Origin of the sequence: Corynebacterium sp. Z-1 (genome assembly GCF_031844665.1) — a bacterium.
Classification (GTDB): domain Bacteria; phylum Actinomycetota; class Actinomycetes; order Mycobacteriales; family Mycobacteriaceae; genus Corynebacterium; species Corynebacterium sanguinis.
Window position 1 is genome coordinate 905,861 of the sequence record NZ_CP134621.1, and the last position, 56,460, is coordinate 962,320.

General features: G+C 66.5%; 56 protein-coding genes (2 of these 56 only partly in view). 36 read left to right on the forward strand and 20 right to left on the reverse strand.

The genetic code is table 11. The features are described 5' to 3' along the window. Positions 1–1,205: the 3' portion of a Y-family DNA polymerase gene (locus tag RIU96_RS04510; protein WP_144822722.1), read on the forward strand. Its footprint begins 340 nt before the window's first position; the window shows 1,205 of its 1,545 coding nt (coding positions 341–1,545); the start codon falls outside the window, past its left edge; its stop codon occupies positions 1,203–1,205. 8 nt (positions 1,206–1,213) lie between these two features. Here the strand turns inward: RIU96_RS04510 and RIU96_RS04515 are convergent, their stop codons facing one another. Then, the gene (locus RIU96_RS04515) at positions 1,214–1,642 is read right to left on the reverse strand and encodes an AMIN-like domain-containing (lipo)protein (RefSeq protein ID WP_144822723.1); all 429 of its coding nucleotides are present in this window, start codon (positions 1,640–1,642) and stop codon (positions 1,214–1,216) included. 269 nt (positions 1,643–1,911) lie between these two features. Between RIU96_RS04515 and RIU96_RS04520 the strand changes: the two genes are divergently transcribed. Further along, positions 1,912–2,832, forward strand: coding sequence for a ferredoxin family protein (locus tag RIU96_RS04520; protein ID WP_311205143.1), 921 nt, complete (start codon positions 1,912–1,914; stop codon positions 2,830–2,832). On the opposite strand, the gene RIU96_RS04525 is transcribed toward RIU96_RS04520, so the two are convergent. Genes RIU96_RS04525 through RIU96_RS04540 form a run of 4 tightly spaced genes read right to left on the reverse strand, consistent with a single transcriptional unit; the run spans position 2,819 to position 6,354 of the window. Then, positions 2,819–3,499, reverse strand: coding sequence for a methionine ABC transporter permease (locus tag RIU96_RS04525; RefSeq protein ID WP_311205144.1), 681 nt, complete (start codon positions 3,497–3,499; stop codon positions 2,819–2,821). The genes RIU96_RS04520 and RIU96_RS04525 overlap by 14 nt on opposite strands. Then, positions 3,496–4,524: a methionine ABC transporter ATP-binding protein gene (locus RIU96_RS04530; RefSeq protein ID WP_181729962.1), complete on the reverse strand. Its 1,029-nt coding sequence runs from the start codon at positions 4,522–4,524 to the stop codon at positions 3,496–3,498. Before RIU96_RS04530 ends, RIU96_RS04525 begins: the two co-directional genes overlap by 4 nt. Continuing rightward, entirely contained in the window at positions 4,524–5,429 is a 906-nt protein-coding gene (locus tag RIU96_RS04535; RefSeq protein WP_136650846.1) for a MetQ/NlpA family ABC transporter substrate-binding protein, read from the reverse strand. The genes RIU96_RS04530 and RIU96_RS04535 overlap by 1 nt, the downstream gene beginning before the upstream one ends. A 28-nt stretch (positions 5,430–5,457) precedes the next feature. Continuing rightward, positions 5,458–6,354, reverse strand: coding sequence for a MetQ/NlpA family ABC transporter substrate-binding protein (locus tag RIU96_RS04540; RefSeq protein ID WP_144317390.1), 897 nt, complete (start codon positions 6,352–6,354; stop codon positions 5,458–5,460). 402 nt (positions 6,355–6,756) lie between these two features. Here RIU96_RS04540 and RIU96_RS04545 point away from each other — a divergent pair, with 402 nt between their 5' ends. The 20 genes from RIU96_RS04545 to RIU96_RS04640 all read left to right on the forward strand — a co-directional run bounded on the left by RIU96_RS04545 (position 6,757) and on the right by RIU96_RS04640 (position 30,146). Beyond that, positions 6,757–8,412, forward strand: coding sequence for a purine-cytosine permease family protein (locus tag RIU96_RS04545; protein ID WP_259823963.1), 1,656 nt, complete (start codon positions 6,757–6,759; stop codon positions 8,410–8,412). Between the two features lie 130 nt (positions 8,413–8,542). Next, on the forward strand, positions 8,543–9,298 hold the full coding sequence (locus tag RIU96_RS04550; protein ID WP_144772366.1) for a (Fe-S)-binding protein: 756 nt from the start codon (positions 8,543–8,545) through the stop codon (positions 9,296–9,298). 2 nt (positions 9,299–9,300) lie between these two features. After that, the gene (locus tag RIU96_RS04555; protein WP_144689081.1) at positions 9,301–10,704 is read left to right on the forward strand and encodes a LutB/LldF family L-lactate oxidation iron-sulfur protein; all 1,404 of its coding nucleotides are present in this window, start codon (positions 9,301–9,303) and stop codon (positions 10,702–10,704) included. Then, entirely contained in the window at positions 10,701–11,291 is a 591-nt protein-coding gene (locus RIU96_RS04560) for a LutC/YkgG family protein (protein WP_136650849.1), read from the forward strand. Before RIU96_RS04555 ends, RIU96_RS04560 begins: the two co-directional genes overlap by 4 nt. Before the next feature lie 221 nt (positions 11,292–11,512). Further along, positions 11,513–14,644, forward strand: a complete 3,132-nt coding sequence (locus RIU96_RS04565) for an error-prone DNA polymerase (protein WP_311205145.1) — start codon at positions 11,513–11,515, stop codon at positions 14,642–14,644. A gap of 13 nt (positions 14,645–14,657) precedes the next feature. Beyond that, a complete protein-coding gene (locus tag RIU96_RS04570) occupies positions 14,658–15,143 on the forward strand; it encodes a PH domain-containing protein (protein WP_259807144.1) in 486 nt (161 codons plus the stop codon). Then, positions 15,143–16,582, forward strand: coding sequence for a PH domain-containing protein (locus tag RIU96_RS04575; RefSeq protein ID WP_311205146.1), 1,440 nt, complete (start codon positions 15,143–15,145; stop codon positions 16,580–16,582). Before RIU96_RS04570 ends, RIU96_RS04575 begins: the two co-directional genes overlap by 1 nt. Next, positions 16,545–17,063: a TetR/AcrR family transcriptional regulator gene (locus RIU96_RS04580; protein ID WP_259787770.1), complete on the forward strand. Its 519-nt coding sequence runs from the start codon at positions 16,545–16,547 to the stop codon at positions 17,061–17,063. Before RIU96_RS04575 ends, RIU96_RS04580 begins: the two co-directional genes overlap by 38 nt. A 135-nt stretch (positions 17,064–17,198) precedes the next feature. After that, complete coding sequence (locus RIU96_RS04585) at positions 17,199–18,773, forward strand: carboxyl transferase domain-containing protein (protein WP_144779168.1); 1,575 nt, start codon at positions 17,199–17,201, stop codon at positions 18,771–18,773. 12 nt (positions 18,774–18,785) lie between these two features. Further along, complete coding sequence (locus tag RIU96_RS04590) at positions 18,786–20,747, forward strand: ATP-binding protein (RefSeq protein WP_259883961.1); 1,962 nt, start codon at positions 18,786–18,788, stop codon at positions 20,745–20,747. 18 nt (positions 20,748–20,765) lie between these two features. After that, a complete protein-coding gene (locus RIU96_RS04595) occupies positions 20,766–21,926 on the forward strand; it encodes an acyl-CoA dehydrogenase family protein (protein WP_259792562.1) in 1,161 nt (386 codons plus the stop codon). A gap of 14 nt (positions 21,927–21,940) precedes the next feature. Beyond that, positions 21,941–22,453, forward strand: coding sequence for a MaoC family dehydratase (locus tag RIU96_RS04600; protein WP_136650856.1), 513 nt, complete (start codon positions 21,941–21,943; stop codon positions 22,451–22,453). After that, positions 22,450–23,292 (forward strand): HpcH/HpaI aldolase/citrate lyase family protein, encoded by an 843-nt coding sequence (locus RIU96_RS04605; RefSeq protein ID WP_259792559.1) that lies wholly within the window; start codon positions 22,450–22,452, stop codon positions 23,290–23,292. The genes RIU96_RS04600 and RIU96_RS04605 overlap by 4 nt, the downstream gene beginning before the upstream one ends. A gap of 2 nt (positions 23,293–23,294) precedes the next feature. Further along, positions 23,295–25,004 carry an AMP-binding protein gene (locus RIU96_RS04610; protein WP_259792556.1) on the forward strand — a complete coding sequence of 570 codons (1,710 nt, stop codon included), beginning with the start codon at positions 23,295–23,297 and terminating at the stop codon, positions 25,002–25,004. A 9-nt stretch (positions 25,005–25,013) separates the two neighbouring features. After that, positions 25,014–25,736: a CoA transferase subunit A gene (locus RIU96_RS04615; protein WP_301717234.1), complete on the forward strand. Its 723-nt coding sequence runs from the start codon at positions 25,014–25,016 to the stop codon at positions 25,734–25,736. Between the two features lie 6 nt (positions 25,737–25,742). Continuing rightward, positions 25,743–26,390: a 3-oxoacid CoA-transferase subunit B gene (locus RIU96_RS04620; protein WP_186366088.1), complete on the forward strand. Its 648-nt coding sequence runs from the start codon at positions 25,743–25,745 to the stop codon at positions 26,388–26,390. A gap of 21 nt (positions 26,391–26,411) precedes the next feature. After that, the gene (locus RIU96_RS04625; RefSeq protein WP_136650860.1) at positions 26,412–27,185 is read left to right on the forward strand and encodes an electron transfer flavoprotein subunit beta/FixA family protein; all 774 of its coding nucleotides are present in this window, start codon (positions 26,412–26,414) and stop codon (positions 27,183–27,185) included. Positions 27,186–27,195: 10 nt separating this feature from the next. Then, positions 27,196–28,170 (forward strand): electron transfer flavoprotein subunit alpha/FixB family protein, encoded by a 975-nt coding sequence (locus RIU96_RS04630; protein ID WP_136650861.1) that lies wholly within the window; start codon positions 27,196–27,198, stop codon positions 28,168–28,170. 6 nt (positions 28,171–28,176) lie between these two features. Next, positions 28,177–29,358 (forward strand): cytochrome b/b6 domain-containing protein, encoded by a 1,182-nt coding sequence (locus tag RIU96_RS04635; protein WP_186366466.1) that lies wholly within the window; start codon positions 28,177–28,179, stop codon positions 29,356–29,358. Between the two features lie 14 nt (positions 29,359–29,372). Continuing rightward, positions 29,373–30,146 (forward strand): thioesterase family protein, encoded by a 774-nt coding sequence (locus tag RIU96_RS04640; RefSeq protein ID WP_136650862.1) that lies wholly within the window; start codon positions 29,373–29,375, stop codon positions 30,144–30,146. A gap of 471 nt (positions 30,147–30,617) precedes the next feature. Here RIU96_RS04640 and RIU96_RS04645 read toward each other — a convergent pair whose 3' ends face one another. Then, entirely contained in the window at positions 30,618–31,088 is a 471-nt protein-coding gene (locus RIU96_RS04645; RefSeq protein WP_136650863.1) for a tRNA (cytidine(34)-2'-O)-methyltransferase, read from the reverse strand. 25 nt (positions 31,089–31,113) lie between these two features. Between RIU96_RS04645 and RIU96_RS04650 the strand changes: the two genes are divergently transcribed. Together RIU96_RS04650 and RIU96_RS04655 are read left to right on the forward strand one after the other, a co-directional pair. Continuing rightward, on the forward strand, positions 31,114–31,965 hold the full coding sequence (locus tag RIU96_RS04650; RefSeq protein WP_259792553.1) for a bifunctional methylenetetrahydrofolate dehydrogenase/methenyltetrahydrofolate cyclohydrolase: 852 nt from the start codon (positions 31,114–31,116) through the stop codon (positions 31,963–31,965). Beyond that, entirely contained in the window at positions 31,943–32,266 is a 324-nt protein-coding gene (locus tag RIU96_RS04655; protein ID WP_259787726.1) for a DUF3017 domain-containing protein, read from the forward strand. Before RIU96_RS04650 ends, RIU96_RS04655 begins: the two co-directional genes overlap by 23 nt. Here the strand turns inward: RIU96_RS04655 and RIU96_RS04660 are convergent. The 3 genes from RIU96_RS04660 to RIU96_RS04670 form a co-directional block, all read right to left on the reverse strand. Further along, a complete protein-coding gene (locus RIU96_RS04660) occupies positions 32,263–33,408 on the reverse strand; it encodes a homoserine O-acetyltransferase MetX (protein WP_136650865.1) in 1,146 nt (381 codons plus the stop codon). The two genes, RIU96_RS04655 and RIU96_RS04660, sit on opposite strands and share 4 nt — an antisense overlap. Before the next feature lie 13 nt (positions 33,409–33,421). After that, on the reverse strand, positions 33,422–34,744 hold the full coding sequence (locus RIU96_RS04665; protein ID WP_259792550.1) for an O-acetylhomoserine/O-acetylserine sulfhydrylase: 1,323 nt from the start codon (positions 34,742–34,744) through the stop codon (positions 33,422–33,424). 158 nt (positions 34,745–34,902) lie between these two features. Next, a complete protein-coding gene (locus RIU96_RS04670) occupies positions 34,903–35,199 on the reverse strand; it encodes a hypothetical protein (protein WP_144317380.1) in 297 nt (98 codons plus the stop codon). On the opposite strand from RIU96_RS04670, the gene RIU96_RS04675 reads away from it, so the two are divergent. Then, positions 35,186–35,593, forward strand: coding sequence for a substrate-binding domain-containing protein (locus tag RIU96_RS04675; RefSeq protein ID WP_311205147.1), 408 nt, complete (start codon positions 35,186–35,188; stop codon positions 35,591–35,593). The genes RIU96_RS04670 and RIU96_RS04675 overlap by 14 nt on opposite strands. Before the next feature lie 6 nt (positions 35,594–35,599). On the opposite strand, the gene RIU96_RS04680 is transcribed toward RIU96_RS04675, so the two are convergent. Next, the gene (locus RIU96_RS04680) at positions 35,600–37,816 is read right to left on the reverse strand and encodes an NADP-dependent isocitrate dehydrogenase (protein ID WP_259787723.1); all 2,217 of its coding nucleotides are present in this window, start codon (positions 37,814–37,816) and stop codon (positions 35,600–35,602) included. Between the two features lie 108 nt (positions 37,817–37,924). On the opposite strand from RIU96_RS04680, the gene RIU96_RS04685 reads away from it, so the two are divergent. Together RIU96_RS04685 and RIU96_RS04690 are read left to right on the forward strand one after the other, a co-directional pair. Further along, positions 37,925–38,836 (forward strand): exodeoxyribonuclease III, encoded by a 912-nt coding sequence (locus tag RIU96_RS04685; RefSeq protein WP_259790152.1) that lies wholly within the window; start codon positions 37,925–37,927, stop codon positions 38,834–38,836. A gap of 6 nt (positions 38,837–38,842) precedes the next feature. Continuing rightward, the gene (locus RIU96_RS04690; protein ID WP_246062720.1) at positions 38,843–39,643 is read left to right on the forward strand and encodes a trimeric intracellular cation channel family protein; all 801 of its coding nucleotides are present in this window, start codon (positions 38,843–38,845) and stop codon (positions 39,641–39,643) included. Here RIU96_RS04690 and RIU96_RS04695 read toward each other — a convergent pair. From RIU96_RS04695 to RIU96_RS04705, 3 genes are read right to left on the reverse strand one after another with little or no spacing between them, the layout of a single operon-like run. Beyond that, on the reverse strand, positions 39,640–40,347 hold the full coding sequence (locus RIU96_RS04695; RefSeq protein WP_144739855.1) for a hypothetical protein: 708 nt from the start codon (positions 40,345–40,347) through the stop codon (positions 39,640–39,642). The genes RIU96_RS04690 and RIU96_RS04695 overlap by 4 nt on opposite strands. A 7-nt stretch (positions 40,348–40,354) precedes the next feature. Then, positions 40,355–41,059: an ABC transporter ATP-binding protein gene (locus RIU96_RS04700; protein WP_311205148.1), complete on the reverse strand. Its 705-nt coding sequence runs from the start codon at positions 41,057–41,059 to the stop codon at positions 40,355–40,357. Further along, complete coding sequence (locus RIU96_RS04705; RefSeq protein WP_259917963.1) at positions 41,060–41,410, reverse strand: GntR family transcriptional regulator; 351 nt, start codon at positions 41,408–41,410, stop codon at positions 41,060–41,062. A 61-nt stretch (positions 41,411–41,471) separates the two neighbouring features. Between RIU96_RS04705 and trpS the strand changes: the two genes are divergently transcribed. Next, positions 41,472–42,482 carry a tryptophan--tRNA ligase gene (gene trpS / locus RIU96_RS04710; RefSeq protein ID WP_311205149.1) on the forward strand — a complete coding sequence of 337 codons (1,011 nt, stop codon included), beginning with the start codon at positions 41,472–41,474 and terminating at the stop codon, positions 42,480–42,482. Between the two features lie 95 nt (positions 42,483–42,577). Beyond that, positions 42,578–43,666 (forward strand): YhjD/YihY/BrkB family envelope integrity protein, encoded by a 1,089-nt coding sequence (locus RIU96_RS04715; protein WP_186365374.1) that lies wholly within the window; start codon positions 42,578–42,580, stop codon positions 43,664–43,666. On the opposite strand, the gene RIU96_RS04720 is transcribed toward RIU96_RS04715, so the two are convergent. Next, positions 43,599–44,864 carry a D-alanyl-D-alanine carboxypeptidase family protein gene (locus RIU96_RS04720; RefSeq protein ID WP_259790161.1) on the reverse strand — a complete coding sequence of 422 codons (1,266 nt, stop codon included), beginning with the start codon at positions 44,862–44,864 and terminating at the stop codon, positions 43,599–43,601. The genes RIU96_RS04715 and RIU96_RS04720 overlap by 68 nt on opposite strands. Positions 44,865–45,022: 158 nt before the next feature. On the opposite strand from RIU96_RS04720, the gene RIU96_RS04725 reads away from it, so the two are divergent. Then, positions 45,023–45,748 carry a VIT1/CCC1 transporter family protein gene (locus RIU96_RS04725; protein WP_311205150.1) on the forward strand — a complete coding sequence of 242 codons (726 nt, stop codon included), beginning with the start codon at positions 45,023–45,025 and terminating at the stop codon, positions 45,746–45,748. 6 nt (positions 45,749–45,754) lie between these two features. Here the strand turns inward: RIU96_RS04725 and RIU96_RS04730 are convergent, their stop codons facing one another. From RIU96_RS04730 to RIU96_RS04750, 5 genes are read right to left on the reverse strand one after another with little or no spacing between them, the layout of a single operon-like run. Next, positions 45,755–46,498 (reverse strand): trimeric intracellular cation channel family protein, encoded by a 744-nt coding sequence (locus RIU96_RS04730; RefSeq protein ID WP_311205151.1) that lies wholly within the window; start codon positions 46,496–46,498, stop codon positions 45,755–45,757. Next, positions 46,399–46,791, reverse strand: coding sequence for a trimeric intracellular cation channel family protein (locus RIU96_RS04735; RefSeq protein WP_311196704.1), 393 nt, complete (start codon positions 46,789–46,791; stop codon positions 46,399–46,401). The genes RIU96_RS04730 and RIU96_RS04735 overlap by 100 nt, the downstream gene beginning before the upstream one ends. A 39-nt stretch (positions 46,792–46,830) precedes the next feature. Continuing rightward, positions 46,831–48,069, reverse strand: coding sequence for a SatS C-terminal domain-containing protein (locus tag RIU96_RS04740; RefSeq protein WP_136650879.1), 1,239 nt, complete (start codon positions 48,067–48,069; stop codon positions 46,831–46,833). A gap of 22 nt (positions 48,070–48,091) precedes the next feature. Next, positions 48,092–49,033, reverse strand: a complete 942-nt coding sequence (locus RIU96_RS04745) for a C40 family peptidase (RefSeq protein WP_301717425.1) — start codon at positions 49,031–49,033, stop codon at positions 48,092–48,094. Next, positions 49,034–49,315 carry a hypothetical protein gene (locus RIU96_RS04750; RefSeq protein ID WP_259790996.1) on the reverse strand — a complete coding sequence of 94 codons (282 nt, stop codon included), beginning with the start codon at positions 49,313–49,315 and terminating at the stop codon, positions 49,034–49,036. A 71-nt stretch (positions 49,316–49,386) separates the two neighbouring features. On the opposite strand from RIU96_RS04750, the gene upp reads away from it, so the two are divergent. The 4 genes from upp to RIU96_RS04770 all read left to right on the forward strand — a co-directional run bounded on the left by upp (position 49,387) and on the right by RIU96_RS04770 (position 53,248). Next, on the forward strand, positions 49,387–50,022 hold the full coding sequence (gene upp, locus RIU96_RS04755; RefSeq protein WP_181729566.1) for a uracil phosphoribosyltransferase: 636 nt from the start codon (positions 49,387–49,389) through the stop codon (positions 50,020–50,022). Between the two features lie 50 nt (positions 50,023–50,072). Further along, positions 50,073–50,525 (forward strand): type II toxin-antitoxin system RelB family anti-toxin, encoded by a 453-nt coding sequence (locus tag RIU96_RS04760; RefSeq protein ID WP_136650882.1) that lies wholly within the window; start codon positions 50,073–50,075, stop codon positions 50,523–50,525. A gap of 55 nt (positions 50,526–50,580) precedes the next feature. Then, the gene (locus RIU96_RS04765) at positions 50,581–51,774 is read left to right on the forward strand and encodes an amidohydrolase (protein WP_136650883.1); all 1,194 of its coding nucleotides are present in this window, start codon (positions 50,581–50,583) and stop codon (positions 51,772–51,774) included. A 67-nt stretch (positions 51,775–51,841) separates the two neighbouring features. Beyond that, positions 51,842–53,248 carry an NAD(P)H-quinone dehydrogenase gene (locus tag RIU96_RS04770; protein ID WP_136650884.1) on the forward strand — a complete coding sequence of 469 codons (1,407 nt, stop codon included), beginning with the start codon at positions 51,842–51,844 and terminating at the stop codon, positions 53,246–53,248. On the opposite strand, the gene RIU96_RS04775 is transcribed toward RIU96_RS04770, so the two are convergent. Further along, on the reverse strand, positions 53,245–54,528 hold the full coding sequence (locus tag RIU96_RS04775; protein WP_136650885.1) for a helix-turn-helix domain-containing protein: 1,284 nt from the start codon (positions 54,526–54,528) through the stop codon (positions 53,245–53,247). The genes RIU96_RS04770 and RIU96_RS04775 overlap by 4 nt on opposite strands. 170 nt (positions 54,529–54,698) lie before the next feature. Here RIU96_RS04775 and prpD point away from each other — a divergent pair, with 170 nt between their 5' ends. Continuing rightward, positions 54,699–56,210, forward strand: a complete 1,512-nt coding sequence (gene prpD, locus RIU96_RS04780) for a 2-methylcitrate dehydratase PrpD (RefSeq protein ID WP_259818374.1) — start codon at positions 54,699–54,701, stop codon at positions 56,208–56,210. Further along, a protein-coding gene (gene prpB / locus RIU96_RS04785; RefSeq protein ID WP_259818372.1) for a methylisocitrate lyase crosses the window boundary here: on the forward strand, positions 56,210–56,460 show its beginning. It continues 673 nt past the right edge of the window; 251 of the gene's 924 nt are visible here — the first part of the coding sequence; its start codon is at positions 56,210–56,212; its stop codon lies off the right edge, out of view. Before prpD ends, prpB begins: the two co-directional genes overlap by 1 nt.

Here is a 56,460-nt window from a genome sequence, read left to right on the forward strand (position 1 = left end):
AGGACATCGCGGTTGAGATGCTTATCGACGCCGCCGCGCGCCGCGGTATCGATGCCTTTGCCGGGGCGGCGGACGAGCTGGCCACGGCGATCGTCGCTACGCGGTCCTCGGCGCTTGTCCCGAAGGGCGAGTCGGCGCAGTTCCTGGCGGCGCAGCCGCTGCGCGTCCTGCTCGCCGAGGTGGCTCTGGCGGCCGACGCGGAGACCGTCAAGGCGCTCGGCCAGCTCGGCCTGGCCACCCTAGGCGACATCGCCAACGTGCCCGCAACGGCGATGTCCACGCGCTTCGGCGCGCGCGGCACGTACATCCACCGCATCGCCCGCGCGGCACCGGACCGCCGCGTCGCCCCGGAGCTGCCCGTGGCGGACCTGGCGGTGGCGATCACCCCTGAGGACCCGATCGAGCGCGTCGACGCGGCGGCGTTCGCGGCCCGCGCCCTGGCGGCGAGCCTGCACGAGCGGCTCAAGGAGGCGGGGAAGGTGTGCCTGCGTCTGAAAGTCACCGCGGAGCTGGGCAGCGGCGAGCGCGTTGAGCGCGTGTGGCGCACCCGGGAGGGCTTAAGTGAGTCCGCCACGGCGGACCGGGTGCGCTGGCAGCTCGACGGCTGGCTCACCGGAGGCGGCGCAGGCCAGATCACCTCGCTGATCCTCGAGCCGCTCGAGCTGGCGCAGCCCGAGGTCGTCGGCGAGCTGTGGGCGGACGGGACAACCACGGATGAGGCGCGCCGCGTGGTGGAGCGGGTGCAGTCGCAGCTCGGCATCGACGCTGTGGTGCAGCCCAGGCTCGTCGGCGGGCGCGGCGTGGCCGAGCGCATCGAGCTGGTGCCGTACGGAGAAAGCGTCAACGAGCCGCAGGCGGCGCCGTGGCCGGGGGCAATCCCCCCGCCGCTTCCGGCGCGCCTCGGCGGGGGCATCGAACACCCATCCTCCAAAGTGCTGCTTATCGACGCCACCGCCAAACCAGTCGGAGTCACCGCCGAGGTGCTCCTTACATCCGCACCCTACGCGCTGGGGTGGGGTGACAAGCGGTACCTGGTCACCGGGTGGGCAGGCCCATGGCCGGTGGACGAAGGCTGGTGGGCCGGGGTGGCCAACAGAGTCGCGCGGCTGCAGGTGGTGGGCACGCGCGAAAACGGCAGCGAGCCGTGCGGGTGGCTTCTGATGTGGACGCGGCAACGCTGGCGGGTGGAGGCGGTGTACGGCTAGAAGGTGAGTCAGGCCTTGGAGATGTCGACGACCAGGCGCGTGGGGTCGTCGAGAAGCTGAACCGAGTAAGGCAGGGTCGAGCGCAAGCCGACGACGATCTGGGCGCGGCCCTCGTACGTGCCCGCGTGGACGATGTCGACCACGTTCGAGGAGCTCGACGAGATGTCGATGGGTGTTGCCGCGTCGAGGCCGGCTTCGGAGCGGCTGATTGTGCCGTCGATATTGATGTTGAGGTAGGAGCTGCCTGCCACTTTGACGGGTTTGCCTGCGGTTTCCTGCAGCGGGGAGGGCACGTAGTTGACAAACCACCCCGGCTCGCCGGTGCCCGCGAAATCGACGGTGAGCCTGTCGAACCCGCTGTGGCTGTCGATCGTGATCGCCGATACCGCGAGATGCGCGGGCTCGGCGGGGCGCTGCGTTTTGGGGGACTGGTCCATGGCCGCTGGCGAAGCGTACGCCCCGCGTTGGGCGACACCGACCTTTGCCGAGACGGTATCCGCAGCGGTGGTCGAGGAATCCGGGGCAGCGCACGAAGATACGGCGAATGCGGTCGCGGCGATCGCGACACCTATTCCCCGTAAACGTCTAACCACCAAAGACATATCTGTCACCGTATCCAGTCGTAGCGTTAGAACGAAATCACGAGCACCACTGAGATAAAAAGGTTACAAAACTGTTGCCTAATTCACCGGGTAAGGTAGACGCTATGAGTCCGAGCGCCGACGACATCTTCTGTTCAGATGTGGAAGTGGAGCCTCTGCCGGGAACAGCCAAGCAGGGCGATGTGTACGTGCTGCTCGAATGGCCGGGGCCGTGGAGCCACGACGTTCTCGACGGCGACACACTCGGCGACGAGCTCACCGCCAAGATCAAAGCTCACCTGAAAAAGTTCGGCGCGTCCCTGCAGCTCATCCGCCACCCCACGCGCGAGGGCAGGCGTATCGACGACCACCACCTCTACATCATCCACACCAGCATCGGGCTGACCGAGGTCAAGCACGTCGACGGTCCCGAGGCGATCTTGGATCTCGACCTGTCGGGGCCCGGCCGCAACCACGCGATGGCGCGGCTGGCCCCGCTGGTTCTGGTGTGCACGCACGGCAGGCGGGACCGCTGCTGCGCGGTCAAAGGCCGCCCGCTCGTCAACGAACTGGAAAAGCTCTACCCCTTCAACCGGGGCAGCGACGTGGTGTGGGAGACCTCCCACATCAAGGGCCACCGCTTCGCCGCCACGCTGCTGCTCATGCCGTGGGGCTACAGCTTCGGGCGGATGAATCTCGAGGCCACCGAGGCGATGATCGCCGACGCGATGCGCGGGCAGTACTTCGTGCCCGGCAACCGCGGCCGCGGCATTTTCTCGCCCGCGGCGCAGGCGGCGGAGGTCGGCGTCGCCGCACAGCTCGCGGCGGAGGGAACGCGCATCACCTACGGCCAGCTGCAGGTCGTGGGCGAGGAGGTCGGCGAGGACGAGGCGCGCATAAAGCTAATCGACGCCTCCACGAACGCAACCTTCGATGTCACCATGCGCCGCAGCGCAGTATCCGGGGTTATCTCCTCTTGCGGCGATGAACCGAAGGAGGGCGTTGTGTGGGGTGTCGAAAAGATCGCGCGCTCTAGCGGCGCATGACTTTCTTGGACAGCCAGCTGCCCAAGAACTGGGCGAGTTGCACCATGATCACGATCACGATCACGGCCGCGAAGGTCACGGCGGGCTCGAACTGGTGGTAGCCGTAGACGATGGCGAAGTCGCCGAGGCCGCCGCCGCCGATGTAGCCCGCCATTGCCGACATGTCGATCACGGCGATAAAGATGAAGGTGTAGCCCAAAATCAGTGGGCCGAGCGCCTCGGGCAGGATCACGGTGCGGATGATGCGCCATGGGCCGGCACCCATGGAACGCGCCGCCTCGATCATGCCCGGGTCGATGGACACCAAGTTCTGTTCCACGATGCGCGCGACGGTGAACGTGGCCGCGACGCACATCACGAACGTCGCCGCCGAGCGGCCGATCGTCGTGCCCACCACCTGCAGCGTGATGGGGTAGAGCATCGCGATCATGATGATGAAGGGGATCGGCCGGAAAAAGTTCACGAGCACGTTGATCAACCAGTAGACCGCGCGGTTTTTCAGGATCCCGCCCGGGCGCGTGGTGTAGAGGAACACGCCGAGGATCAGGCCGAAGAAACCGCCGATGACCATGGTGATGGACACCATGAACAAGGTGTCGCCGATGGCCTCGATGAAGGTGGGGCCGAGGCGTTCCCAGTTGGGCTGGGCGAGGATGGAAGTGTTCATCGGACGATCTCCTGAATGTCGGTGGTGCGCTGGAGCGTGGCCAAAAACTGGCTGATCGCGGCGTCGTCGCCGTTGAGGCGCACCGTCATCTTGCCGAAGGAGTGGTTCTGCAGGGTGGTCACACCACCGTGGACCGGCTGGACGCTCACGCCAGCGGCGCGCGCGGACTCCACGGCGCCGAAGAACCCAGAGTTTTCGCTCAGGTCCACGGTGAACAGGCGGCCGGGCTCCGCGAGCAGCTCGCGGGCTTCGACCTCATCCGGCGTGTTGCGCAGCGAGGTGGACACGAAGCGCTGCGCCACGTGCGTGCGCGGCTTGGAAAACACCTCGTAGACCGAGCCGTACTCCACAACCTTGCCGTTTTCCATCACCGCGACCTTGTCCGCGATGGCGCGCACGACCTCCATCTCGTGCGTGATCACGACGATGGTGATCCCGAGATCTTCGTTGACTCGGCGCAGCACGCTTAAGACCTCGCGGGTGGTTTCGGGGTCGAGGGCGGAGGTGGCTTCGTCGGCAAGCAAAAGCGAGGGGTTGGTGGCGAGCGCGCGGGCGATGCCGACGCGCTGCTTCTGGCCGCCCGAAAGCTGCTCGGGGTAGTTCTTGCCGCGATCGGACAGGCCGACGAACTCGAGCAATTCCGCTACTCGACGCTTGCGTTCGGCCGACGGCATGCCGGCCAAGGTCAGCGGGTACTCAACGTTGCCGGCGGCGGTGCGCGAATTGAACAGGTTGAACTGCTGGAAGATCATGCCAACGCCGCGGCGGATGTTGCGCAGCTCGCGCTCCTTCATGCCGACGATGTTGGTGCCGTCGAGAAGCAGCTCGCCGCTCGTGGGCATGTCCAGGCCGTTGATGAGGCGAACGAGCGTCGACTTGCCGGCACCCGAGTAACCAATGACGCCGAGGATTTCGCCGGGCTCGACGGTCAGCGTGACGCCGTCGACGGCGACCACCTCGCGCTTGGCCGTGGTGAACACTTTGGAAACGTCCCGGAACTCAACCCGGGTGCCGGTGGAAGCCACTACTTGTACTCCTCCACGAGACGGTCGAGGATTTCGTTGAGCTCTTGCTTGTCGCGCTTGACCTGGACGGCGGTGCCGCCGGAATCCTGGTTGAGCGCCTCGGTGACCTCGTCGGAGTGCCAGACCTCGACGAGTTTTTCAAAGATCTCGTTGTCCACCTGGTCGGCCTTGACCGTGAACACGTTGATGTAGGGCTCGGCGAGCTCGGAGTTCGGGTCGTCGGCGGCCACCGCAGATGCCGGGTCGATGCCGGCGCGGGAGAGCCAGTTATTGTTGATCACGGCCGGGCGACCCTCGTTGTACGCCGACGGCGTCTGCGAGGCGTCGATGGCGACGACCGAGACCTTGGACGCGGCCTCGTCGATGTCGGCCGGGGTCGGGGTCAGCGTCGGCGCGCCGGGCTTCAGGGTGACCAGGTCAGCCTGGACGAGCACGTTGATCGCGCGGCCCTGGTTCGACGGGTCGTTCGGAACGGCGACCTCTTCGCCCTCGATGCCGTCGAGGGAGTCGTGGTCCTTCCAGTACAACCCGAGGATGTTGATTTCGCCGGAGCCGATGATGCGCAGATCCTTGCCCGCCGAGGCGTTGTACTGCGCCTGGTAGTTGATGGTCTGGAACTTCGAGATCTCAATCTGGTCCTCGTCGAGCGCCGGGTTGACCGGCGGGTACTCCGAGAACCGGACGATGTCGAGCTTGATGCCCTCTTCCTCGGCCTTTTCCTCAAACGCGGTCCAAGCTTGCTGGTCGGCGTCGGTTGTGCCGATCTTCACGGTCACCGTGTCGTTGCCCTCGCCCGGAGCGTTCGTCCCGGAGACGGAGGAGCCGGATTCCGTCGAGCAGGCGACGAGACTGGTCGCGGCAATGGTGGATGCGGCGACAGTGGCGGCAAAACGGGAAAACTTCATGCGCTTAAATCCTCCTGTGCGTTATGGCTTAGTTCGATTCGAGGTTGGTCAAGATGTCGTTGAGCTCGGCCTTGTCGCGCTTGACCGGCACCGAAGTGCCCTTGGAGTCCTGGGCGACCGCCTCGGTGACCTTCGGGTCGTGCCAAATCTCGACGAGCTTGTTCAGCGTCTCGTTGTCAATGTCACCGCTGCGGGAAGCGAAGACGTTGATGTACGGCTCGGCCTCGGGGGAGTTCGGGTCATCCTCGAAGACGGCCAGGCCCGGCTCGATGCCAGCGCGGTCGAGCCAGGTGTTGTTGATGATCGCCGGGCGTCCCTCGTTGTAGGCGGCCGGGGTCTGGGAGGCGTCGACAGGCACGACAGAAACCTTCGACGCGGCCTTGTCGATGTCAGCCGGGGTCGGGGCGAGCGGGTCTGCTACACCCTCGCTCAACGTGACCAGGTCCGCTTGGACGAGCACGTTGATGGCGCGGCCCTGGTTCGACGGGTCGTTCGGAATGGCGACCTCTTCGCCCTCGATGCCGTCGAGGGAGTCGTGGTCCTTCCAGAACAGGGCCAGGGGCACGATCTCGGTGGAGCCGACGATGCGCAGGTCGTTGCCGGAGTTCTTGTTGTACTCGGCGAGGTACATGATGTGCTGGAATTTATTCACGTCCAACTCACCCTGGGCGAGCGCCTCATTGACCGGTGCGTAGTCCGAGAACTGCACGATGTCGAGGGTGATGCCCTGCTCCGCGGCGAGATCGCTGAACACGGACCACGCCTGCTGGTCGGCGTCCGTGGTGCCGATCTTGATCACGGTTTCACCGTTTTCCCCCGTGGTGCCGGGGGTGGCGGTGTTGGCGGATTCAGTGCCGCAGGCAACCAGGCTGGTTGCGGCGATGCCGGTGGCGGCCAGGGTGGCGAGCACTCGGTTGAGTTGCATGGGGTCTCCTTGGAAAAGTGAAGTATGTCGGGACAAAATCTATCACCCGGCATACCGCTTAGTCTATTTTCTTGATCGCGGTGAAGGGGAGTCGCGGCCTCGGCCGGGGTCTAGAGGGCTGGGGAAATACCTGGGCGCACGAGCGGAATCGGGGCCGGTATCAGGCGCCTGCCGCGTGTCTTGCGGTGATCTTGTTCACATTGACCGCGAGGCGCGCGACGTGGGTGAGTCTTGAATAAATTGCCGTGAACAGGGAAATTGCCTGGATTGCTAGACGTCGGGTGGTGCGCTTGACCAGGAGAAGGTTTCTATCGCCCTATTGAAACGGGTGTCGGGAATAGCTAGCCTGTCGACCGACAGTTAGAAAACTGTCGTGGGCCCTGACGGAAAGCGAGAACAGCAGTGAGCACAACAACTAAAGTGGGTGACACCGGAGCGCCGGTAACAAAACTCAACGATGACTTCCCACTTCGATTCGCGCCGCGGAGCTACCGGCGCTGGACCCCGGCAGCCGTGGCAGGCTCTGCACTCGGTGGAATGGCCTACCTCGCGGACTTCTCCATCGGCGCAGGCATCGGCATCGCGCACGGCACGACTAACGCGATTGGCGGCATCCTCATCGCGGCGGTATTGATCTTCGTCTCATCCTTCCCGCTCGCGGTCTACGCAGCGAAGTTCAACTTAGACCTTGACCTGATCACGCGCGGCTCGGGCTTCGGCTACTACGGCTCGGTAGTCACCAACATCATCTTCGCCAGCTTCACCTTCATCTTCTTCGCTCTCGAAGGCGCCATCATGGCCCAAGGCTTGAGGCTGGGCCTCGGCGTGCCGCTGTGGCTGGGATACCTCGTATCCACGCTGATCATCTTCCCGCTGGTGATCTACGGCATGAAGCTCTTGTCCAAACTGCAGACGTGGACGAACCCGCTGTGGCTGGTCATGATCGTGCTCCCGCTGGTCATCCTCGTCGTCCAGGAGCCAAGCACCGTCACCGAGTTCCTTAACTACACCGGTGAGGGTTCCGGTGAGACGAGCTTCGCCGCGATGATGCTCGCCGCGGGCGTCTGCCTCGCTTTGGTGGCGCAGATCGCTGAGAACATCGACTACATCCGCTTCATGCCCCCGAAGACCCCGGAGAACTCCAAGTCGTGGTGGACCTCCGTGATCATGGCCGGTCCGGGCTGGGTCCTCTTCGGCGCGACCAAGCAGATCCTCGGTGTGTTCCTCGCGGTCTATGTCATGAGCCACCTTGGTGCCTCGGCGGCTGAGGCTTCCGAGCCGGTGCGCCAGTTCTTCGCCCTGTACCAGGAGATGATGCCCGCTTGGCTGGCAGTGGCACTCGCTGTGTTTTTGGTTGTGGTCTCGCAGATCAAGATCAACGTCACCAACGCCTACTCCGGCTCGCTGGCGTGGACGAACTCGTACACCCGCATCACCAAGTCCTACCCGGGCCGCACGTTCTTCGTGTTCTTCAACCTGGCCATCGCGCTGGCGCTGATGGAGTTCAACATGTTCGGCATGCTCAGCTTCGTGCTCGGCTTCTACTCCAACCTCGCCATCGCCTGGATCTTCACGGTCGCGGCGGACATCGCGATCAACAAGTCCTTGCTGAAGATCTCCCCGGAGTACCCCGAGTACCGCCGCGGCATGATCGCCAACTTCAACCCGGTGGGCCTCGGCTCGCTGGCGCTGTCGGCGATCGTCTCTGTGGCGATGTTCTTCGGTGCTTTCGGCGAGTCCGCCAAGCCCTACTCGGCGCTGGTCGCTGCGCTGATCGCGGTGGTGGCCACCCCGCTGATCGCCGTGCTGACCAAGGGTAAGTACTACCGCCGCCGTAACGACGACGGCATCGACGCGCCGCTTTTCGACGCCCACAGCAACCCCTCCGATGAGCGCTTCACCTGCTGCGTCACCGGTGAGGAGGTTGAGCGCCCCGACGTGATCCGCTCCGCAGCGGATAACCCGGACGGGTCGCCGCGCTACATTTCTTCCTTGGCGCTGACCATGGATAAGACCGGCGAGCACGTCTTGCCGGAGGATCTGAGCCCGCGAGGTTAGATCGCGCACAGATGGGGACCTCGGCGATGCGTCGCCGGGGTCCTTTCGCGCGAAAACCCATCCCGCCTGACACCAATGTTGATATCATTCGCCTACATCCCTCCTTGGCGACCACAGGAAGCGAGTCCCCGTGAAGATTGCGCTTTTTGCTACATGCATCGTGGACGCAATGGTTCCGTCCGCGGCCATCGCAACCACCCGAATCTTGCGGCGCCTCGGCCACGAGGTGACCTTCCCCGCGGGCCAGGGCTGCTGCGGCCAAATGCACATCAACAGCGGCTACTTCGCCGACGTGGTTCCGGTGGTGCGCAACCACGTCAAGGCCTTCGAGGGCGCCGAGTACATCGTCGCCCCCTCCGGGTCGTGCGTTGCTTCCGCCCGGCACCAGCAGGCGATGGTCGCGCGCCGGGCAGGCGATTCGGGCCTGGAACAGGCCGCCGTTGATACCGGCGAGCGCACGTACGAGCTGTCGCAGTTCCTCGTGGACGTTCTCGGAATCACCAACGCCGCGGAGCTCGGCTCCTACTTCCCGCACTCGGTGACCTACCACCCGTCGTGTCACGGAAAGCGCCTGCTGCGCCTGGGCGACCGGCAGGTGGATCTGGTGCGCAGCGTCGAGGGCATCGAGTTCACTGAGCTTCCAGACGCCGCCGAGTGCTGCGGTTTCGGCGGTACCTTCTCCTTTAAGAACCCGGACGTATCTGGCGCGATGGCGGAGGCGAAGATCGCCAACATCGAGCGCTCAGGGGCCGACATCTGTACTGGGGGAGACGCCTCGTGCCTGTTCCATTTGGAGGGGGCGATGCTGAAGAGGGGCGTCGATAAGCATGCGCTTCACTTCGCCGAAATTCTCGCCTCAACGAAGGAGCAGCCGTGGTCAATCTAGGAATGCCGGCCTACGGGCGAGGCAACATCAACCTCGACGTGCCGTTCCCGAGCGCCGCGAGGGTGCAGCTGGGCAACACGCAGATGCGGGAGAACATTCGGCACGCCACGCACGCGATTCGCGCGAAGCGGGCCGAGGTCGTGGGCGAGCTGCCCGATTGGGAGGAGCTGCGCAGCGCTGGGTCCGCGATCAAGGAAAACGTGATGGCGAACCTGCCGGAGCTGCTGGAACAATTCGAGCGCGAGTTCACCGCGCGGGGCGGAGTCGTGCACTGGGCGCGGGACGCGGGTGAGGCGAACGCGATCGTCGAAAAGCTCGTGCGAGAAACGGGTGAGAGCGAAGTGCTCAAGGTCAAGTCCATGGCCACCCAAGAAATCGGGCTCAACGAGCACCTCGAGGCGGCGGGCATCTGCGCGGTGGAGACAGACCTGGCGGAGCTGATCGTGCAGCTCGGGGGCGATAAACCCTCGCACATCCTCGTGCCAGCTATCCACCGCAACCGGCGCGAGATCCGCGAGATCTTCAGCGAGTATATGGGCGGCCCGCTTAGCGACGAGCCGGCGGTGCTGGCGGAGGCCGCGCGCACGTACCTGCGCGAGAAGTTCCTTGGCGCCAAGGTGGCGATTTCCGGGGCGAACTTCGGGGTCGCGGAAACCGGCACCCTGGCGGTGGTGGAATCCGAGGGCAACGGGCGCATGTGCGTGACCATGCCGGAGACCCTGATCACAGTGATGGGCATTGAAAAGCTTGTGCCCACCTTCGCCGACCTGGAGGTGTACCTGCAGCTGCTGCCGCGCTCGTCGACAGGCGAGCGGATGAACCCGTACACCTCGCTGTGGACAGGGGTGCACACCGGCGACGGGCCGCGCAACGTCCACCTCGTGCTGCTGGATAACGGCCGCTCCGCGGTGCTGTCGGACCCGCAGGGCCGCTCTGCGCTGCATTGCATCCGCTGCTCCGCCTGCCTGAACGTCTGCCCCGTGTTCGAGCACGTCGGCGGCCACGCCTACGGCTCGACCTACCCGGGGCCGATCGGGGCAATCCTCTCCCCGCAGCTCACCGGCATTGAATCCGAGGCCAACGCGACCCTGCCGTTCGCCTCGACGCTGTGCGGCGCGTGTTACGACGTCTGCCCCGTCAAGATCAACATCCCCGACATCTTGGTGCACCTGCGCGCCGAGGCCGTGGAAAAGACGAGCCAGCCAGCACAGATGACCGCGGCGATGAAGGGTGCGTCGGTGACGATGAGCTCCGGGCGGCTCATGTCGCTCGCCGAACGCGTCCTGCCGCTCGCGCGGTTCCGCATCTCGTGGCTGCCCGGCCTCTTCGGCGGGTGGACGAAGGAGCGTGTCATCCCCGCGCCGCCGAAAAAGGCCTTCCGTCACTGGTTTAAGGAGAACCGATGAGCGCCAAATCCGATATCCTGGCGAGGCTGCGCTCCGCGCTGGCGGACAACCCGCAGGCCCCAGCCGTGCCCCGCGAGTACCGCCGCGTTTCGACGCTCACAGCAAACGAAACCCTCGACATGCTCATTGACCGCCTGGTTGACTACAAGGCCGCCGTGCACGTCGCGGGCGGTGTCTCCGATGTCGGCCGGGTTGTGGGGGAGCTGGTCTCTGGGCCCGTGATTGCACCGAGCGGCGTGGACCGCGCGTGGCTGACGCCGGTAGATGAGGTGCGCGACCCCTTGGAGGCGTCGTGCGTGGTCACCTCGTCGACGGTGTCGTGCGCGGAAACCGGCACCATCTTCCTCACCGGGCGTGACGACGAAGGGCGCCGCGAACTCTCGCTCATCCCCGACCACCACATCTGCCTGGTGTTTTCCGACACCATCGTCGAGCTCTTCCCCGAGGCGTGGGAGCGGGTGCGCGAGGTGGGAACGCGCGGGCCGGTGACGATGATTTCCGGGCCGTCCGCCACCTCCGACATCGAACTGCAGCGCGTCGAAGGGGTCCACGGGCCGCGCCGGCTCGACGTTGTGATTGTGAGGTAGCTGCCGGGTTCGGGTGGACAGCGAATCGGGGAAAGCGTGTCGGAGTGGGGCGCTTGCACAAAGTGGGAACTTCGGCTCCACCCGCCCTTCCACGGAAACTCGGACGCAGGCAACTTGCTTTCGAGTTTCGGCGGAAGAGGGGCATCCTTAGGTGCCCGGTTTTAGGCGGAGGGGTTCCGCCGAGTAGAAAGCATGTTCTAAAACCGCTATTATCTACTCCCATGATGTTTCATGGCGGCGAGGCCCTGTCGTGGTCGCGGCTGGAGCGTATTCTCTCCGGCCGCCCCGGCCCCATGCCTGTGCCCGTTAACCACACTCGCCCGCTTGTCGACGCCCCCACCAACCGCCCCGAAGCCAGCCACGCGCCGTTCGCCGAGCTGCACGCGGTGTCATCGTATAGCTTCCTTGGCGGGGCGAGCGAGCCGGAAGAGATGGTCCGCCACGCCAAGCGCCTGGGCATCACCACGCTCGCGCTGCTGGACAGGGACGGTTTTTACGGGGCAGTGAAGTTCGCCGAGGCCGCGGCGCGCGAAGGGGTGGCCACGGTGTTCGGTGCGGAGCTGAGCCTGGGTGACCGTGTTCTGCCTGTGCTGGCGCGGGGCCCGGAGGGGTATCGCCGCCTGTCCCGCCTCATTGCCGCGGCCCGCATGATCACCCGGGAAAAAGACGAGGTCGCCTACCCGCCGCTGGAGCTTATCGCCCATGAGCTGGCGGGCACGTGCATCGTGCTGGCGGGTTGGCAGTGGGCCCCGCAGATCGATTACCTGATCGAACTGTTTGGCCCCGGGGCGGTGGTGCGCGAGTACGAGGTGTCGATGACTCCGGAGGACGCCGACCACCACCGCGCGCTCGATGACTACCCGCACGTCCCCGCGATTGTCAGCGCCGTGCCGGCCGCCGCCACGCGTGACGACGCCCGCCTGGCCGCAGCGAAACGCGCCCTGGCGCGGCGCGACTGCCTGGGCGACGCCCACGCGCACCTGCACCCCATGGGGGCGAACTGGCTGCGCTCCGCCGAGCAGCTCCAGGCGATGCTGCCGGGCGCGCAGGACAAGATTGACACGGCGCTGGCCATCTCCGCGCAGTGCGCGTTTACTCTCAACCTCGTTGCCCCTGAGCTGCCGCGCTACCCCACGCCGGCGGGCTTTGATGAGATGAGCTGGCTGCGCCAGATCACCATCGCGGGTGCGCAGCTGCGCTACGCGACACGCCCGGAGGACATCCGCCGGCGCGCGATGGCGCAGATCGACTACGAGCTCGGCGTGATCGAGGAGCTGAACTTCCCCGGCTACTTCCTCATCGTCCACGACCTGGTGGACTTTTGCCGCCGGGAAAACATCCTGTGCCAGGGCAGGGGTTCGGCGGCGAACTCGGCGGTGTGTTTTGCGCTCGGCATCACCAACGCCGAGCCGATCAGCGCGGGGCTTTTGTTCGAGCGCTTCTTGTCGCCGGATAGGGACGGCCCGCCGGATATTGACATTGATATTGAGTCGGGGCGTCGTGAAGAAGTGATCCAGTACGCCTACGAGCGCTACGGGCGCGACAACGCGGCGCAGGTGGCAAACGTGATCACCTACCGCACCAAGGGCGCGATCCGCGACGCCGCCCGCGCCCTGGGGTACGCGCAGGGCGCGGCGGATTCCTGGTCGAAGGGGATCTCGCGGCCACCGGAGGGCGTCGAAAAGCTTGCGGCGGAGCTCAAAGGCCAGCCCCGGCACTTAGGCATCCACTCCGGTGGCATGGTTATCTGCGACCGCCCGATCGCCGACGTGGTGCCGGTGGAGTGGGCGCGGATGGAAAACCGCTCGGTGGTGCAGTGGGACAAGGACGACTGCGCCTCGGCCGGGCTGGTCAAGTTCGACCTGCTGGGCCTGGGCATGCTCGAAGCGCTGCACCACATGATCGACCTGGTGCGCGACACCGCCGGGCGCGAGATCAACCTGTGGGAGCTCGACGTCGCGGACTCCCGCGTGTACGAGATGCTGTGCCGCGCCGACGCCGTCGGCGTGTTCCAGGTGGAATCGCGCGCGCAGCTTTCCACGCTGCCGAGGCTGAAACCGCGCTGCTTTTTCGACCTCGTCGTCGAGGTCGCGCTGATCCGCCCCGGCCCCATCCAGGGCGGGTCCGTGCACCCCTACCTGCGGCGTCGCGACGGCAAAGAAGCCATCGTCTACGACCACCCCGTGTTAGAAAAGTCGCTGGGCAAGACCCTGGGCGTGCCCCTGTTCCAAGAGCAGCTCATGCAGATCGCCGTCGACGCCGCGGGGTTTTCCGGCCGCGAAGCCGACGCGCTGCGCCGCGCGATGGGCTCGAAGCGCTCGCCGGAGAGGATGGCGCAGCTCAAAGCCCGCTTCTTCGACGGCTGCTGGGCCACCAACCGCATTGCTCACGACGTGGCGGAGACGCTCTGGGCCAAAATCGTCGCGTTCGCCGCCTACGGGTTCCCCGAGTCGCACTCTCAGTCCTTCGCCTCGCTGGTGTTCTTCTCCGCGTGGTTCAAGTGCTACTACCCGGCGCAGTTTTGCGTCGGGTTGCTGCGCGCCCAGCCGATGGGGTTCTACTCGCCGCAGTCGCTGATCCAAGACGCGCGCCGCCACGGTATCGACGTGCTGCCCGTCAGCGTCAACGACTCGGGCCGCGAGGCGCGCTGCCTAGACAACCGCACCATCCGCGTCGGGCTGAACCTGATCAAGGGCCTCGGCGACCAGGCGGCCGACCGCATCGAGGCGGCCCAGCCGTTTCGCGACATCCCGGACCTGTCGCGCCGCGCCGACCTGTCGGTCGAGCACGTAGAGGCGCTGGCGCGCGCGGGTGCGCTGGACTGCTTCGGCGTGGACCGCAGGCAGGCACTGTGGCAGGCGGGCGTGGCCGCGACCGAGCGTGAGGGCATGCTGCCGGGCCTCAGCGCCATCGAGGCGCCTGCGCTGCCGGGCATGAACGCCTTCGAGCTGATGGCGGCGGACGTTTCGGCCACAGGTGTGACCCACGACAAGCAACCCGTGGAGCTTCTGCGCGCGGGCCTGCGAGAGCGTGGCATCCTCACCGCCGATGACCTGCGCCGCGTCGAGGACGGCTCGCGGGTGCGCGTCGCCGGGGTGATCACGCACCGGCAGCGGCCGAAGACCGCGAAGGGCGTGACGTTTTTGGGCATGGAGGATGAAACCGGGTTGATCAACGTCATCGTCCCGGTGGGGCTGTGGGAGCGCCAGCTTGTGCTGGCCAGGACCGCGAAGTCGCTGATCGTGCGCGGCATCGTGCAAAACGCCACCGGCGCGGTCAACCTGGTGGCCGACAAGTTCGAGCCCCTTGAGCTGGGCGATTACCTCAACCGGGGGGCCCGTGACTTCCATTAGTACTATGAACACCATGACCAGCCACCCCCTGCCACGAAGCGTCGAAGAGATGAACCGAGTGTCACCGCGGCTGGCAATCCCCTCGTACGTGGGCCTGCTCACGTGGTCCCTCATTTTCGGCGCGGCGTTTACCTTCGCCGCGCTGCGGTGGAGCCAGTGGTGGTTCATCGGGCTCGGGGTCGTCGTCGTGCTGGCGGTCGTCAATGCCGTTCTCATCCCGCTGCGGGTGCGCGCAATGGGGTGGTTGGAAACCGACGACGAACTGATCCTGGCCAAGGGCAGGCTGTGGCGTTCCATGACGGTCGTGCCCTACGGGCGCATCCAGTTCGTCGACGTCACCTCGGGGCCGATTGCGCGCGCGGTGGGGCTGAAAGATCTCGAGGTCAACACCGCGTCAACGACCTCGGTGTCGTCGCTTCCCGGCATCGAGGCCGACGTCGCCGACGCGCTGCGCGACCGGCTGGCCGCCAAGGCCCGCGAGCGCATGAGCGGGCTGTAATGGACAGGAAGGTACACCGGATCACACCCCTGCTGCGCGCCTGGGGTGTGCTGTTCGCCCTGGTAGTGATCGCAGCGGTCAGTTTCCTCGAGCCCTTGTACACGTGGGTGAGCTCGGAGCACTTCGCCGCGTTCGACATCCTGCGCGGGGTCGGGATCTTCGTCGTCGGAGTCGCGGTGCTGTTCGCCGTGTCTCAGCTGTGGTGGTCGCGGATGGGCTACGGCATCGGGGAGGAGGAACTCGGGCTCAAGCGCGGCGTGTTTACCACGCACGTGCGCACGGCCCGCTTCGACAGGATCCAGGCCGTCGACGTGGTCGAGCCGCTCGCCGCGCGGATCTTCGGCCTCGCCGCCGTGCGCGTCGAGGCAGCCGGCGGCGGCGACTCCGCGATCGAGATCGCCTACCTGCCCAAGGACGAGGCCGAGCGGGTCCGCGCCGAGATCATGCGCGCCGTCGCCCGCGAGGGGGCAGAGGTGGACACGGCCGCGGACGCGCAAGACTTCCTGGTCGCGCCGGTGCCGATTCACCGCTCGCTCATCGGAACGCTGCTGCGGGTGAGCACGCTTGTCGCCGCCGCGTTCACGGCGCTCCCATTGGCCACCAACCTCAGCCCCGCGGCGGCAATCCCGGTTATCATCGGCGTCCTCCCGTCGCTGTGGCGGATGATCGATCAGTCTTGGCGCTTCCAGGCCGTGCGCGGCGACGAGGTGGTCAACGTCACCTTTGGCCTTGCTAATCGACGCCGCCAGGCCGTGCCCCTGGACCGCATCCACGCGGTCTCGCTCACCCAGCCCCCGCTGTGGCGGCCACTGGGCTGGTGGGAGGTCAAGGTCAACGTCGCAGGCTACAAAACCTCCGGCGACGGCGGGACGCTGACCCTTCTGCCCGTGGGCACGCTCGACGAGGCGCTCGCGGTGGTGCGCGCGCTGAGCCCACTTCAGGTCGGTGAGTTGGGCGAGATCGACCCCGCCAGCGCGGATGCGCACGTGCGCACCCCGCGCCGGGCGCGCTGGGTCTCGCCGGTGGATTGGCGTCGCCAGTCGCTGCTGCTTCGCGACGGCACCGCGGTGGTGACCTCGGGCAGGCTCTCGCGGCGCTACTCGGTGGTGGAGGTGCCCCACATCCAGGAGCTCACCTCCACTCAGGGCCCGCTGCAGTGGGTGCTGGGCCTCGCGCACGTGCGCCTCGATCTGGTGCCGGGGCCGGTGAGCGCCACGGTGCGTGATCTGGACATCGAGGACGCGCGGTGGGTCGTCGATACGCTGCGCGCACGCGCTCTGCCTCCGGTGGGCGCGGCGTCGATAGAGTTGGGGTGTGACGCAGAACAATCAGACGGGCACCCAACGCCAGCGCGAGAAGGCGAAGAAGCGCCGGGAGCTACTCGCGGCGGCGGCGGACATCATGGCGCGCAAGGGGTTTCACCAGACCAGGCTCGCTGACGTCGGTGCCGCCGTAGGCATCTCCGGCCCGGGGATGTACCGCTACGTCGAGAGCAAGGACGCGCTTTTGGCGGAGATTCTCGACGAGATCTCCGACCGGCTTATGGCGGGGGCGAGGGAGATTATTGATGCCGGAGGGCGTCGAGAAGCAAGCGCCCGCGAGGTGATGGGGGAGCTGGTGGCGTTCCACGTCACCATCGGCGTGACCGAGCCCAACGTGGTCAGCGTGCAGGAGAGGGAGCTGAAAAACCTCGACCCGTCGAGCCAGGAGCTGGTGCGCGCCAAGCAGCGCGAGTACCTGGCGATGTGGACCGAGGTGTTGGAGCGGGCGGAGCCGACCCTTGGCGCGAGCGTGGCGCGGATGAGGGTGCAGCTCGTGGCCGGGATGATCAACTCGATCAGGTACGTGATCAAGCGCGCGGGGCCCGAGGTGGTGCGCGAGCACGCGTACCGGATGGCGATGAGCGCGCTGTTTTCTTAGGGAAAACAAAAAGTTTGGCGAAATGTGTTGTGGCGCACACTGTGAAGGGTTAGATTGTTAAGCAAAACAAAGTTAATCGCGATTAACTGAAGTTCTGCCTGACACCCACGACCCTTTACAAAGGGGGGACAACCCTTGACCACTCCACACAGCAACCGCGAGCAGCACCTCGGCCTCGTCCGCGACCTGAAGCGCATCCTGGGCGAGACCGCGCGCGGCGGATCCGACTCCGCGCGCGAGCGGCACACCTCCCGCGGCAAAATCCTGCCGCGCGAGCGCATCGACCAACTCCTCGACCCGGGCTCGCCGTTTCTTGAGGTCGCGCCGCTGGCCGCCCACGACATGTACGGCGGCAAGGTCGCGGCTGCCGGAGTGATCGCGGGCATCGGCCTTGTCGAGGGCCGCACCTGCCTCGTCGTGGCCAACGACGCCACCGTCTCCGGCGGCACCTACTACCCGATGACGGTGAAGAAGCACCTGCGCGCCCAGGAAATCGCCGCCGACAATCACCTGCCGTGCATCTACCTCGTCGACTCCGGGGGAGCAATGCTGCTCAACCAGGCCGAGGTCTTCCCCGACCGCGACCACTTCGGGCGCATCTTCTACAACATGGCCAACATGTCCAAGCGCGGCATCCCGCAAATCTCCGCGGTGATGGGCTCATGCACCGCCGGCGGCGCCTACGTGCCGGCCATGGCGGACGAAAACGTCATCGTGAAAAACCAGGGCACCATCTTCCTGGCCGGCCCGCCGCTGGTCAAAGCCGCGACGGGCGAGGAGGTCACACCCGAGGAGCTGGGCGGCGGCGACCTGCACTCCTCCGTCTCCGGCGTCACCGACCACCTGGCGCTCGACGACGCGGACGCGCTGGCGCGGGTGCGTCGGATCGTCGCCACGCTGCCGCGCGATAAGCACGCCGCCTGGGACGTGATCGAGCCCGTCGAGCCCACGCGCTCGCAGGACGAGCTTTACGACGTCGTCCCGGTCGGCAGCCGCGACCCCTACGACGTGCGCGACGCCATCGAGATCATCGTCGACGGGGGCCAGTACGACGAGTTCAAATCCGAGTACGGCACCACCTTGGTCACCGCGTTCGCGCGCATCTACGGCCACCAGGTCGGGATCGTCGCCAATAACGGCATCCTGTTCGCCGAATCCGCCCAAAAGGGTGCCCACTTTATCGAGCTGTGCGACCAGCGCGCCATCCCGCTCGTGTTTCTGCAAAACACCACCGGGTTCATGGTGGGGCGCGAGTACGAGGCCGGCGGCATTGCCAAGCACGGCGCGAAGATGGTCAACGCCGTGGCCACCACGCGCGTGCCCAAGTTCACCGTGGTCATCGGCGGCGCGTTCGGCGCGGGCAACTACTCCATGTGCGGGCGCGCCTACTCCCCGCGTTTTCTGTGGATGTGGCCCAACGCGCGGATCTCCGTGATGGGCGGGCCGCAGGCCGCGATGACCATGTCCACGGTGCGCCGCAACCAGATCGAGCGCTCCGGCGGGCAGTGGAGCGCGCAGGAGCAGGAGGACTTCGAGGCTCCCATCCGCGAGCAGTTCGAGCGCGAATCCCACCCCTACTACTCCTCCGCTCGTCTGTGGGACGACGGAGTCATCGACCCGGCCGACACCCGGCGCGTCCTGGGCCTCGCCCTCGACGCCGCGGCGAACGCCCCGCTTGACCACGCCGGCTACGGCGTCTTCCGGATGTAGGAGACAACGACCATGAACGCAACCCACATCGACACCGTTTTGGTGGCCAACCGCGGCGAGATCGCCTGCCGCATCATCCGAACCCTGCGCGCCGCCGGCGTGCGCTCGGTGGCCGTGTACTCCGACGCGGACGCCGACGCCCGCCACGTGCGCGAGGCCGACGTCGCGGTGCCCATCGGCGCCGCCCCGGCGCGCGAGTCCTACCTCGTGGCGGAGAAGATCCTCGACGCCGCTGCGCGCAGCGGGGCGCAGGCCATCCACCCCGGCTACGGCTTCCTGTCGGAAAACGCCGAATTTGCCAAGGCGTGCGAGGACGCCGGCATCGTCTTCATCGGCCCGCCGGCGTCCGCCATCGAGATCATGGGTGACAAGATCTCGGCGCGTGCGGCCGTCGAAAAGCGAGGCGTGCCCACAGTGCCGGGGATCTCGCGACCGGGCCTAAGCGACGCCGAGCTTCTCGACGCCGCCCCGGGCATCGGCTTTCCCGTCCTGATCAAGCCCTCCGCCGGTGGCGGCGGCAAGGGCATGCACCGCGTGGAGCGCATCGAGGAGATGGCCGAGGCGCTGACAAGGGCGCGTCGAGAAGCAAAAGGCGCGTTCGGCGACGACACCCTGTTCGTCGAGCACTTCGTGGACACCCCGCGCCACATCGAGGTGCAAATCCTCGCCGACACGCACGGCAACGTCATCCACCTCGCCGAGCGCGAGTGCTCGCTGCAGCGCCGCCACCAAAAAGTCATCGAGGAAGCGCCCAGCCCGCTTCTCGACGCCCCCACCCGCGCCCGGATCGGCCAAGCCGCCTGCGACGCCGCCCGAGCGGTCAACTACGTCGGCGCGGGCACCGTGGAGTTCATCGTCCCCGCCGCACGCCCGGGCGACTTCTACTTCATGGAAATGAACACGCGGCTGCAGGTCGAGCACCCCGTGACCGAGGAGATCACCGGGCTCGACCTCGTCGCGCTGCAGCTCGCGGTGGCCCGCGGCGAGGCGCTGCCGCTGACCCAAGACGACGTGCAGCTCAACGGCCACGCGATCGAAGCGCGCATCTACGCCGAGGACCCGGCGAACGGGTTTTTGCCCACCGGCGGGGTGATCTCGCGGGTGATCGAGCCGCATGGTGAGCGAGTGCGCGTGGATTCGGGCGTGAGCGACGGCGCGGAGGTCACCTCGCTCTACGACCCGATGCTGATGAAGGTCATCGCCCACGGCGCAGACCGCGCACAGGCAATCGAGCGTCTCGACGCCGCCCTGTCCAACCTGGTTATCACCGGCGTCGGCGTCAACACCGACTTCAACCGCTACCTGCTCAGCATCGACGAGGTCCGCTCCGGCGACCTGGACACCGGGCTGCTGGATCGGGTGGCCGGCGCGTACGAGCCCAGCGAAACGCCCACGGAGGTGCTCGGCTTCGCGGCGCTTGAGCTGCGCTCTTCCACCCGCCTTAGCGAGCGCCGCGCCGCCTGGGCCACCGCCGACGGGTGGCGCCTGGGTGCGAGCTACCCCTACAAAGTCAGGCTCGCCGACGAGCTCGGCGAACACCTCGTCTCCGTCGTCGAGGACCCAGCCGAACCAGGCGTGTGGGTCACCGAGGTCGAGGGCCGCGAGCCCGAGCGCATCGCGGCGCGGCGCGACGTGCACACCAGCGTCGAGGGCTCGGACGTGCTGGTCAGCACCCCGGGTGGGACCTGGCTGCTGAGCAAGCGCGACGCGGTGCGATCGGCAGCGCAGAAAGAGGCCGGCTCGGGCACCACGCTGGTCTCGCCGATGCCGGGCACCGTCATCGTCCACTCGGTTGCAGAGGGCGCGCGCGTGGAACCGGGCGACGCCGTGCTCGCCGTCGAGGCGATGAAGATGGAGCACGTTTTGCGCGCCGAAGTCGCCGGCACCGTGGCGTTTTCCTGCCAGGTCGGCGAGCAAGTCCCCGGTGGCCAGGTGCTGGCGACCATCACCCCTGACCACGACCCCGAACAGTAAACAGCAAAGGACACCACCATGAGCGAGATCAACATTTCCCACCTGCCCGAGGAGTACAGCGAGCTTCGCAGCATCGTGCGCGAGTTCGCCAACGAGGTCGTCGACCCCGTTTCCTACAAGCACGACAAGGAGCACAGCTTCCCCTACGAGGTTGTCGCCCAGATGGGGGAGATGGGCCTGTTCGGCCTGCCGATCCCCGAGGAGTACGGCGGGATGGGCGGCGACTACCTGCTGCTCGGCCTGGCCCTCGAGGAGCTCGGGCGCGTAGACCAGTCCGTGGCGATCACCCTCGAGGCCGCCGTGAGCCTGGGCGAAATGCCCATCCTGCGCTTCGGCACCGAGGAGCAGAAGCAGGCCTACCTGCCGGAGCTCGCCTCCGGCAGCGCTCTCGCCGGTTTCGGCCTGACGGAGGCCGGGGCCGGTTCGGACGCGGGCGCGACGCGCACCACCGCCACCGAGGAGGGCTCGGACTTTGTCATCAACGGCTCCAAGCAGTTCATCACCAACTCCGGCACCGACATCACCAAGTTTGTCACCGTCACCGCCGTGACCGGCCAAAAGGACGACGGCAAGAAAGAAATCTCCACCATCATCGTGCCCACGGATACCCCCGGTTTTACCGCCGAACCGGCCTACGACAAGGTCGGGTGGAACGCGTCTGATACCCACCCGCTGACCTTCAGCAACGCGCGCGTGCCGCAGTCCAACCTGCTCGGGGAGCGCGGCCGCGGCTACGCCAATTTCCTGTCCATCCTGGGCGAGGGCCGCGTGGCCATCGCCGCGCTGTCGGTGGGCGCGGCCCAGGGGTGTGTGGACGAGAGCATCAAGTACGCCCAGGAGCGCACGTCCATGGGGCGCAAGATCTCCGAGTTCCAGGCGATTTCCTTCACCATCGCGCGGATGGAAGCCCGCGCGCACACCGCCCGTCTCGCCTGGATGGACGCGGCCGCGAAGATGGTCGCCGGCCAAGACTTCCGTAAGGAAGCGTCGATAGCAAAGCTCGTCGCCTCCGAGGCGGCGATGGACAACGCCCGAGACGCCACCCAGATCCACGGCGGCTACGGGTTTATGAACGAGTACCGCGTGGCGCGCCACTACCGCGATTCGAAGATCCTCGAAATCGGCGAGGGCACCAGCGAGGTCCAGCTGATGCTCATCGCCCGCGGGCTCGGGCTCTAAGGGCGGGTGCGGCGATGACAACGGCACCGCGAACCGTCGAGCAGCGAGGGCTGTGGTTCGAGCAGTACGAAGAGGGCGTGCGCTACCTGCACCGCCCGGGGCGCACCGTGACCGAGACCGACGACGTGACGTTTACCACCCTGACCATGAACACCCAGCCGCTGCACCTCGATGCCCACTGGGCGTCGCAGCAGCCGGGTTTCGGGGGCCAGCGGCTGGTCAACTCGATGTGGACGCTGTCGACGGTGGTCGGATTGTCGGTCTCCCAGCTCACTTTGGGCACGATCGTGGCCAACCTGGGTTTTAGCGAGGTCTCCTTCCCCAATCCGATGTTCCACGGCGACACCCTGTACGCGGAAACGGTGTGCACCGGCAAGCGCCTGTCCGCCTCGCGTCCGGGCCAGGGGATCGTGCACCTCGAGCACATCGGACGCAACCAGCACGGCGACGTGGTGTGCAAGGCCGTTCGCTCCACGCTGGTGCAGTGCGACCCCGCAGCAACAAAACCAGGGGAGGAGAGCCGATGAGCACCGGTTGGCTGCCGGCGGGCCCGGCACTGCTGTTTACCCCCGCGGACCGCGCGGATCGCTTCGCCACCGCGCTTGAGCGCGCTGACATGGTCATCCTCGACCTCGAGGACGGCTGCCGCCCGGAGAACAAACAGGCCGCGCGCGAGAACATCGCCGCCAGCGGACTCGACCCGGCGCGCGCAATCGTGCGAGTCAACCCGAGCGATTCGGAGCACTTCGCCGAGGACGTTGCCGCCGTTTCCGCCACCGCTTACCGCCAGGTGATGCTGCCCAAGGTCGAAAGCGCCAGCGACGTGAGCACGCTTGTCGACGCCCTCCCCGACGCGCAGGTCATCGCCCTGATCGAAACCCCGCGCGGCGTGCTGCGCGCCGACGAGATCGCCGCGCACGAAGGCGTGGTCGCGATGTTCTGGGGCGCGGAAGACTTAACCGCGGGGTTGGGTGGGTCGTCGTCACGCCACGGCGACGGCACCTACCGCGACGTGCCCCGCGCGGCGCGGGCGTGGGTGCAGCTCGCGGCGGCCGCGAACGGCAAGGCCGCGCTCGATTCCGTCTACGTCAACATCGGTGACCTCGAGGGGTTGCGCGCAGAAGCCGCCGATGCCGCCGCGCTGGGTTACGCGGCGACGGTGTGCATCCACCCCTCGCAAGTCGCCGTGATTCGGCAGGAGTACCGCCCCAGCGACGACGAGGCCGAGTGGGCGCGGCGCCTGCTCGCCGAGGCCGAAAACAACCGCGGGGCCTTCGCTTTCGAGGGCCGCATGGTTGATGAGCCGCTGTTTCGCCAGGCGCAGTCGATCGCTCGCCGCGCCGCTAGTAAAGGAAAGGCCAACTGATCATGACCACTGAGACTTCCACCCCGACGTTTGAAACCACCGCGTGGGGCTCCATCGCCGTCGACGAGAACGGCCGCAAGCTGTCCTGGGTGCGCGGGCAAACCATCGAGCAGGGCGCGCCGCCACTTCTGACCCAGACGCTGGGGCAGATGCTGCGCGAGGTCGTCGAGAGGCACCCGCAGCGCGACTGCATTGTCGACGTCTACGCAGACGTGTCCTTTACCTACGAGCGCTTCTACAACCGCGTGCTGCGACTCGCCTCGGCGTTCATCCGCCATGGCCTGCGCAAAGGCGACCGGGTGGCGATCTGGTCGACCAACCGCTGGGAGTGGATCATCGTGCAGTGGGCCTGCCACCTCGTCGGCCTGATCCTAGTCAACATCAACCCGGCGTACCGCCAGTCCGAACTGAACTACGTGCTGGAGAAGTCCGGTACCAAGGTCGTCTTCGCCGCGCCCCGGTTCAAGGACTCCGACTACCGCTCCATGCTCAACGAGGCCCGCAAGCAGCGGGGAGTCAACGTCGAGCACGTGATCTACTTCGGCTCCGCGGACTGGTTCGACGCGATGCACGGCGAGATCAACGACTTAAGCGCCCACACCAGCGAGCTGGACGCCGACGACGCGATCAACATCCAGTTCACCTCCGGCACGACGGGCTTTCCCAAGGGCGCGACGCTGACCCACAAGAACATCCTCAACAACGGCTTCTTCGTGGCCGAGCACCAAAACATCACCCACGAGGACCGCGTCGTGGTGCCGGTGCCGTTCTTCCACTGCTTCGGCATGGTGATGGGCACCATCGGGGCGTTCTCGCACGGCGCGACGGTGATCATCCCCTCGCCGTCGTTCAAGGCCCGCGAGACGCTCAAGGCGGCGCAGGTAAGCAAGGCCACCTCGCTGTACGGCGTGCCGACGATGTTCATCCAGGAGCTCGAAGAGGCCCACGACCACGACGAGTTCGGCAGCCCCTACAAACTCGACAGCCTGCGCACCGGCGTGATGGCGGGCACGTCGTGTCCGTCGAAGACGATGCGCGACGTGATGACCAAGTTCGGCATGACGGAGGTGACCATCTGCTACGGCATGACGGAAACCTCGCCGGTGTCGTTCCAAACGCGCGCGGATTCGCCCGAGGACAAGCGCGTCAACACCGTCGGGCTGATCCAGCCGCACCTCGAGTGCAAGCTTGTCGACGCCTCTTCTGACGCTCCGGTGGGCGTCGGCACGCAGGGCGAAATCTGGGTCCGCGGCTACTCGGTGATGAAGGGCTACTGGGAGCACGAGGAAAAGACCGCGGAGGCGATCACCGAGGACGGCTGGATGCGCACCGGTGACCTGGGCACCTTCGACGAGCAGGGCTACCTCTCGGTGACGGGCCGGCTCAAGGACATGGTGATCCGCGGCGGGGAGAACATCTACCCCCGCGAGATCGAGGAGTTCCTCTTCACCCACCCGGACATCGTCGACGCCCAGGTCATCGGCGTGCCGGACGAGAAGTACGGCGAGGAAACCATGGCGTGGATCATCCTGCGCGACGGTGCGGACCCGATAACTGCCGAGGACATCGCCGAGTTCGCCGAGGGCAAGCTGTCGCGCCACAAGGTGCCGCGTTACGTGCACACCGTGACCTCGTACCCCATGACGGTCAGCGGCAAGGTGCGCAAGATCGAGTTGCGCGAGATGGCCCCGCGCGTTTTGGGGTGGGTGTAGGACGTGGCGCTGAACAAACAGCTCGCCCTTAACGAGCTCGACGAGCTGATCGCTCACACCGTGCGCGACGGGATGATCGTCGCCGTCGGCGGCTTCGGGCTCAGCGGCAACCCCTTTGAGCTGATCCGCTCGCTGGCGCGCGTGGGTCGCGCAAACCTCACCATCGTGTCCAACAACATGGGCGTCGACGGCGAGGGCCTGGGCATCCTGCTGGAAAACTCGCAGGTGAAGAAGGTCGTGGCAAGCTACGTCGGGGAGAACAAGGAGTTCGCCAGGGCCTACCTCGCCGGAGAGCTAGAGGTGGAGTTCACCCCGCAGGGCACGCTCGCCGAGCGGTTGCGCGCCGGGGGCGCGGGGATCCCCGCGTTCTACACGGCCACCGGGGTCGGCACCGAGATCGCCGACGGCAAGCCCACGGCGCTTTTCGACGGCCGCGAGTACGTGCTTGAGCGCGGAATCGTCGCCGATGTTGGCCTTGTCCACGCTTTCGCCGGCGACGTGGGAGGAAACCTGGTCTACCGGCGTACCGCGCGCAACTTCAACCCGCTGTGCGCCGAGTCCGGGGTGGTCACCATCGCAGAGGTGGAAACGCTTGGCCCGCTCGGCTCCATCGACCCGGACGCGGTGATGACCCCGGGCGTCCACGTCGACCACATCGTCGAGGTGGGCACAGGCGACAAGCCGATTGAGCAGCGCACCGTGCGGCCCAAGCCAGCGGAAAAGGAGAGCTAGATGGATATCGGATGGACCCGCGACGACATGGCGGCCCGCGCCGCCGCCGAGCTGCGCGACGGTGACTACGTGAATTTGGGCATCGGGATCCCCACGCTGGTGGCCAACAACCTGCCAGAAGGCGTGGACGTGATCCTGCAAAGCGAAAACGGCATCTTGGGCATGGGCCCGTTCCCCTATGAGGGGGAGGAGGACGCGGACCTGATCAACGCGGGCAAGCAGACGGTCACCCTGCGCCAGGGCGCGGCGGTGTTCGACTCGGCGACCAGCTTCGCTATGATCCGCGGCGGCAAGGTCAAGGTCGCGATCCTCGGGGCGATGGAGGTCGCCCAGAACGGTGACCTGGCCAACTGGATGGTGCCGGGCAAGATGGTCAAGGGCATGGGCGGGGCGATGGATCTAGTCGCAGGCACGCCCCGGGTCATCGTGCTCACCGACCACGTCACCCGCGCCGGCGCGCCGAAGCTGCTGCGGCAGTGCACCCTGCCGCTGACGGGCGCGGCGGTGGTCGACCGGATTATTACCAACCTGGGCATCTTCGACGTCGACGGCGATCACCTGGTGCTGCGGGCGCTCGCGCCGGGCGTCAGCGTCGCCGACATCGATCGCTCCACAGAGGCGGCGTACGTCGTGGACGACAACCTAGAGATTTAAGACACCAACGAGGAGAATCCGATGCGCATAGCAGTGCTGGTCAAAGACGTCCCCGACACCTACGGGGAGCGCGCCCTTGACCTGGAAACCGGGCTGACCGAACGCTCCGGCGATACCGTGCTCGACGAAATTGCCGAGCGCGCCGTCGAGGCCGCGCTGGTGCTGGCCGAGGCCGCCGGGGAGTCGAGCGTTCACCTGGTCAGCGTCGGCCCGGAGGCGTCGGAAAGCAATGTGCGCCGCGGCCTCGCGATGGGCGCTGACGCGGCGGTGATGGTCAGCGACGACGCGCTCGCCGGCGCCGACCTCGGGCAGACGGCGGAGGCGATCGCGGCGGTGCTTGCGCGCGAGGAGTTCGACCTCGTCGTCGCCGGCAACTACTCCACCGACGGCAACGCGGGAGTGGTGCCGACCATGGTCGCCGAGCTAGTGGGCTTCCCGCACCTGACCAACCTCACCGAGATGGCCGTCAGCGGCGGCGAGATCACCGCCACCCGCACCACCGACGACGGCCAGATGACGCTGAGCGCGCAGCTCCCGGCGGTGGTCTCGATCACGGAGGCCTTCCCCGCGCCGCGCTACCCCAACTTCAAGGGGTTGATGGCGGCGAAGAAGAAGCCGGTGGACAAGCTCGCCCTCGCCGACCTCGGCATTAACCCGGAGGACTTCTCCTGGGCCAAATCGATCCTGCTCGAGGTCGCGCAGCGCCCGCCGCGTGAGGCCGGCACTGTCATCACCGACGACGGCACCGCCGCCGAGCAGCTCGCCGACTACCTCGCGGCCAACCGCCTGATCTAAGGAGACCACCATGGACCAGCTTGCAATTCTCGTCGTGGTCGACCGCGGCAGCGACGGCACGATCGCGCCCTCGGCCGCGGAGCTGATCGGGGCGGCCAGTCTCGTCGGTGAGCCTGTCGCGCTCGTCGGCATCGGCGCGGACGAAGCGGTCGAGGCGCTGTCTGAGCAGCTCGGCAGCCTCGGGGCGAGCCGCGTGCTCGCCGCGCATATCGACGCCACCACGCTCACCGTCCCGCTTGTCGACGCCGCCGTCGCCGCCGAAGCGCACGTTGCACCCGCCGCGATCGTGTGCGCCCACTCGATTGCGGGCCGCGATGTCGCCGCGCGCCTCGCGGTGCGCCTGCGCCGTGCCCTCAACGTCGACGCCACGGCCCTGCGCCGAGACGAGCTCGGGCTCGTCACCGACCACTCCGCGTTCGGCGGGACGTACCAGGCCGTGGCGGCGCCGACCCACGACGCGCCCGTGGTCACCGTGCGCCTCGGCGCCGTGGACCACCGCGCCGAACCCACCACCCCTGGCGTGGAAACGCTCGAGGTCACGGCCTCGGGGGCGCGCGCCGCGACGGTGACGGGGGTTGAGGCCGCGAGCGCCGACGGCACGCGCCCCGACCTGCGCAGCGCGCCGCGGGTGGTCTCCGGAGGCCGCGCGCTGGGCTCCGCGGAGGAGTTCGAGCGCATCGTCGGCGGGCTCGCCGATACCCTCGGCGCTGCCGTGGGCGCCTCGCGCGCCGCTGTGGACGCGGGCTACGTGCCAGCCGCCCACCAGGTCGGCCAAACCGGTGTGGTCGTCTCCCCGCAGCTCTACATCGCACTGGGCATCTCCGGCGCGATCCAGCACCTCGCGGGCATGCAAACCGCCGACACGATCGTGGCCATCAACCAGGACGCCGACTCGCCCATCTTCCAGATCGCCGACTTCGGCATCGTCGGCGACGTGTTCGAGGTCGTGCCGCAGCTTATCGACGCCCTCCAGAAGCGAAAGTAGGAGCCCATGCCCACAGCACTGCGACGGGGTTTGCCCCGAGTCAAAGGCGGCGAGCCGTGGCCCCCGGCCGACATCGCCGGGGTGGTGGCGCCTGAACCTGTGCCTTCGCCTGCACCGTTAGTCGTCTCCCAGCCCGCCGGCATGCGCCAGGGTTTGCCGCGGGTCAAGGGCGGTCAGCCGTGGCCGCCGGTCGCGCATGTCGAGCCGGAGCCTGTGCCGGTGCCGGTTGCTGCGCCTGAGCCTGCGCCTGTGGTCGTTGAGAGTGAGCGTGGTGGGGAGGGCGTCGAGAAGCGAAAGCTCGGGCGGATCCTCCTCGCCGCGGCTGGGCTGGTGGTGCTGGCCGCGATGACCGTGATGAGCGCGCGCTACATCACGATGACCGAGTGGGGAGCGGCCTTCATCGAGCGCTACAACGGCCACCCGAGCCAGCCCGCCGACGCGCCCATCGGGTTCCCGGTGTGGCTCAACGCGCTGCACTTCTTCAACGCGTTTTTGATGGTGCTGATCATCCGCACCGGCATCACCGTGCGGCAGGAAACCAGACCGCAGGCCTACTGGACCCCGCGCGGCGGGGGCAAGAAAATCAGCCTCACTCTGTGGTTCCACCAAGCCCTCGACGTGGTGTGGGTGGCGTGCGGGGCGCTCTTCTACATCCTGCTGTTTACGACAGGGCAGTGGAAGCGCATCGTGCCCACCAGCCTCGACGTCTTCCCCAACGCGCTGTCCGCGGGGCTGCAGTACCTGACCTTGAACTGGCCGACCGAGAACGGGTGGGTGCACTACAACGCGCTGCAGCTTCTGGCGTACTTCATCACCGTGTTCATCGCCGCGCCCCTGGCGATCATCTCCGGGGTGCGCATGAGCGGGTTCTGGAATGAGGCGTGGACGGCCGCGTCGAAGGCCTACCCGGCGCCCGTTGCGCGCGCCATCCACTTCCCGGTGATGATCTACTTCGTCGGCTTCATCATCGTGCACGTCCTGCTGGTCTTCGCAACCGGGGCGCTGCGCAACCTCAACCACATGTACGCAGCCCGCGGCTCCGCCGACCCGACCGAATACGCAGGCGACGTCACCGGGCTCATCGTCTTTCTGCTCTCGCTCGCCGTCATGGCCGCGGCGTGGGTGGCGGCGCGGCCCGCGCTGCTCGCGCCCGTGGCCAACCGGATGGGCGACGTCAGCGCACGATAGAAAAGGAGAACACCATGCCAGAGTCATACTTCCGACGCACCGGCGACACGACGTTCGCGCCGACCACCCACTGCGAAGGAGCCTGGTCGGCGCAGGACTACCACTTCTCCAGCCTCGCGGGGCTCATCGTGCACGTCGCCCAGCTCTCCCGTGACCCCGACGACACCAAGCGGCTCGTGCGCGTTTCCTACGATATCCTCGGTCGCCTGCCGCTGGAGGAAGCCAACGTTGCAGTAGAAACAATTCGGCCCGGGCGCAAGATCGAGCTCGTTGAGGTGACAGTATCCCTGGCCGGGCGGGCTGCGATTATCGCGCGGATCTGGTACATCGACGCGCTTGACACGCGCGACGTGGAAACCCCAACCCAGCAGACCTACCCCGTCCCTGAGGACTGCGAGGACCAGCAGTTTTCCACCGTGTGGGAAGGCGGGTTCATCCGCCAACTCATGGGGCGCAAGGTCACCGGCCTGCCGGAGGGCACGTTCTTCTCGTGGTTTACTTCCGAGACCACCATGGTCGACACCGACGAACGCATCCCGCTCGCGGAGTTCTTCAGCCGCATCGACATCGCCAACGGCATCGCCGTCCACCACAGCCCCACCGAGTGGGCGTTCCCCAACGTTGACCTGACCGTTCACCTGTACCGCTACCCGGTGGGGCAGTGGAACGGGTTGGAGGCAACAAACGTGTGGGGGCCTGACGGGGCCGGCCTGACCAGCACGATTCTCCACGACCTCGACGGGCCCCTCGGCCGCGCCGAGCAAATGCAGGCGCTGGGCAGGGTGTAGGCGTTGGTGGCCGTTGTTTCTGGGGGCGGCGGCGGTGTGGTCGCGCGGTGCCTGGGCGTCTCACACCGCCGGCGTACCCGAGCTGGTGCCACGCCTCGTTGGTGGCGACCCCCGCGCGGTGCCTGACTGCGCAATGTGGACTGCGCAATTTAGGCAAACCCGCCCAACGCGACCTGGGACTTTGCAGCCTTGAGATCTCGAATTGCGCAGCCCAAACTACGCAGACGCCCAGAAGGGCCGAGAACAGCAGCCAGCCCCCTGCGTCACACGTCACCGGCGTACCCGAGCCGCCGCCACGCCTCGTACCCGGCCACAGCCGCGCGGCGACCGACTGCGCAATGTGGACTGCGCAATTTAGGCAAACCCGCCCAACGCGACCTGGGACTTTGCAGCCTTGAGATCTCGAATTGCGCAGTCCAAACTGCGCAGACGCCCAGAAGGGCCGAGAACAGCAGCCAGAACGCCCAAACGTCACACCCCGCCCGCATACCCGAGCTGCCGCCACGCCTCGTACGTGGCCACGGCCGCGGAGTTCGACAGGTTCATCGACCGCCGGCCGGGCAGCATGGGGATACGCAGACGCCGCGTCACCCGCGGGTGGTGAGAATGCTCCGGCGGCAGCCCGGTCGGCTCGGTGCCGAACAGTAGCGCGTCGGAGTCGCGGTAGGCAACGGTGTGGAAGTGCGTGGTGGCGTCGGTGGTGAATGCGAAGACGCGTGAGGCTGGGAGCGTCGATAAGCATGCGTCCAAAGAGGGGTGAATCTGCACGTCCGCGAGGTCGTGGTAGTCCAGCCCTGCGCGGCGCAGGTGTTTTTCGCTGAGGTCGAAGCCGAGCGGCTCGACGAGGTGCAGGGTTGCCCCGGTGCCGGCGCACATGCGTATCGCGTTGCCCGTATTGGGCGGGATAACCGGGTTATCAAGGATGACATGCAGGTGCGACACAAGCTTCAAGTCTAGGATGGGGGCCGTGACTGCGATCAAATTGGACGGAAAGCTCTACCGCGAGGAGATCTTCGCGGATCTGAAAGAGCGCGTGGCGGCGCTGCAGGACAGGGGGATCACCCCGGGCTTGGCCACGGTTCTCGTTGGCGAGGACCCCGCGAGCCAGAACTACGTGCGCATGAAGCACAAGGACTGCGCCGAGCTCGGCATCGCCTCCATCATGAAGGAGCTGCCCGGCGACACCTCCCAAGCGGAGCTTGATTCGCTTATCGACGATCTGAACAACGACCCGGCCGTCACCGGCTACATCGTCCAATTACCGCTACCGAAGCACCTCGACGAGAACCGCGTCCTCGGCCTCATCGACCCGGACAAGGACGCCGACGGGCTGCACCCGGTGAACCTGGGAAAGCTGGTGCTGGGCGAGCCGGCCCCACTGCCGTGCACCCCGAACGGCTCGATCAAGCTGCTCGAGCGCTTCGGAGTCGAGTTAAACGGCGCGGTCGTCTGCGTCATCGGCCGCGGCGTGACCGTGGGCCGGCCGATCTCCCTGATGCTGACCACAAAGGCCACCAACTCCACCGCCATCCTGTGCCACACCGGCACGAAAGACCTCGCGGCACAGACGCGCCGGGCCGACGTGATCATCGCCGCGGCCGGTAAGCCGCACATGATCACCGCCGACATGGTCAAGGAGGGCGCCGCGGTGCTCGACGTGGGCGTCTCGCGTGTCGACGGCAAAACGGTCGGCGACGTCCACCCCGACGTGTGGGACAAGGCCGGTTGGGTCTCCCCGAACCCAGGCGGGGTCGGTCCGATGACGCGCACCTTCCTCGTCCGCAACATCGTGGAGCGTGCCGAAACACTTGCTGGATAACCCCCACGACATTAACAACGCCCCCTCCAAGCTGCCCGTCCTGGTGCAGCAGGCGATGGCGGCGGTATTTGTCGTGGGCTTCGTGGCGTCGGGACTCTTCTCCGCCACCGAGCACTGGCGCCGCGCCACCTTCACCCTGGGCGCTGCGATGCTGTGGCTCACGCTCATGCGCCTGACGTGTGACTCCCGCGTGATTGGCCTAGTTGCGGTGCGCTCGCGGCGTTTCGATGCCCTGTTCACCACCGCCCTCGGCGCGGCCATGATGTGGCTGGCATGGTCGGTGGACGCGCTGGGGAGTTAGATGTCGTATGCCCCGCTGCGCGCCGCGAAGTCGTGCGGCGAGGGTGTTTGCTCCGTCAGCGCGATGAACTTGCGCAGGATGATATCCATCTGCCGCGCCTCGACGAGGAAGGCGTCGTGGCCGACCGGGCTGGAGAGCTTCGACATGGCCAGCAGGTTTCCCAGGTTGCGGCTGAGGTGTTCCTGCTGGTGGTAGGGGTACAGGATATCGGTGTCCACGCCGACGATCATGGTGGGAACCTTCGAGCTGGCCAGCGCCTTGTTCAGGCCGCCGCGCCCGCGCCCGACGTCGTGGCGGTTGAGTGTTTCGGTCAGGGTGACGTAGCTGCCGGCGTCGAAACGCTCCACAAGCTTGATGCCCTGGTGGTCGAGGTAGCTCTGGACGGCGAAGCGCTGGTTCTCACACCGGTAGGGGCCAAGCGGGTTCTCCCCGGCCTGGGCGGCGGTGCCGAAGCGCTCGTCGATCTCCAGCTCCCCGCGGTAGGTCAGGTGCGCAATGCGCCGCGCCGCCGCCAGCCCGGCTGAGGGCCCGTTGGGTTTGTCGTAGTAGTCCCCGCCGTACCAGTCGGGGTCGCGGGTGATCGCCGAGAGTTGGGCGGTCTGAATGCCGATCTGCCAGGCGCTCGCGCGCGCGGACACCGCCAACACGCAGGCGTAATCGACCATTTCGGGGAACATGATGGTCCACTCGAGCGTGCGCGCCCCACCCATCGACCCACCGAGCACCGCGCGAACGCGCTCAAGCCCGAGCCGGTCCAGAAACTGCCTCTCCGCGGCCACCTGGTCGCGAATCGAGATGGCGGGGAAACGCGAACCCCACCGCCCGCCGTCGGGGTGCTCACTGGCCGGGCCCGTCGAGCCGTAGCAGCTGCCCAGCGCGTTCGTGCAGATCACGCAGAACGTATCTGTATCCAGCGCCTTGCCGGGGCCGATGACCTCGCACCACCAGTCGGCGGCGTTGGAGTCGCCGGTCAGCGCGTGCTCGACGAGCAGGACGTTGTTGCTGCCAGACGGGTTGCACCGGAATTCGCCCCAGCGCTGAAACGCGATCGTGACGTCCGGGATGTCCACGCCCGCCTCGGTAGAAAAGGTACCGATGGCGACGTGGTGCAACTCGCCCTCGGGGGGCAGTGTCAAGGACATGGACGCTGGCTTCCTAGACAGCGGCGAACCCGCGCTCGAGGTCGGCGATGATGTCGTCGATGTTCTCAATGCCCACGCTCAGGCGCACCGTGGACTGGCTGATGCCGGCGCGCGCAAGGCCCGCCTCGTTCGACTGCGAGTGCGTCGTCGACGCCGGGTGGACCACTAGCGAGCGTACGTCACCGATGTTGGCCAGGTTGGAGTGCAGGCGCAGCGCGTTGATGAAGTCCCAGGCCTTCGCGCGATCGTTCAGGTCGCCCGCAAGGTCGAAGGAGAGCACCGAACCGGTGTACTTGAGCCCGAGCTTCTCCTTGATGGCGTAGTAGGGGCTCGATTCCAGCCCGGCGAAGTTCACTTTGGCCACCTTGTCGTTGTTGGCCAGGTACTCGGCCACCTTCAGGGCGTTGTGGTTGTGACGCTCTACGCGCAGGCCGAGGGTGTCCAGGCCCTGCAGGGCGACCCAGGCGTTGAACGGGGAGATCGCCGCGCCGGTGTCGCGCAGGATGCCCGCGCGGGCCTTGATGGCGAAGGCGGGCTCGCCGAGGTCGGCGTACTTCAGGCCGTGGTAAGCGGCGTCGGGGGTGACAAAGTACGGGAAGACCGGGGCGCCGTCGCGCTCGACGGTCCAGTCGAACCGGCCGGCGTCGATAAGCGCGCCGCCAATGGCCGCCCCGTTGCCGGTGTAGAACTTTGTGGTGGACACGACGACGATGTCCGCGCCCAGCTCAAGCGGGCGCACGAGCGCCGCGGTGGCCATCGTGTTGTCCACGATTAGCGGCACCTGGTTGGCGTGCGCGACCTCGGCGACGGCCGGGATGTCAAGCACGTCGGCGATCGGGTTGCCGAAGGTCTCGCCGTAAAACGCCTTGGTGTTGGGCTTGACCGCGGCCTGCCAGGAGGCGGGGTCGTCGGGGTTGTCCACGAAGGTGAACTCGATGCCCAGGCGCGGCAGGGTGACCTCGAAGAGGGTCTCGGTGCCGCCGTAGAGGCGCGGGGAGGTGACAATGTGGTCGCCGGCGGAGGCGAGGTTGGTAATCGCCGCGGTTTCGGCGGCCATGCCCGAGGCGAACGCGACCGCCGCGACGCCGCCTTCGAGGCTGGCGAGGCGGTCCTCCAACGCCTGCTGCGTCGGGTTGGTAATGCGGGTGTAAATCGGGCCAGCATCGGAGAGGTTGAAGCGGTTCTCCGCGTGCTGCGCGTCGTTGAACACGTACGAGGTGGTCATGTAGATCGGCTGGTTGCGGGCGCCGTAATCGGAGTCGAGCTGCTGGCCGGCGTGGACCGCGCGCGTATCAAAGGACCATTCGTGTGCTTGAGAGTTGTCGTAGAGAGCCATAGGGCCAATGTAACGGCGACCGCGTGCGTTGTGTACCAAGCTGTCTAAAAGGCGGGTTAAACTCGGGGTTTTCGTGAATATAAATCTGCCGGGCACGGAAAAGCGGCCCCCGCCGGCTTATCGACGAAGGCCGCTTCCCCTACGAGCGCGCCCCGGTGCTAGTGGAAGTACAGCAGCGGCGGGAAGCTCTGCATGTCGTTGAAGATGCAAAACGCCACGTCTTCAAGCTCGACGCGTGGCTGCTCGGCGATCCACGAATCGTAGAGCCCCTCGGCGTCGACAAGCTCAGCGGCGTCATCGCACTGCGTCAGGCGGTAGCCCAGCGTGCAGTGGAAGGCGTACTCATCGAGCCCAGCCACGGGGATCTCAAGGACCTCGCCCGCTTGACGACGAAACCGGTCGAGCTCGCGCTCCACGCCGGAGCACACGCGCGCCGAATCCATGATTCGCCGCATCAGGGCGGAGGGTCTGGAACCCTTCGTGGTCGACGTGCGCTACGACACCGGCCAAGACTACGTTCTCCCGCTCGTGGAAAGCGGTGCCGTGACGGCGGTAATGTGCCCGACCGATATGAGGCAGCTGCAGTACCTGCGGGCGCTCAGCTCAAACGGCATCGACGTTCCCCGCCAGGTCAGTGTCACCGGGTGCGACGGATTCCTGCCGGGGATGGGTGTTATGGGGCTGACGACCTACACGTGGCCAATCGGGCATTTCACCGACACGGTGATTGACACCATGATTGACCTGATCAAGCGCTTCCGTACCCCGGATGATCGCCGGGAAGTGGTCAGCGTGAAGTTCAAGGGCGAGGTCGTCGCCGGCGCAACCGTCGCCCCGCCCCCGCTCTAAACCCGCCTAGCGCGCCACCATCGAGTCGATGATCTCGTTCAGCGTCGCCGACGGGCGCATCGTTGCGGTGGCCTTCTCGTCGTCAGGCAGGTAGTAACCGCCGATGTCGCCCGCGCTACCCTGCGGGGCGAGCAGCTCTGCGGCGATCTTCTCCTCGTTCTCGCGCAGCTTCTCGGCCACCGGAGCGAAGTAGTTCGCGATCTCGGCGTCCTGGGTCTGCTTCGCCAGCTCCTCGGCCCAGTACAGGGCGAGGTAGAAGTGGGAGCCGCGGTTGTCGATCTCACCGACCTTGCGCGAGGGGGAGTGGCCCTGGATCAGTACTTCTTCGGTGGCCTTGTCCAGAGCGTCGGCAAGCACATCCGCCTTGGGGTTGCCCTGGTCGGCCGCGAGCCGCAGCGACTCCGCCAGCGCGAGGAACTCGCCGAGCGAATCCCAGCGCAGGTGGTTTTCCGCCTCAAGCTGCTGGACGTGCTTCGGAGCGGAGCCGCCGGCACCGGTTTCAAACAGCCCGCCGCCCGCCATGAGCGGGACGATGGAGAGCATCTTCGCCGACGTGCCCAGCTCGAGGATGGGAAACAGGTCGGTGTTGTAGTCGCGCAGCACGTTGCCGGTGACCGAGATGGTGTCCTTGCCCTGGCGCAGGCGCTCGACGGTGATCTTGGTCGCCTCGACGGGCGACGCGATGGAGATGTCGAGGCCGTCGGTGTCGTGCTCGGCGAGGTACTTGTTCACCAGGCCGATCAGGTTGCGGTCGTGGGCGCGGGACTCGTCGAGCCAGAAGATCGTCTTCATGCCGGACTTGCGCGCGCGGCTCACCGCGAGGCGGACCCAGTCGCGGATCGGGGCGTCCTTGGCCTGGCAGGCGCGCCAGATGTCACCGGTTTCAACATCGTGCTCCATCAGCGTCTCGCCGGCGGAGTTGACCACGCGCACGGTGCCGTCGGCCGGGATCTTGAACGTCTTGTTATGGGAGCCGTACTCCTCGGCCTTCTGCGCCATGAGGCCCACGTTGGGCACGGTGCCCATCGTGGTCGGGTCGAACGCGCCGTTTTCGCGGCAGTCGTCAATGACGACCTGGTAGATGCCGGCGTAGGAGGAATCGGGGATGGTGGCCAGGGTGTCCTGCTCCTGGTCCTCGGCGTTCCACATGTGCCCGGAGGTGCGGATCATCGCCGGCATCGAGGCGTCGACGATCACGTCGGAGGGCACGTGCAGGTTGGTGATGCCTTTGGCGGAGTTGACCATGGCCAGGTCGGGGCCGTCGGCAAGCGCCTTGTCAAAGGCGGCGCGAATCTCCTCGCCGTTGTCGAGGGCGCCCAGCCCGTCGAGGATGGCGCCGAGGCCGTTCTCGCCATTGAGGCCCGCGGCAAGAAGTTCCTCACCGTGGGCCTCGAATACGTCATAGAAGTACGCGCGTACTACGTGGCCGAAGATGATGGGGTCGGAAACCTTCATCATGGTGGCCTTGAGGTGCGCGGAGAACAGCACTCCCTCGTCCTTGGCGCGGGCGATGGCCTTGAGCAGGAACTCGTCGAGAGCCTTGGCGGACATGAAGGTCGCGTCGACGACCTCGCCGGCGAGCACGGGCAGGGATGCGCGCAGCACCTCGACGGAGCCGTCGGCCTTGACCAGCTCGATGCGCAGCGTGTCGTCGGACGGCATGATCACGGACTTTTCGTTGTCGCGGAAGTCGCCGTGCTCCATCGTGGCCACGTTGGTCTTCGAGTCGGAGGACCACTCACCCATGGAGTGCGGGTGCTTGCGTGTGTAGTTCTTCACAGCCTCGGGCGCGCGGCGGTCAGAGTTGCCCTGGCGCAGCACCGGGTTGACTGCGGAGCCCTTGACCGTGTCGTAGCGCGCGCGGATGTCGCGCTCCTCGTCGGTGGTGGGGTTATCCGGGTAGTCGGGCAGATCGAAGCCCTTGGCCTGCAGCTCAGCGATCGCCTTCTTCAGCTGCACCAGCGATGCCGAGATGTTGGGCAGCTTGACGATGTTCGCTTCCGGGCTGTTCGCAAGGTCGCCGAGCTCGGCGAGGGCGTCGTGGGCGTATTTGTCATCCTTGACGCGCTCCGGGAACAGGGACAGGATGCGACCTGCGACGGAGATGTCGCGAGTTTCCACGTTGACTCCCGCGTTGGAAGCGAATGCCGTGACGATCGGCAGCAGCGAGTAGGTCGCAAGCAGCGGTGCTTCGTCGGTGCGTGTCCAGATGATGGTAGCCACTATTTTGCTCCTCTAACTATTACTTAATTATCCAAGCACTCAGAATACCAATGTTGGGTGGAAACGGCGGTGAAGTTGCCCGTCGACGTCATTGCTAGGGTGACACGCATGAGTCTCACGATCGCGTCTGTCAACGTCAACGGCATCCGCGCCGCCACCAAGGTCCGCAACGAGTTGAACCCCGGAATGCTCGCGTGGCTGGAAACGACCACTGCCGACATCGTTCTTATGCAGGAGGTTCGTGCCAGCGTGGACCAGGCGCGTGCGGTACTCGCCCCCGCGCTGGAGGCGGGCTGGCACCTCGTGATCGCCCCCGCCGAAGCCCCCGGCGCGAAGGGTCGTGCGGGCGTGGGAATTTTGAGCAGGTCACAGTTGGAGGACGTGGAGATAGGCATCACATCCTTCGAGGATTCCGGCAGGTTCATCGCCGGCACGCTTGACGACGTCCGCGTCGCGTCGCTCTACCTTCCTTCCGGTTCGGCGGGCACGGAGAAGCAGGACGAGAAGTACCGCTTCCTCGATTCGTTCGAGCCGCTGCTGGAGTTCTGGGCGAGCGAGTACCCGAACATGGTCATTGGCGGGGATTGGAACATCTGCCACCGCCGCGAGGACTTGAAGAACTGGAAGACCAACCAGAAGAAGTCCGGGTTCCTCCCCGACGAGCGCGCGTTCATGGACGCCGTGTTCGGCGTCTTTCCGGACGATGAGGCTCAGGACCTGGAAGCGAAATCGCTCTACTCCTGGGCGGGCGCGGTGGATTACGCGTCGACGGGGCGTCGGCAAGCGAATGCGGACCCGAAGTGGTTCGACGTTGCGCGCAGGCTCGAGCCCGACACCGCGCCGTACACCTGGTGGACCTTCCGCGGCCAGGCGTTCAACAACGACGCGGGCTGGCGTATCGACGTCCAGGCGGCGACAGCGGCGATGCTCGAGCGCGCCCAGCACACGTGGGTGGAAAAGGCGCCGACGGTGGAGCAGCGCTGGTCCGACCACTCGCCGCTGATGGTCGAGTACGCTTAAGCCCCAGTGGAGTCTTTGAAGATGCTCGGCGTGAGCATGCCCGAGCTGCTGACCACGCTGTTTGTCATCGGCATCATCGCCGAGTCCATGACCGCCGCCGTCGCCGCGGGCCGCGTGCGGATGGACCTGTTCGGGGTGATCACCCTCGGGGCACTGACCGCGCTCGGCGGCGGCACCGTGCGTGACGTCATCTTGGGCAACTACCCCCTGACCTGGGTTGACGAGCCGCGGTTCTTGCTGGTCACGGTGATTGCGTCCGTGGTGACCGTGCGGATTAACTGGCTGATGTACCAGCTACGCAAGTTCTTCCTCGTCGCCGACGCCGTCGGCCTGGCGGCGTTTGTGGTGCTGGGTATCCAGATCGCCCTGTCGCTCGGGCACGGGTTCATCATCGCCGCCGTTGCCGCCGTGACCACGGGTGTTTCCGGTGGTGTGATGCGAGACATCCTCTCCGGCCGGGTGCCGCTGGTGTTTCGCGAGGAGCTCTACGCCTCCATCGCGGTGCTGGGCACCGTCGTGTACATGGGGCTGATGGCGGCAGGGGTGCCCGAGTGGATAGTCACGATCGTGGCCGTGATCTTCGTGTTTGTCACGCGCCTGCTCTCGCTCCGGTTCAGGTGGTCGCTGCCGATCTTCGACTACGACGAGGAAAGAGCGGCGCAGATCGACCCCAAAGACGAGCTGGCAAGCTTCGTGCGCACCCGCGGGCGCAAGATCCCCGGCGCGCGGCGCGTCTACCGCAAGGTACGCATGGTCGCGGAGCAAGCGCCCGTGCGCCACAAGCGCAAGGGCAACAGCAAGGGCTAGCGGATAAACCGCGGGGCGCGCGCAATCACCCAGGCGGCGCCAAGGGCGAGTGCGGTCAAGACAGCGGCGAGCGCGATCGACCCCGCGTTGGGTGCGGTTCGTGGAATTATGTCGCCGCCGATTTCCACCGTCTCGGTCAACGCCGCGTAGGTAAATCCGGCCACTAGGCCACCGATCACAGTGGCGGCCATGAGGATTGCAAACGCCCCGCGGTTCCTGCCGGCAATCCCGGTGGCGATGCCCACCATCGGGGCGACGACGACGAGGGCAAAGGTGAGAAGCACGGTCAGCGTGATCGTCGTGGCGTTCTGGCCGGCGTTGTCCACCATGTAGGGCTTGCCGTTGGTGTCGACAAACGGGGTGTCGCCCCGGGTGATCAGCAGGACGTCGTAAAGCCGGTACCAGGGGTTGTTCGTCCACATCACCTGGCCGGCGACGACGTTTGCTGCCGTCAGGATGACCGCACTTATCGCGCTAAAGGCAGCCGCCCCGCCGAGCCAGCGGCCGTAGCTCGCCCCGAGCTGGTTGAGTGCCGCCCACTTGTCGGCGAAGTAGGCAGTCAGCCCGAAGAGCACAATCGCGGACAGGAGTGTCCACGTCGTGCCGTCGCCGGCGTAGAAGCGGCCTGCTGCGCCCACCGCCACGGCCAGTGCGATGACGCCAATGGTGAGGAGGAAACTGTGGGGACCGAGGAAGAGCTTCATAGCGGTGTTAGGCCTTTCGGGTAGCAAGCAGGTCGATGAGTTCGGCGTCGTTCGGGTAGGTCAGCTCGACACCGTCGGCACCGTCGGCGCCGGTACAGGGTTCGGCGAGCTGGGCGCGAAGAGTCGGCCCCAGGGACTGGGCGGCAATCACGTCACGGCCCGCGATCAGCTTGTCGACGTCCGCCTTACGCCCCGTGAGCACCGGAAACGACGCGCGGGCGTCGTCAAGCAGCAGCGGCTGCGAGATGACTTGATCGAAGACGCGGATGACGCGGTCGGCGAGCCCCGCTAGATCCTCGCTGCGGTGCGACGCCATGATGACCACGCGGGTGTCGTCGGCTGCGACGAAATCGATCAGGTTGTTGCGCAGCCGGGCGCGCGTGGCGGCGTCGAGGCCGTCGAAGGGCTCGTCGAGAAGCAGCAGCGGCTTGGCTGCTGCGAGGGCGAGGGTAAAGGTGAGCTCGCGCCGCTGGCCGACGGAGAGCTTGCTCAGCCGCGTGGAGGTGTCGAACGGCAGCGTCAAGGCCGCGCGCGGTGTCGCCTCGCGGGCCCAGGCGATGTGGTCAGCGACGGTACGGCCAGCGAAGAGGGCGTCGGCGGCCGCGGGGATGTACGCCGCGTCGGGGCCGATCAGTGAGCGCAGGTAGTGAGTCTTGCCGGCGGCGTTGGGGCCGATCAAGGCGCTAATACCGGGGGAGTGGTGAATGGTCATTTACGAGTTCTCCTGGGTGATCATCGCGGTGAGTTCGTCGGTTGAGATGCCAAGTTGCTTGGCCTCGTGCATAAGGGGGGTGATGAAGGTGTCGCGGAAAGCCTCGCGGCGGGTGCGCAGGACCTGCTCGCGGGCGGTGGGCAGCACAAACATGCCCAAGCCCCGGCGCTTTTCCAGCAGGCCTTCCTGCTGGAGTTCGGTGAGTGCTTTGGCGGAGGTGGTGGGGTTGACGGAGTGGAAGTGGGACAGCTCGTTGGTCGACGGGGCGCGGTCGCCGGGGCCGAGCTGCCCGGAGGCGATGAGATCGCGGAGCTGGTCAGCGATCTGCATGTATATGGGTTTACCACTCATGTGGGTAACTATATAACCCGTGGGCTGAGCGTGTCAACGCTCACCGCTAGAATGACCAACCATGACCGAACAGCAGCGAGTTCTCTCCGGCATTCAGCCGACCGCCGATTCCTACCACCTGGGCAACTACCTCGGGGCGCTGAAGCAGTGGATTGACCTGCAGGAAGGCCACGACGCGTTCTACTTCATCCCCGACCTGCACGCGATCACGGTCGACCAGGACCCCGCGGAGCTGCGCGAGCGCACGCTCAAGGGGTGCGCCCAGCTGATCGCGCTCGGCATTGACCCGAACGTGTCTACGCTGTTCGTCCAATCCCACGTCCCCGCCCACGCGGAGCTGACCTGGGTGCTGCAGTGCCTGACCGGGTTCGGCGAGGCGTCGCGCATGACGCAGTTCAAGGACAAGGCGGCGAAGCAGGGCCAGGACCGTGCCACCGTCGGCCTGTTTACGTACCCGGTGCTCATGGCGGCTGACATTTTGCTGTACTCGCCGCAGCTCGTGCCGGTGGGCGAGGACCAGCGCCAGCACCTGGAGCTGACCCGTAACCTGGCGGAGCGCTTCAACTCGCGCTTCGGAGAGGCCTTTGTCGTGCCCGAGGGCTTCATTCCCGAAGGCGCGTCGAAAATCTACGACCTGCAGGACCCGACCACCAAGATGTCAAAGTCCGGGGCTAACCCGAAGGGCCTGATCAACCTGCTCGACGACTCGAAAACGTCGACCAAGCGCATCAAGTCCGCGGTGACGGACAATGACGGTGTCATCGCCTACGACAAGGACAACAAGCCGGGGGTGTCGAACCTGCTGGTGATCCAGTCTGCGCTGACGGGCACGGACATCGACACCCTGGTCGCGGGCTACGAGGGGCAGGGCTACGGCGCGCTCAAGGTTGACACCGCTGACGCGCTCGAGGCGTTCACCACCCCGCTGCGCACGCGTTACGACGAGCTCATGGCCGACCGCGCCGAGCTCGAAGGCATCCTCGCCCGCGGCGCCGAGCGCGCCCGCGAGGTCTCGGAGCCGCTGCTGGCAGAAGTCTACGAAAGGGTTGGCTTCCTCGCTCCCGCCCGCTAGCTGCCACCCCGTTGGCAAACTGGCTGGCAAAACTTGCCCTAAACTGTGTTCCCACAGGTAAAAATTAAGCAAACCCGAACATGGAAGGACAGCTTATGGCGACCTCCACCGCGCCCCGCAAGGCGTACCAGGACGAGCAGGGCATTGAGCGAGCGAGCAAGCAGCAGGACAACGGGCCTGCCGACAAGGTGGCCAAGAAGTCACCGTTCGTGGCGCACCTGCTGCGCATGAACGAGCGCTTTGCCAAGGAAGGGGGAAATCAACTCTCCGCGGGCATTACGTACTTCTCGGTGCTGGCGTTGTTCCCGCTCGCCATGCTCCTCTTCGCCGGCATGGGTTTCTTTCTTGCTAATCGCCCGGAGTTGATCGAGCAGATCCGGACGCAGCTCGACAACTCGCTCGGCGGGGAGGTCGGCGGCGTGATATCGCAGTTAATCGACTCCGCGATCGCGCAGCGCGGCGCCGTCGCCGGTATCGGTTTGCTCACCACGTTGTGGTCCGGTCTTGGCTGGATGAATAACCTGCGCGTCGGTATTTCCGCGATGTGGAAGCTCGACGCCAACGAGGGTGGCAACTTCATCATGAAGAAGCTGTGGGACCTGCTCGGCCTGATCGGGCTGATCCTCCTGTTCATTCTCGCCTTCGCGGTGACCGCGATCGGTACATCGTCGTTTACGAGCGACGTCATGGACCACTTCGGGCTGGGTAACTTCCCCGGCGCCCGCTTCGTCGTCTGGCTCATCGGACTTGCCGTGGGTATCTTCGCCAACTTCCTCGTGATGGCGTGGCTGGTCATTTTCATGCCGCGCACGAAGGTGCCGTGGCGCTCCGGGCTCAAGGGCGCGCTACTCGGCGCTTTCGCCTTCGAGCTGATCAAACAGTTCGCCACCGTGATCGTCAGCTCCGCCACGAAAAACCCGGCCGGCGCGATCTTCGGCCCGATCATCGCGCTGATGGTCGTGCTCTACCTCATCTGGCGTGTGGTGCTCTACGTTTCAGCATGGACCGCAACCACCGAGGAATCCCTGGCCATGCAAAAGACCGAGGTGCCTGAGCCCGCAGTGATTAACGTGCGCGCGGCTGCCGCGACCCAGGCCAAGCCGGTCAAGGGAACCGCTATCGGCGTCGGTGCTGCCCTCGGCGCCCTCGGTGTCGGCCTGATGTCGTTGCTAACGCGCGACTAGCAATGATCCCAGCGCCGGCAAGGGCGAGAACCGCGCCCACAATCAACACCGGCAACCACGGCCGGGCCCGAGAGTAGGGCTCTGCCTGAGCTTCGGCCACCGCGGCCCCGCCAGGGGCTTCAGCGGTGGCCGTCGGCGTTTGCAACGCGGTAGGCGCCTGGGAGGAAGCAGCCTCGAGCGTGGCCACGGACGTGCCGGGGTCAAACCTGTAGGACTCGTGGAGCAGCTGCTGTGCTTGCTGCCAGGCTCGGGCCTTGTTCACGGTGGTGTCGAGGACAACGGCCACGAGGCGCCGGCCGTCGTGGTTCACAGCGCCGACGAAGGTGTGGTTGGCGTCGTCGGTATAACCGGTCTTGCCGCCGATGCCCTCGGGATCGTTGAGGTAGAGCGCGTTGTCGTTCCACAGCTCGAAGCCGGGAAGGTCGTCGAAACCGGGGAAGGGATACGACTGCGTGTCGACGATCTGAGCAAACGTCTCGTTGCCAAACGCAGCGCGGTAGGCGAGCGCCATATCCCACGCGGAGCTCGACATGCCGGGGCGATCCAGGCCGGTGTAGGTAGCCACCCGGGTGTCATTCATGCCGAGTTGCTGCGCCAGCGCATTGACCTTTTGTAAAGTCGCCTCGTCGCCGCCGAGCTCTTGTGCCAGGGCGTGCGCGGTGTCGTTGCCCGAGGCCATCAGCAGGCCGTGGAGTAAGTCGTTGACGGTGTAGACACCGCCGGCGCCGATGCCCGCCGCGGACCCTTCCATATTCGCCGATTCAGCGCTAACGGTGACCTGCTTGTCCAGGGGTAGTTCGTCGATAGCCACGAGCGCGAGGAGCACTTTGATGATGGACGCGGGGCGGTAACGGCCGTGGGGGTCTTTCATCGCCACAACCTCTCCGGTGTCCAGGTCCGCAACCAGCCATGCGGAGGCGAGGACTTCCTCGCCGACGGCGAAGCCATCGGGGGTGCTCACGCCGCACGGGCCCTGGTAGCCGACGGGCAGCGGGGTGGGGCTGCCGGCGGCCGCTGCCTCCGAAGTCGTTCGCGGCTCCGGCGGCCACGTGGCGTGCGGGCAGCCGTCGGTATTCGGCATGGATTCGCGCGTTGAGGTCGTCGGCGTGGATTCCTCCTGGGTCCATGCGGCGGGTTGGGCCGCGCCGATCAGGGTCGCGCAGGCGAGAAGGGTCGCAGTTCGTCGTGTGGTACGCATTGCGGCGAACTTTACGCCCGTCAGTTACACCGGGGGCGCTTTGCGGTGCGCATTGATGGCTTCCGGTGAGGATAGCCTCACCGAAAAACGTCATGACCTGCGTAAACTTAGGCTTTCCTCGCTTGCGCGCATGGTGGTGCAGGCGCAAGATATCGACCATGACAACGAACGAAACGACGACGGAAAAATCGAGCGCACCCACGAGCGTGGGCCTGAACGAACAACTCAACAAGCTGCGCGCCGCAGTGCTTGGCGCCAACGACGGCATCGTCTCCACTGCGGCGGTTGTCGTTGGTGTGGCAGGCGCGACCTCCGACATCAGGGCAATCGCGACGGCCGGCATTGCGGCCGTCATCGGCGGCGCTGTGTCGATGGCGCTGGGGGAGTACGTCTCCGTGTCCTCGCAGCGCGACACCGAGCGCGCCTACATTGCCAAGGAAACGGCACTGCACAACGCCGATCCGGACAGCGAGTTCGCGCACCTTGTCGCCGCCTACGAGGCGACGGGACTGAGCCGGGAAACGGCGACCCAGGTAGCCACAGAGCGCACCGCTGCCGATCCGCTCAAGGCGCACCTCGAGGTCCACTACGGCATCAACGAAGAGGACCTGGTCAACCCGTGGTCCGCGGCCATCGCCTCCTTCATCGCGTTTTCGCTGGGCGCGTTGCTCCCGCTGGCAGCTGTGCTGCTTCCGCCGGACGCGTGGCGGGTGCCGGTGACGTTCGTGGTCACCCTCCTCGCCCTCGCGATCACGGGAGCGGTGTCGGCGCGGATCGGCGGCGCAGATCCGAAGCGCGCCGTGCTCCGGCTCGTTATCGGCGGCGCGCTCGGCCTGGCGGTGACCTTCGGAGTCGGCTGGGCCTTCGGCACCACGGCGCTTTAAGGCACACTAGCGCGGCTCGCACTTCTGCTTGCCGTCGCGCCCTTCGCCGTCCCGCTCCGCCAAGCGTTTGGCGAGCATGTCGGACAGTTCCGAGTCGGACAGGATCAACTCGACGAGCCCCTCCTGGACATCTTTCTCGTCCACGGCGGGGGCGTCGGAGGCGTTGGCGGAGTCGGCGTAGGACGTGCCGTCTTTATCAAACCCAAACCCCTTGCCGCCGGTGGAGGCGGCAACGCGCACCTCGGTGTCTTCGCGCGTGCCGGGGGAATTCGCGCTATCGCTGAGCTCGCGGGCCAGAACCCGGCTGAGCGTGGCGTGGCGCCAGTCGCGCACGCGCTCGGGCTCGAGCTTGTGAACGCCGCGCTTGGCCACGTCGGCAAGCTGCGATGCGGTGGTGTTGACCGGGGCGAACTGCGGGGAGGTGGGCACGCGCCAGGCGCGGTAGTAGGCGATCATGGAAATAGTGAAGCTGGTCAGCGGCCCCGCCACCGCGCCGAGCGCGAGGTGGCCCGTGTTCGCGCCAATGAGCGTGACGACGGCACCGGCGATCGCGGGCACCACCGTTGGCTGATTGTTGCCGAACACCGCAGGTTCGCGCCCGATCAGCACGTCGCGGATCATGCTTCCGCCCGTGGCGGTGAACACGCCCATCATGATCGTCGGCAAAACCGGTAACCCGAACGTGATCGCCTTGAACGCGCCGACTGAGGCCCACAGGGCGGAGATAAGCGCGTCACCGTGGTCGCGCACTTTTTCCCAGGTGTCGCCCTTGAAGTAGGTTCGCGCCCGATCAGGGCGCCGGTGAACGCGAGGATCAGGTAGGCGGGTTCGCTCATCGCGGCGACGGTGCCTTCGTTGATGAGGACGTCGCGAAGCATGCCCCCGCCGAGCGCCGAGACCATCGCGATGAAGAGGAAGCCGACGATGTCGTAGCCGCGCTGCCGAGCGATCGTTCCGCCGATCGTGCCCATGATGAGCACGCCACTTAAATCAAGCCAGTGATAGATGGATTCAATGATCGGATCGACCTGATCGGGATTCACAGCCCGCCATCATAGAACGGGTTGTCTACGGGGTGCGGCTTAGAACTTGGAGAAGCGCTTGATCAGCTGGTCTTCCATGTCCTTCCACGTCTGCGCCTTGTCTGTAAACGGCGCGGTCGGGACGTATCCGCTGGCCTCGGTGGAGCCGAGCATGTAGGCGAGGTAGTCCTGCATGCGGGGATTCGCCAGCAGCAGGGAATTCAGGGAGTCGTCCTTCGCCCAGTCGGCGGCGTCGGCGAGCAGCTCGTAGGCCTTGGCCATCTGCGCGGTGTCGACGGCGTCCGGGCCCTTCTCAATGTCCGCGGCGATGCCGTTAAAGGAGTACGCGTTGTCCGGGTGGACAGTGATCTCGAGCTCTCCCGCGTTGGCGAGGTTGACCAGGTCCGGCCAGGTGGACACCTCGGCGAGCTCGTGGTCGTCGTTCTCCACGATCCACCGCAGCAACTGCTTGCTGGAGGGGAAGGTGAAAATCTCGCCGTACTTGCCCAAAAACACCGGCGCTGTGCCGAGGTAGGTGCGTAGCGTGTACACGCTCGTACCCTGCATGGTGATCTTCACCGGGTCGATGCCGGCGTTGAACCACGCGGAGCCGTCGTAGGGGTCGGCGTTCGCGGCGCGACGCTGCGCCTCCTCCTTCGCCTTCTCGGCCTGCGCTGCACGCGCGCTCTGGGCGGCGGCGATGCGCTCCTCGGCGGCGGCGACTTCGCCTTCGCTAAACGACGCCTCGTCAACGATCCGGACACTCGCGTCGAGTGAGTGGACAACCTCTGCCCAGTTCGCCAGCACAGCACGGCCGACTCCGGACCACTCCTCCAAGCCGTTCTCGCCCGCGTAGTGCTCCGAGCCGCGGGCAACGTTGCCCAGCACCGAGTGGGAGGCGAAGAAGATCTGGGCTTCGTTGGCGGAGGCGACGTCGGCAAGCGAGCGCGAGATCTGGAACACTTTGGCCAGCTTGGAGACGTTCTCGTGGCTCGGCCGCCCGGCGAGGTAGGCGGGGGCGCCGACGACGTCGTAGAAGTTCCTGTCATCCGGCACGACGCGGTCGTCGCCTTGGGCGTTGAACTGCGCCCACTGCGGGTGATCTACCAGGTCGTGGGGCAGGCCCGAGTCGAGGAAGGCCAGCATGTGGGCCGGGGAGTCGAAGACGAGGACGGAGGTCTCGTCGCCGAGAAACGCCTGCCACTGCGTCCCGTTTTCCTTCCAAGCGGGGGCCCACAGGGTGCAGAAATCGCCCTGGGTGAGTGAGAGTGTGACCGGAACAATCGCGCGGGTGCTCATGGTGCAAAACTCTACTCAACCGCTAGCCCGTCGGGCGCCAGAAGCCCTTGAACCCCATGTCGAGGTTTTGCGTTCGCACCGGGTTCATCTGCACCGGGTCGCCGGCTTCGATGTACATCCCGTCGCCGGCGTACATGGCCACGTGGCCGTCCCACACCGCCAGGTCGCCGGGTTGGAGCTGGTCGTAGGGGACTTGCACGCCGATGGCCTGCTCGTGCGCCATCCGCGGCAGCTCCACGCCGGCTTGCCGGTAGGCCCACGAGGTCAGCCCCGAGCAGTCGAAACCGCCGGGCGAGGTCCCTCCCCACTGGTACGGCGTGCCCAGCTGGCTGCGCGCGGCCTCCACCGCGGCGCGCCCCACGGCGCTGCCCTCGCTCGCGGGACCCGCATCGCCGGTTGGCTCCGGCGGCAGCACGTGCTCGGTGGTTTCTGAGGCAGGCTCCATCGCGACCGGCTGCGTCAGGGCGCGCAGCTCGTCCGTGGCGCGTTGGGCGTCGGGCGTTGCCTGCAGCGGCTCCTCGGCGAGCAGGGAATCGGCAATGCCGGTCATGAGCTTGGTGTGCGGGTCAAGGTCGCGCTCGAGCCGCATCAGGCGCTCGTTGACCTCGCCTAACGCGCGCGAAGCGAGCTCCGCGAGCTTGAGGGCGGCGGACGCCATCCCGGTTGGCGTGAGGGAGAGGGCGATCAGCGTCGCCGCCTCGGCGAGGTAGCGCTGACTCACCGCGACGATGTCAGCGACAGCCTGGGCGAGCAACTCCGCCGCGGCGGACATGGAGCGATCGATGTCCCCGCGCTGCGTCGCGAGGGTGCTCGCGGCGTCCATAAACCGGGAAGGGTCCCCCTCCACGATGCGCGCGAGATCAACGACCGATTCCAGGCCCGGCAGTGGCGTGACTTCAACTGGGTTGAACTGCGGCGGAAGCGAGGCGGCGACCGCGCGCATCACCTCAGGTGGTGAGATCATCTACAGCACCGCCCTGAGATCACGCGCGAAGTTTCCGTCGACGCTGGTTGAGGCGTCCACGGTGAGTTCCATGACGTCGGCGAGGCGCAGCGCCTCGGCGCGCAGCTGGCCGGCACGGTCGTTGACATGCCCGATCGCCGAAGCGAGCGCAGTGCGGAAGGCAGCCGTCGGCCCGAAATCGTTCGGGGTGTGAGGTGGGATGTCCGTGATCTGGGTTGCCGCGGCGCGCAACGACGACGTCAGCGCAGCAACCTCGGAAGCGTCAACGACAAAAGTTCTCATGGCCTTATTTGACTGCTCCAGGGCCCACCAGGTTCCCTCGGCGAGCAAGTTTGGCAACTAGCATGGGGATCATGGACATCTCGATCGTCGATCACCCCCTCGCTGCCTCGCGGCTGACCATCATGCGCGACGAGCGCAGCGACAACGCGGCGTTCCGGGCCGCGCTCGCCGACCTTGGCGCGATGCTGATCTACGAGGCGTCGCGCGGGCTGGCGGTGGAAACGTTTACCTGCCGCACCCCCGTCGGCGAGGCGGAGGGCACCCGGCTGGCCAAGCCGCCAATCATCGTGCCGATCATCCGCGCGGGCCTGGGTATGATCGACCCGGCGCTGTCGATGATCCCCGACGCCCAGGTCGGCTTCATCGGCCTGGCCCGCGACGAGACCACCCACGAGCCGGTGCCGTACCTCGAGGCGCTGCCCGAAGACCTCTCCGGCCAGCCGGTGTTCGTCGTCGACCCCATGCTGGCCACCGGCGGCTCTCTGATCTATGCGCTGGACCTGCTCAAGGGGCGTGGCGCGGACGATATCACCTGCATTTGTATTGTGTCGGCGCGTGCGGGCGTCGATAAGCTTGCGGCCCATAGCCCTGACGTGCGGCTGGTGACCGCGGCGATTGACCCGCAGCTCAACGACGATGCCTACATCGTGCCCGGTTTGGGCGATGCGGGCGATCGGCTGTACGGCCCGCGCAACATTTTCCTGTAGTAGGGTTGGGACCCGTCGGGTAAGGGGGACATACACAGCGGGGGGCTGTTATGGCGGACATCATGCCGCAATCCAACTGGGCAAGCTACGGGTTTGTGCTGGCAGAGCGCCTGCGCGCGCTTCGCGAGATGAGGGGGCTGAGTCAGCGGCGGCTCGCGGAGCTGTCGGGGGTCTCGCGCAGCCTGATCTCGAACATTGAGCGCAACCAGTACAACATGTCGCGCTCGGCGGACCCGACGCTGTCGACGGTGTACCGCATCGCGCACGCGCTGCACGTGCCGCCGGTAGCGCTGCTGCCGGCGTCGGAATCGGTGGTCAAGGCGCGCTGCGCCGAGGACGCCGCGGCGGTCATGCAGGTGTGCGCGGTATGGCCGGCAAGCCCGGAGGACACAGCTCGTTTTCACGCGACCTACCTTGTCAGCGGCACCGCGACGTACCCGCCGCGCTTCGAGCACTTCGAACACTGCGTGGGGCACCACCGAGTGATGAACCGCTTGGTCTAGTTGCTAGACTCAGCCCGGATACGAAAAATTCCGGGCTACAAGCAGGAGGACACACGTGGGCACAGGATCCGGCATCGCCACCGCCGTTGGCGAGTGGATACGCGCCAACGAGGCCACGGTGACGCAGTGGCGCCGACACATCCACGCCCACCCCGAGCTGTCCCACGAAGAGGTCGCCACCACCGCGTTTATCTCCGAAGTGCTTTGCGAGCACGGCCTTAACCCCGTGCCCTTCCCCGGCACGGGCCTCTACGTCGACCTTGGCCCCACCGACGGCGAGCGGCTTGCCTTCCGCGCGGATATCGACGCGCTCAGCGTGGCCGAAATCTCCGGGCTTGAGTTCGCCTCGGGCACCCCGGGGGTGTCGCACTCCTGCGGCCACGACGTGCACACCACCATCTGTATGGCGCTGGCCTGCGCACTCGCGGAGCTGGATTTGGACTACGGCATCCGGATCATCTTCCAGCCTGCGGAGGAGGTCATGGGCGGCGGCGCAGTGGACGTGATCCGCTGGGGTGGGCTGCAAAACGTCTCCGCGATCTACGCCCTGCACGTCGAGCCGTCGCTGCGCGTCGGCCAGATCGGGGTGCGCACGGGCGCGATCACCTCGGCCTCCGACGTCCTCGAGATCGAGATCACCGGCCCCGGCGGGCACACCTCGCGGCCGCAGATGACCGCCGACGTGGTTTACGCCGCGGGCGCGGTGATCACCCAGCTGCCCGCGCTGTTGTCGCGCCGGGTGGATCCGCGCACCGGCACCGTCGTGGTGTTCGGCGCGGTCGAGGCGGGCGATGCGCCCAACGCGATTCCGAAATCCGCCCTGCTCAAGGGCACCATTCGCACCTCCGACATCACCACCTGGCGCTCCATCGAGGAGCTGACTAGCGAGCTCATCGCCCAGATCCTCGCCCCGACCGGCTGCGAGTTCGAGCTCAACTACACGCGCGGAGTGCCGCCCGTGCTTAACGACGACATCGCGACCGCCCTGATCGTCCAAGCGGGCCGCTCCGTCGACCCCCACGCCGTGGTGACCACGCCGCAGTCCTCCGGCGGGGAGGACTTCTCCTGGTACCTCGAGCACGTCCCCGGCGCCATGGTCCGCCTCGGCGCGTGGGACGGTAAGGGTGAGAAGCAGGACCTGCACCAGGGCGATCTGAACGTGGACGAAAAATCCATCGCCGTCGGGGTGCGCCTGTTCGGCGCGGTGGTGGAGAAGTATTTCGCTGCCCTCGCTAGCGACGCTGGGTGACTGTAGACTTGCGTCGGTTAACGCGACTGGCAGTTGTACGTCAAGCCCATCACGGAGGAAAACCCAGGTGTCCAAAAAGATCGTCATCATCGGTGGTGGCCCAGCGGGCTACGAGGCGGCACTGGCCGGTTCGAAGTACGGGGCGGATATCACCCTGATTGAAAATCACGGCGTTGGCGGCTCCGCGATCAACCTCGACGTCGTACCCTCGAAGGGGTTCATCGCGGCGTCGAACATCAAGACGGACCTGCGCCGCGCCGACGACATGGGCTTGAACCACGGCCTCGGCGAGGCGAGCTTGATGATCACCGCGTTAAACAACCGTGTGGTAGCGCTGGCGTCCGAGCAGGCCCGTGACGTCAAGGTCCAACTAGAGCGCGCCGGGGTGAAGATCATCCGCGGCCACGGTGCCTTGTCGTCGCAGCAGACGGGACACACCACCCACAGCGTGAAGGTGACCTACCCGGACGGCACCTTCGAGCGCGTCGATACCGACATGGTGCTGGTGTGCACCGGCGCGTCCCCGCGCGTGATCAAGGGCGCGGAGCCGGACGGCAAGCGCATCCTCAACTGGCGCCAGGTCTACGACCTCATTGAGCAGCCGGAGCACCTCATCGTGGTCGGCTCGGGTGTCACGGGTGCGGAGTTCGTCTCGGCGTTCGCCGAGCTCGGGGTGAAGGTGACCATGGTGTCCTCCGGCAGCCGTATCCTGCCGCATGACGACGCCGACGCCGCCGACGTGCTCGAGACCGTCCTGGCCGGCCGCGGCGTGGAAGTGGTCAAGGACTCCTACGCCCACAGCGTGGTCAATACCGGCGATCAGGTCGTGGTGACCACGAAGGACGGCCGGGAAATCACCGGATCTCACTGCATCATGTCAATCGGTTCAATCCCCAACACCAAGGACCTTGGCCTGGAGGCCAACGGCGTGGCCATGACCCCGTCGGGCCACATCCACGTCGACCGTGTCTCGCGCACGAACGTCGCGGGCATCTACGCGGCGGGCGACTGCTCCGACCTCATGCCGCTGGCCTCTGTCGCCGCGATGCAGGGTCGCATCGCCATCCACCACGCGCTCGGCGAGGGCGTTGAGCCGCTGCGACTGAAGACGGTGGGCAACGCCGTGTTCACCCGCCCCGAGATCGCCGCGGTCGGTGTGACCGAGCAGCAGATCACCAACGGCGAGGTCGACGCGGATGTAATCAAGCTGGACCTCGAGACCAACCCGCGCGCGAAGATGCGTTCGCTGCAGCACGGCTTTGTCAAGATCTTCGCCCGCAAGGGCTCCGGCCAGGTGCTCGGCGGCGTCATCGTCGCCCCGACCGCCTCCGAGCTCATCTTGTCCATCACGATTGCGGTGACCAACAACCTCAGCGTCGCCCAGCTCGCCGAGTCCATGGCGGTCTACCCCTCGCTTTCCGGCTCGATCACGGAGGCTGCGCGGCGGTTGGTGGGCTCGACGGACCTGGACTAAAGCTTCGGGAAGGCCCGCTGCGGGCAGCGATCGCGCGGACACATCTCGCAGCCCGGGCCGATCGGGGTGGCGGAGTCCGGCCGCAGGTCCAAGCCGTCGGCGTAGATCATCTGCGGCGCGTGCGTGATGTCGCAGCCCAGCGCCACGGCGTTTTCCTGGCGCGGCGCACCGAACCCGGAGGTCGGGCCCTGCACCATGCGCGCGACCCACAGGTACGTAGATCCGTCCGGCATCACCGAGACCTGCCTGGTCACGCGGTTGGGGGTGTCAAAGGCCCGGTGCACCACCCACAGCGGGCACGTGCCGCCGGCCACCGCGAAGGGAAACGTCGTGGTGGATTGCCGCTTCGAGATGTTTCCCGCCCGGTCGGTGCGGATGAAAAAGAACGGCACCGCGGCGGCGTGCGGGCGCTGCAGTGTGCCGAGGCGCTGGCAGGTGGATTCGAAGCTGGTGCCAAACCTTGATGCGATGACCTCAATGTCATAGCGGGTGCTCACCGCCGCGTCGAGGATTTCGGCATACGGCATGGTCACTGCCGCCGCGAAGTACTGCGCCAGGCCGTGGCGGGTGATGTCGCGCGCGGCGGTGTGGCCTCTGGTGCCGGGGTGGGCGTTCAAGTGGGCGTCGATAAGCGGGCCCTGCGTTAACAGACCGAAGTGGTAGGCCATCTCGAAGCATTGCTGCGCCTCGGTCAGCCCGGCGCGCAGCCGCAGCTCGCGCGCGGTGGCGTCGATGGCGGAGCGCGCGCCCTCGACGTGGGCGGCGGGCTGGTTGAAGCGCACCGTGTAGCCGAGCCTTTGGTCAAAGGCGGCGGCGAGACTGGTCAGCCGCGCCTGGCGGCCACGCGCCCCGGAGGCGAGGTCCTCGGCGGCGCGGTCGAGGTCGTCGAAGTAGTTGCGGTTGTCCTGGAAGAAGGTGCGCACCGCGGCATAAGGGTTCGCCGCGCCCACCCCGAGGTGGGAGGGGATGGCGAGGATGCTCTTGGCGACATCCGGGAAACGCGCCGTAATATCGCGCAGCACCTCGTGCTCGATGTCGGGAAGGAGCCCCGAGAGCTCGGTGATGGTGCGGCGCTCGTCGTCGCCCGAGAAGTACGCCGGGTCGAGGCCAAAGGCGCGCGTTAGCTCGACGAGCACGGCGACGGTAAGCGGGCGCTGGTCGTTTTCTAACTGGTTGAGGTAGCTGGCGGAGATGCCGATGCGCCGGGCCATGTCGACCTGGGTGAGGTCGTGCTGGCGGCGCACAGTCCGGATCCGTCCCCCCGCAAACAACTTCGCCACCGTGGTCGCCTCCCTTTCCGTTCGCGTGAACTGCGATTTTACAAATGTTACAGGATGGGGAGTTTTTGCACGCAGAATTTCACAGGTTAGAACATGGCCCGAGTCACACCGCCGGCCATAGTATGAGGTAGACCATGCAAGCCAGCGATGTGAGGAGTCACGCACCCAAAATGATCAACCACGAAGTACGCACCCGCCGCTCCGCCGAAGAGTTCCCGATTGAAGAGCACCTTGCTTACAAGGTGGCCAAGGTCGCAGCCGACCCGGTTGAGGTCCCGGAGGACACCAAGGAAATGATCATCAACAGGATCATTGACAACGCCTCCGTCGCCGTGGCCTCCTTCGCACGCCGCCCCGTCACTTCGGCCCGCGTCATGGCCCAGGCTCACCCCGTCAACGAGGGTGGCGCCCCCATCTTCGGCGTTGACGGCAACTACTCCGCCGAGTGGGTCGCGTTCGCCAACGGCACCGCGGTGCGCGAGCTCGATTTCCACGACACCTTCCTCGCCGCCGAGTACTCCCACCCGGGCGACAACATCCCGCCGATCTTGGCCGTCGCGCAGCACAAGAACCTCGACGGCAAGGCCCTGATCCGCGGCATCGCCACCGGCTACGAGATCCAGGTCAACCTGGTCAAGGGCATCTCCCTGCACGAGTTCAAGATCGACCACGTCGCGCACCTCGGCCCCTCGGCCGCAGCCGGCATCGGCACCATGCTTGAGCTTGACGTGGACACCATCTACCAGGCCGTCGGCCAGGCGCTGCACACCACCACCGCGACCCGCCAGTCCCGCAAGGGCCTGATCTCCTCCTGGAAGGCCTCCGCCCCGGCGTTCGCCGGCAAGATGGCCATCGAGGCCGTCGACCGCGCGATGCGCGGCGAGGGCGCACCCGCCCCGATCTGGGAGGGCGAGGACGGCGTCATCGCGTGGCTGCTGCACTCCCCGGAGCGCACCTACATCGTCCCGTTGCCTGCCGACGGCGAGGAGAAGCGCGCGATCCTGGACACCTACACCAAGGAGCACTCCGCGGAGTACCAGGCGCAGGCCCCGATCGACCTGGCGCGCCGCATGAAGGCGACCATCGCCGAGGCAGGCAAGACCACGGCGGACATCGAGTCCATCGTGCTGCACACCTCGCACCACACCCACTACGTCATCGGCACCGGCGCCAACGACCCGCAGAAGATGGACCCGACGGCCTCGCGCGAGACGCTCGACCACTCGATCATGTACATGTTCGCGGTCGCGCTCGAGGACGGCACCTGGCACCACGTCGACTCCTACACCCCGGAGCGCGCCGGCCGCCCCGAGACGGTCGAGCTGTGGCACAAGGTGTCCACCGTCGAGGACCCGGAGTGGACCCGCCGCTACCACTCCACCGACCCGAACGAGAAGGCCTTCGGCGCCAAGGCAGTGATCACGTTCAAGGACGGTTCCGTCATCCAGGACGAGATCGCTGTCGCCGATGCGCACCCGCTCGGTGCGCGCCCCTTCGGTCGCGAGGACTACATCCGCAAGTTCCGCACCCTCGCCGCCGGCATCGTCTCCGAGGAGGAGCAGGAGCGCTTCCTCGCCGCGGCGCAGGACCTGGAGAACCTGACCGACCTGCGCGAGCTCAACGTCCGCGTCACCGAGGAAGCAGCCGCACAGGCTCCCGAGACCCCGGCAGGCATCTTCTAATGTTCGCGCCAGACAAGACGCCGCATGAGCGTCGTCAAGCACTGCGCGAGTCTTTGACCTCGCCGACGATCACGAAGCTGCCGGGCGCGTTCTCTCCGCTGGTAGCCCGCCTGATCGAGGACATCGGTGGCTTCGAGGGCGTCTACGTCTCCGGCGCGGTGGTGGCCAACGACCTGGGCCTGCCCGACATCGGCCTGACCACGCTCACGGAGGTCGCGGCGCGCTCGTGCCAGATCGCGCGCGTGACTAA

Coding starts and splice junctions, on each gene's coding strand:
- RIU96_RS04515 (WP_144822723.1), bottom strand. CDS start 1,642: ATGGACCAGTCCCCCAAAACGCAGCGCCCCGCCGAGCCCGCGCATCTC.
- RIU96_RS04520 (WP_311205143.1), top strand. CDS start 1,912: ATGAGTCCGAGCGCCGACGACATCTTCTGTTCAGATGTGGAAGTGGAG.
- RIU96_RS04525 (WP_311205144.1), bottom strand. CDS start 3,499: ATGAACACTTCCATCCTCGCCCAGCCCAACTGGGAACGCCTCGGCCCC.
- RIU96_RS04535 (WP_136650846.1), bottom strand. CDS start 5,429: ATGAAGTTTTCCCGTTTTGCCGCCACTGTCGCCGCATCCACCATTGCC.
- RIU96_RS04540 (WP_144317390.1), bottom strand. CDS start 6,354: ATGCAACTCAACCGAGTGCTCGCCACCCTGGCCGCCACCGGCATCGCC.
- RIU96_RS04555 (WP_144689081.1), top strand. CDS start 9,301: ATGCCGGCCTACGGGCGAGGCAACATCAACCTCGACGTGCCGTTCCCG.
- RIU96_RS04560 (WP_136650849.1), top strand. CDS start 10,701: ATGAGCGCCAAATCCGATATCCTGGCGAGGCTGCGCTCCGCGCTGGCG.
- RIU96_RS04565 (WP_311205145.1), top strand. CDS start 11,513: ATGATGTTTCATGGCGGCGAGGCCCTGTCGTGGTCGCGGCTGGAGCGT.
- RIU96_RS04570 (WP_259807144.1), top strand. CDS start 14,658: ATGACCAGCCACCCCCTGCCACGAAGCGTCGAAGAGATGAACCGAGTG.
- RIU96_RS04575 (WP_311205146.1), top strand. CDS start 15,143: ATGGACAGGAAGGTACACCGGATCACACCCCTGCTGCGCGCCTGGGGT.
- RIU96_RS04580 (WP_259787770.1), top strand. CDS start 16,545: ATGGCGCGCAAGGGGTTTCACCAGACCAGGCTCGCTGACGTCGGTGCC.
- RIU96_RS04590 (WP_259883961.1), top strand. CDS start 18,786: ATGAACGCAACCCACATCGACACCGTTTTGGTGGCCAACCGCGGCGAG.
- RIU96_RS04595 (WP_259792562.1), top strand. CDS start 20,766: ATGAGCGAGATCAACATTTCCCACCTGCCCGAGGAGTACAGCGAGCTT.
- RIU96_RS04600 (WP_136650856.1), top strand. CDS start 21,941: ATGACAACGGCACCGCGAACCGTCGAGCAGCGAGGGCTGTGGTTCGAG.
- RIU96_RS04605 (WP_259792559.1), top strand. CDS start 22,450: ATGAGCACCGGTTGGCTGCCGGCGGGCCCGGCACTGCTGTTTACCCCC.
- RIU96_RS04610 (WP_259792556.1), top strand. CDS start 23,295: ATGACCACTGAGACTTCCACCCCGACGTTTGAAACCACCGCGTGGGGC.
- RIU96_RS04625 (WP_136650860.1), top strand. CDS start 26,412: ATGCGCATAGCAGTGCTGGTCAAAGACGTCCCCGACACCTACGGGGAG.
- RIU96_RS04630 (WP_136650861.1), top strand. CDS start 27,196: ATGGACCAGCTTGCAATTCTCGTCGTGGTCGACCGCGGCAGCGACGGC.
- RIU96_RS04635 (WP_186366466.1), top strand. CDS start 28,177: ATGCCCACAGCACTGCGACGGGGTTTGCCCCGAGTCAAAGGCGGCGAG.
- RIU96_RS04640 (WP_136650862.1), top strand. CDS start 29,373: ATGCCAGAGTCATACTTCCGACGCACCGGCGACACGACGTTCGCGCCG.
- RIU96_RS04660 (WP_136650865.1), bottom strand. CDS start 33,408: ATGTCCTTGACACTGCCCCCCGAGGGCGAGTTGCACCACGTCGCCATC.
- RIU96_RS04665 (WP_259792550.1), bottom strand. CDS start 34,744: ATGGCTCTCTACGACAACTCTCAAGCACACGAATGGTCCTTTGATACG.
- RIU96_RS04675 (WP_311205147.1), top strand. CDS start 35,186: ATGATTCGCCGCATCAGGGCGGAGGGTCTGGAACCCTTCGTGGTCGAC.
- RIU96_RS04670 (WP_144317380.1), bottom strand. CDS start 35,199: ATGCGGCGAATCATGGATTCGGCGCGCGTGTGCTCCGGCGTGGAGCGC.
- RIU96_RS04685 (WP_259790152.1), top strand. CDS start 37,925: ATGAGTCTCACGATCGCGTCTGTCAACGTCAACGGCATCCGCGCCGCC.
- RIU96_RS04695 (WP_144739855.1), bottom strand. CDS start 40,347: ATGAAGCTCTTCCTCGGTCCCCACAGTTTCCTCCTCACCATTGGCGTC.
- RIU96_RS04700 (WP_311205148.1), bottom strand. CDS start 41,059: ATGACCATTCACCACTCCCCCGGTATTAGCGCCTTGATCGGCCCCAAC.
- RIU96_RS04705 (WP_259917963.1), bottom strand. CDS start 41,410: ATGAGTGGTAAACCCATATACATGCAGATCGCTGACCAGCTCCGCGAT.
- trpS (WP_311205149.1), top strand. CDS start 41,472: ATGACCGAACAGCAGCGAGTTCTCTCCGGCATTCAGCCGACCGCCGAT.
- RIU96_RS04715 (WP_186365374.1), top strand. CDS start 42,578: ATGGCGACCTCCACCGCGCCCCGCAAGGCGTACCAGGACGAGCAGGGC.
- RIU96_RS04720 (WP_259790161.1), bottom strand. CDS start 44,864: ATGCGTACCACACGACGAACTGCGACCCTTCTCGCCTGCGCGACCCTG.
- RIU96_RS04725 (WP_311205150.1), top strand. CDS start 45,023: ATGACAACGAACGAAACGACGACGGAAAAATCGAGCGCACCCACGAGC.
- RIU96_RS04740 (WP_136650879.1), bottom strand. CDS start 48,069: ATGAGCACCCGCGCGATTGTTCCGGTCACACTCTCACTCACCCAGGGC.
- RIU96_RS04745 (WP_301717425.1), bottom strand. CDS start 49,033: ATGATCTCACCACCTGAGGTGATGCGCGCGGTCGCCGCCTCGCTTCCG.
- RIU96_RS04750 (WP_259790996.1), bottom strand. CDS start 49,315: ATGAGAACTTTTGTCGTTGACGCTTCCGAGGTTGCTGCGCTGACGTCG.
- upp (WP_181729566.1), top strand. CDS start 49,387: ATGGACATCTCGATCGTCGATCACCCCCTCGCTGCCTCGCGGCTGACC.
- RIU96_RS04760 (WP_136650882.1), top strand. CDS start 50,073: ATGGCGGACATCATGCCGCAATCCAACTGGGCAAGCTACGGGTTTGTG.
- prpD (WP_259818374.1), top strand. CDS start 54,699: ATGATCAACCACGAAGTACGCACCCGCCGCTCCGCCGAAGAGTTCCCG.